At 64.7% G+C, this 56,027-nt stretch carries 57 protein-coding genes (1 of these 57 running past the window's edge); 19 read left to right on the plus strand and 38 right to left on the minus strand.

Going from position 1 to position 56,027, the window contains the following annotated elements; genetic code table 11:
* The first annotated feature begins 351 nt into the window (after positions 1–351).
* Together AC1DYL_RS17200 and AC1DYL_RS17205 are read left to right on the plus strand one after the other, a co-directional pair.
* Positions 352–1,566, plus strand: coding sequence for an efflux RND transporter periplasmic adaptor subunit (locus tag AC1DYL_RS17200; protein ID WP_477174110.1), 1,215 nt, complete (start codon positions 352–354; stop codon positions 1,564–1,566).
* Positions 1,567–1,576: 10 nt separating this feature from the next.
* On the plus strand, positions 1,577–3,529 hold the full coding sequence (locus AC1DYL_RS17205) for a MacB family efflux pump subunit (protein WP_477174111.1): 1,953 nt from the start codon (positions 1,577–1,579) through the stop codon (positions 3,527–3,529).
* Here AC1DYL_RS17205 and AC1DYL_RS17210 read toward each other — a convergent pair whose 3' ends face one another.
* The 4 genes from AC1DYL_RS17210 to AC1DYL_RS17225 form a co-directional block, all read right to left on the minus strand.
* The gene (locus tag AC1DYL_RS17210; RefSeq protein ID WP_477152348.1) at positions 3,530–4,231 is read right to left on the minus strand and encodes a methyltransferase family protein; all 702 of its coding nucleotides are present in this window, start codon (positions 4,229–4,231) and stop codon (positions 3,530–3,532) included.
* 114 nt (positions 4,232–4,345) lie between these two features.
* On the minus strand, positions 4,346–5,359 hold the full coding sequence (locus tag AC1DYL_RS17215) for an Hsp33 family molecular chaperone (protein WP_477152347.1): 1,014 nt from the start codon (positions 5,357–5,359) through the stop codon (positions 4,346–4,348).
* A gap of 90 nt (positions 5,360–5,449) precedes the next feature.
* Positions 5,450–6,385 (minus strand): ornithine carbamoyltransferase, encoded by a 936-nt coding sequence (gene argF / locus AC1DYL_RS17220; protein WP_477174112.1) that lies wholly within the window; start codon positions 6,383–6,385, stop codon positions 5,450–5,452.
* 79 nt (positions 6,386–6,464) lie between these two features.
* A complete protein-coding gene (locus AC1DYL_RS17225) occupies positions 6,465–7,661 on the minus strand; it encodes an acetylornithine transaminase (RefSeq protein WP_477174113.1) in 1,197 nt (398 codons plus the stop codon).
* 393 nt (positions 7,662–8,054) lie between these two features.
* Here AC1DYL_RS17225 and AC1DYL_RS17230 point away from each other — a divergent pair, with 393 nt between their 5' ends.
* From AC1DYL_RS17230 to AC1DYL_RS17240, 3 genes are all read left to right on the plus strand, one after another.
* Complete coding sequence (locus tag AC1DYL_RS17230; protein ID WP_477152344.1) at positions 8,055–8,618, plus strand: GcrA family cell cycle regulator; 564 nt, start codon at positions 8,055–8,057, stop codon at positions 8,616–8,618.
* Between the two features lie 61 nt (positions 8,619–8,679).
* On the plus strand, positions 8,680–9,123 hold the full coding sequence (locus AC1DYL_RS17235; protein WP_477174114.1) for a hypothetical protein: 444 nt from the start codon (positions 8,680–8,682) through the stop codon (positions 9,121–9,123).
* Complete coding sequence (locus AC1DYL_RS17240) at positions 9,120–9,680, plus strand: DUF1697 domain-containing protein (protein ID WP_477174115.1); 561 nt, start codon at positions 9,120–9,122, stop codon at positions 9,678–9,680. The genes AC1DYL_RS17235 and AC1DYL_RS17240 overlap by 4 nt, the downstream gene beginning before the upstream one ends.
* Here AC1DYL_RS17240 and AC1DYL_RS17245 read toward each other — a convergent pair.
* From AC1DYL_RS17245 to AC1DYL_RS17295, 11 genes are all read right to left on the minus strand, one after another.
* Entirely contained in the window at positions 9,677–10,027 is a 351-nt protein-coding gene (locus AC1DYL_RS17245; RefSeq protein WP_477174116.1) for a hypothetical protein, read from the minus strand. The genes AC1DYL_RS17240 and AC1DYL_RS17245 overlap by 4 nt on opposite strands.
* Before the next feature lie 55 nt (positions 10,028–10,082).
* Positions 10,083–10,757 carry a dienelactone hydrolase family protein gene (locus tag AC1DYL_RS17250; RefSeq protein ID WP_477152341.1) on the minus strand — a complete coding sequence of 225 codons (675 nt, stop codon included), beginning with the start codon at positions 10,755–10,757 and terminating at the stop codon, positions 10,083–10,085.
* 44 nt (positions 10,758–10,801) lie between these two features.
* Positions 10,802–11,842 (minus strand): aldo/keto reductase, encoded by a 1,041-nt coding sequence (locus AC1DYL_RS17255; protein WP_477174117.1) that lies wholly within the window; start codon positions 11,840–11,842, stop codon positions 10,802–10,804.
* Positions 11,827–12,468, minus strand: coding sequence for a ThuA domain-containing protein (locus AC1DYL_RS17260; protein ID WP_477174118.1), 642 nt, complete (start codon positions 12,466–12,468; stop codon positions 11,827–11,829). Before AC1DYL_RS17260 ends, AC1DYL_RS17255 begins: the two co-directional genes overlap by 16 nt.
* A gap of 866 nt (positions 12,469–13,334) precedes the next feature.
* Complete coding sequence (phoB, locus tag AC1DYL_RS17265; protein ID WP_055047977.1) at positions 13,335–14,036, minus strand: phosphate regulon transcriptional regulator PhoB; 702 nt, start codon at positions 14,034–14,036, stop codon at positions 13,335–13,337.
* Between the two features lie 9 nt (positions 14,037–14,045).
* A complete protein-coding gene (phoU, locus tag AC1DYL_RS17270) occupies positions 14,046–14,741 on the minus strand; it encodes a phosphate signaling complex protein PhoU (RefSeq protein WP_477150606.1) in 696 nt (231 codons plus the stop codon).
* A gap of 20 nt (positions 14,742–14,761) precedes the next feature.
* Entirely contained in the window at positions 14,762–15,571 is an 810-nt protein-coding gene (gene pstB / locus AC1DYL_RS17275; protein WP_477174119.1) for a phosphate ABC transporter ATP-binding protein PstB, read from the minus strand.
* Positions 15,572–15,593: 22 nt separating this feature from the next.
* A complete protein-coding gene (gene pstA, locus AC1DYL_RS17280; protein WP_477150608.1) occupies positions 15,594–16,913 on the minus strand; it encodes a phosphate ABC transporter permease PstA in 1,320 nt (439 codons plus the stop codon).
* On the minus strand, positions 16,910–18,379 hold the full coding sequence (gene pstC, locus AC1DYL_RS17285; RefSeq protein ID WP_477174120.1) for a phosphate ABC transporter permease subunit PstC: 1,470 nt from the start codon (positions 18,377–18,379) through the stop codon (positions 16,910–16,912). Before pstC ends, pstA begins: the two co-directional genes overlap by 4 nt.
* 85 nt (positions 18,380–18,464) lie before the next feature.
* A complete protein-coding gene (locus tag AC1DYL_RS17290) occupies positions 18,465–19,487 on the minus strand; it encodes a PstS family phosphate ABC transporter substrate-binding protein (protein WP_477157843.1) in 1,023 nt (340 codons plus the stop codon).
* A gap of 208 nt (positions 19,488–19,695) precedes the next feature.
* Positions 19,696–20,976: an ATP-binding protein gene (locus tag AC1DYL_RS17295; protein ID WP_477150610.1), complete on the minus strand. Its 1,281-nt coding sequence runs from the start codon at positions 20,974–20,976 to the stop codon at positions 19,696–19,698.
* 101 nt (positions 20,977–21,077) lie between these two features.
* On the opposite strand from AC1DYL_RS17295, the gene ppk2 reads away from it, so the two are divergent.
* From ppk2 to AC1DYL_RS17330, 7 genes are all read left to right on the plus strand, one after another.
* On the plus strand, positions 21,078–21,935 hold the full coding sequence (ppk2, locus tag AC1DYL_RS17300; RefSeq protein ID WP_477174121.1) for a polyphosphate kinase 2: 858 nt from the start codon (positions 21,078–21,080) through the stop codon (positions 21,933–21,935).
* 127 nt (positions 21,936–22,062) lie between these two features.
* Positions 22,063–22,884, plus strand: coding sequence for an N-formylglutamate amidohydrolase (locus AC1DYL_RS17305; RefSeq protein WP_477174122.1), 822 nt, complete (start codon positions 22,063–22,065; stop codon positions 22,882–22,884).
* A gap of 21 nt (positions 22,885–22,905) precedes the next feature.
* Positions 22,906–24,477, plus strand: a complete 1,572-nt coding sequence (locus tag AC1DYL_RS17310; RefSeq protein WP_477150613.1) for an amino acid permease — start codon at positions 22,906–22,908, stop codon at positions 24,475–24,477.
* 75 nt (positions 24,478–24,552) lie between these two features.
* Positions 24,553–25,917 (plus strand): glutamine synthetase family protein, encoded by a 1,365-nt coding sequence (locus AC1DYL_RS17315; RefSeq protein WP_477174123.1) that lies wholly within the window; start codon positions 24,553–24,555, stop codon positions 25,915–25,917.
* Positions 25,918–25,946: 29 nt separating this feature from the next.
* Positions 25,947–27,329: an aldehyde dehydrogenase family protein gene (locus tag AC1DYL_RS17320; RefSeq protein WP_477174124.1), complete on the plus strand. Its 1,383-nt coding sequence runs from the start codon at positions 25,947–25,949 to the stop codon at positions 27,327–27,329.
* 3 nt (positions 27,330–27,332) lie between these two features.
* Positions 27,333–27,596, plus strand: coding sequence for a hypothetical protein (locus tag AC1DYL_RS17325; RefSeq protein ID WP_477174125.1), 264 nt, complete (start codon positions 27,333–27,335; stop codon positions 27,594–27,596).
* Positions 27,597–27,647: 51 nt separating this feature from the next.
* On the plus strand, positions 27,648–28,805 hold the full coding sequence (locus tag AC1DYL_RS17330; RefSeq protein ID WP_477174126.1) for an iron-containing alcohol dehydrogenase: 1,158 nt from the start codon (positions 27,648–27,650) through the stop codon (positions 28,803–28,805).
* A gap of 185 nt (positions 28,806–28,990) precedes the next feature.
* Here AC1DYL_RS17330 and AC1DYL_RS17335 read toward each other — a convergent pair whose 3' ends face one another.
* Entirely contained in the window at positions 28,991–30,469 is a 1,479-nt protein-coding gene (locus AC1DYL_RS17335) for a mannitol dehydrogenase family protein (RefSeq protein WP_477174127.1), read from the minus strand.
* A gap of 183 nt (positions 30,470–30,652) precedes the next feature.
* Here AC1DYL_RS17335 and AC1DYL_RS17340 point away from each other — a divergent pair, with 183 nt between their 5' ends.
* Positions 30,653–31,570, plus strand: a complete 918-nt coding sequence (locus AC1DYL_RS17340) for a sugar kinase (protein WP_477174128.1) — start codon at positions 30,653–30,655, stop codon at positions 31,568–31,570.
* Between the two features lie 67 nt (positions 31,571–31,637).
* Positions 31,638–32,198 (plus strand): STM3941 family protein, encoded by a 561-nt coding sequence (locus tag AC1DYL_RS17345; protein WP_477174129.1) that lies wholly within the window; start codon positions 31,638–31,640, stop codon positions 32,196–32,198.
* An 11-nt stretch (positions 32,199–32,209) separates the two neighbouring features.
* Here the strand turns inward: AC1DYL_RS17345 and AC1DYL_RS17350 are convergent, their stop codons facing one another.
* Entirely contained in the window at positions 32,210–32,647 is a 438-nt protein-coding gene (locus tag AC1DYL_RS17350; protein WP_477174130.1) for a VOC family protein, read from the minus strand.
* Positions 32,648–32,693: 46 nt separating this feature from the next.
* Positions 32,694–33,041, minus strand: coding sequence for a DUF2200 domain-containing protein (locus AC1DYL_RS17355; protein ID WP_477174131.1), 348 nt, complete (start codon positions 33,039–33,041; stop codon positions 32,694–32,696).
* 249 nt (positions 33,042–33,290) lie between these two features.
* Between AC1DYL_RS17355 and AC1DYL_RS17360 the strand changes: the two genes are divergently transcribed.
* Positions 33,291–33,635 (plus strand): YciI family protein, encoded by a 345-nt coding sequence (locus AC1DYL_RS17360; protein WP_477174132.1) that lies wholly within the window; start codon positions 33,291–33,293, stop codon positions 33,633–33,635.
* A 13-nt stretch (positions 33,636–33,648) separates the two neighbouring features.
* Here the strand turns inward: AC1DYL_RS17360 and AC1DYL_RS17365 are convergent, their stop codons facing one another.
* The 3 genes from AC1DYL_RS17365 to AC1DYL_RS17375 form a co-directional block, all read right to left on the minus strand.
* Positions 33,649–34,275: a LysE family translocator gene (locus AC1DYL_RS17365; protein ID WP_477150621.1), complete on the minus strand. Its 627-nt coding sequence runs from the start codon at positions 34,273–34,275 to the stop codon at positions 33,649–33,651.
* 101 nt (positions 34,276–34,376) lie between these two features.
* Positions 34,377–34,733, minus strand: coding sequence for a hypothetical protein (locus AC1DYL_RS17370; RefSeq protein WP_477150622.1), 357 nt, complete (start codon positions 34,731–34,733; stop codon positions 34,377–34,379).
* Positions 34,734–34,869: 136 nt separating this feature from the next.
* Positions 34,870–35,412 carry a DUF924 family protein gene (locus tag AC1DYL_RS17375; protein ID WP_477174133.1) on the minus strand — a complete coding sequence of 181 codons (543 nt, stop codon included), beginning with the start codon at positions 35,410–35,412 and terminating at the stop codon, positions 34,870–34,872.
* Between the two features lie 103 nt (positions 35,413–35,515).
* Here AC1DYL_RS17375 and AC1DYL_RS17380 point away from each other — a divergent pair, with 103 nt between their 5' ends.
* Positions 35,516–35,725, plus strand: coding sequence for a hypothetical protein (locus AC1DYL_RS17380; RefSeq protein WP_477174134.1), 210 nt, complete (start codon positions 35,516–35,518; stop codon positions 35,723–35,725).
* Between the two features lie 6 nt (positions 35,726–35,731).
* Here AC1DYL_RS17380 and AC1DYL_RS17385 read toward each other — a convergent pair whose 3' ends face one another.
* Both AC1DYL_RS17385 and AC1DYL_RS17390 read right to left on the minus strand, forming a co-directional pair.
* Positions 35,732–36,232 carry a hypothetical protein gene (locus AC1DYL_RS17385; protein WP_477174135.1) on the minus strand — a complete coding sequence of 167 codons (501 nt, stop codon included), beginning with the start codon at positions 36,230–36,232 and terminating at the stop codon, positions 35,732–35,734.
* A gap of 10 nt (positions 36,233–36,242) precedes the next feature.
* Complete coding sequence (locus AC1DYL_RS17390) at positions 36,243–37,244, minus strand: zinc-binding alcohol dehydrogenase family protein (protein ID WP_477174136.1); 1,002 nt, start codon at positions 37,242–37,244, stop codon at positions 36,243–36,245.
* Positions 37,245–37,439: 195 nt separating this feature from the next.
* On the opposite strand from AC1DYL_RS17390, the gene AC1DYL_RS17395 reads away from it, so the two are divergent.
* Complete coding sequence (locus tag AC1DYL_RS17395) at positions 37,440–38,477, plus strand: threonine aldolase family protein (RefSeq protein WP_477174137.1); 1,038 nt, start codon at positions 37,440–37,442, stop codon at positions 38,475–38,477.
* Positions 38,478–38,688: 211 nt separating this feature from the next.
* Here AC1DYL_RS17395 and AC1DYL_RS17400 read toward each other — a convergent pair whose 3' ends face one another.
* The 4 genes from AC1DYL_RS17400 to AC1DYL_RS17415 all read right to left on the minus strand — a co-directional run bounded on the left by AC1DYL_RS17400 (position 38,689) and on the right by AC1DYL_RS17415 (position 41,935).
* Positions 38,689–39,606, minus strand: coding sequence for a VOC family protein (locus AC1DYL_RS17400; protein WP_477174138.1), 918 nt, complete (start codon positions 39,604–39,606; stop codon positions 38,689–38,691).
* Positions 39,607–39,817: 211 nt separating this feature from the next.
* Positions 39,818–40,702 carry a hypothetical protein gene (locus tag AC1DYL_RS17405; RefSeq protein ID WP_477150628.1) on the minus strand — a complete coding sequence of 295 codons (885 nt, stop codon included), beginning with the start codon at positions 40,700–40,702 and terminating at the stop codon, positions 39,818–39,820.
* A complete protein-coding gene (locus AC1DYL_RS17410; protein WP_477174139.1) occupies positions 40,699–41,583 on the minus strand; it encodes an ABC transporter ATP-binding protein in 885 nt (294 codons plus the stop codon). Before AC1DYL_RS17410 ends, AC1DYL_RS17405 begins: the two co-directional genes overlap by 4 nt.
* Positions 41,576–41,935, minus strand: a complete 360-nt coding sequence (locus tag AC1DYL_RS17415; RefSeq protein ID WP_477150630.1) for a GntR family transcriptional regulator — start codon at positions 41,933–41,935, stop codon at positions 41,576–41,578. The genes AC1DYL_RS17410 and AC1DYL_RS17415 overlap by 8 nt, the downstream gene beginning before the upstream one ends.
* Before the next feature lie 181 nt (positions 41,936–42,116).
* Between AC1DYL_RS17415 and AC1DYL_RS17420 the strand changes: the two genes are divergently transcribed.
* Complete coding sequence (locus tag AC1DYL_RS17420) at positions 42,117–43,106, plus strand: NAD-dependent epimerase/dehydratase family protein (protein ID WP_477174140.1); 990 nt, start codon at positions 42,117–42,119, stop codon at positions 43,104–43,106.
* A gap of 328 nt (positions 43,107–43,434) precedes the next feature.
* Positions 43,435–44,640: an MFS transporter gene (locus AC1DYL_RS17425; RefSeq protein ID WP_477174141.1), complete on the plus strand. Its 1,206-nt coding sequence runs from the start codon at positions 43,435–43,437 to the stop codon at positions 44,638–44,640.
* A gap of 91 nt (positions 44,641–44,731) precedes the next feature.
* On the opposite strand, the gene AC1DYL_RS17430 is transcribed toward AC1DYL_RS17425, so the two are convergent.
* From AC1DYL_RS17430 to AC1DYL_RS17480, 11 genes are all read right to left on the minus strand, one after another.
* Positions 44,732–45,742: a lactonase family protein gene (locus AC1DYL_RS17430; RefSeq protein WP_477174142.1), complete on the minus strand. Its 1,011-nt coding sequence runs from the start codon at positions 45,740–45,742 to the stop codon at positions 44,732–44,734.
* A gap of 217 nt (positions 45,743–45,959) precedes the next feature.
* Complete coding sequence (locus AC1DYL_RS17435) at positions 45,960–46,805, minus strand: sugar phosphate isomerase/epimerase family protein (RefSeq protein WP_477174143.1); 846 nt, start codon at positions 46,803–46,805, stop codon at positions 45,960–45,962.
* Positions 46,806–46,950: 145 nt separating this feature from the next.
* The gene (locus AC1DYL_RS17440; protein ID WP_477157826.1) at positions 46,951–48,084 is read right to left on the minus strand and encodes a Gfo/Idh/MocA family protein; all 1,134 of its coding nucleotides are present in this window, start codon (positions 48,082–48,084) and stop codon (positions 46,951–46,953) included.
* Positions 48,085–48,312: 228 nt separating this feature from the next.
* The gene (locus AC1DYL_RS17445) at positions 48,313–49,362 is read right to left on the minus strand and encodes a TIM barrel protein (RefSeq protein ID WP_477157825.1); all 1,050 of its coding nucleotides are present in this window, start codon (positions 49,360–49,362) and stop codon (positions 48,313–48,315) included.
* Between the two features lie 37 nt (positions 49,363–49,399).
* Entirely contained in the window at positions 49,400–50,470 is a 1,071-nt protein-coding gene (locus AC1DYL_RS17450; RefSeq protein WP_477174144.1) for an ABC transporter ATP-binding protein, read from the minus strand.
* A gap of 1 nt (position 50,471) precedes the next feature.
* Positions 50,472–51,578, minus strand: a complete 1,107-nt coding sequence (locus tag AC1DYL_RS17455; RefSeq protein WP_477174145.1) for an ABC transporter ATP-binding protein — start codon at positions 51,576–51,578, stop codon at positions 50,472–50,474.
* Positions 51,571–51,801, minus strand: coding sequence for a hypothetical protein (locus AC1DYL_RS17460; RefSeq protein ID WP_477157822.1), 231 nt, complete (start codon positions 51,799–51,801; stop codon positions 51,571–51,573). Before AC1DYL_RS17460 ends, AC1DYL_RS17455 begins: the two co-directional genes overlap by 8 nt.
* Positions 51,798–52,757: a carbohydrate ABC transporter permease gene (locus tag AC1DYL_RS17465; RefSeq protein ID WP_477150641.1), complete on the minus strand. Its 960-nt coding sequence runs from the start codon at positions 52,755–52,757 to the stop codon at positions 51,798–51,800. The genes AC1DYL_RS17460 and AC1DYL_RS17465 overlap by 4 nt, the downstream gene beginning before the upstream one ends.
* A 1-nt stretch (position 52,758) precedes the next feature.
* The gene (locus AC1DYL_RS17470; protein ID WP_477150642.1) at positions 52,759–53,649 is read right to left on the minus strand and encodes a carbohydrate ABC transporter permease; all 891 of its coding nucleotides are present in this window, start codon (positions 53,647–53,649) and stop codon (positions 52,759–52,761) included.
* 82 nt (positions 53,650–53,731) lie between these two features.
* A complete protein-coding gene (locus AC1DYL_RS17475; protein WP_477174146.1) occupies positions 53,732–55,036 on the minus strand; it encodes an ABC transporter substrate-binding protein in 1,305 nt (434 codons plus the stop codon).
* Positions 55,037–55,400: 364 nt separating this feature from the next.
* Positions 55,401–56,027, minus strand: partial view of a TetR/AcrR family transcriptional regulator gene (locus tag AC1DYL_RS17480; protein ID WP_477174147.1) — the 3' portion only. Its footprint extends 6 nt past the window's final position; only the last 627 of its 633 coding nucleotides appear in the window; the start codon falls outside the window, past its right edge — the gene reads right to left on this strand; its stop codon occupies positions 55,401–55,403.

Here is a 56,027-nt window from a genome sequence, read left to right on the forward strand (position 1 = left end):
CATCGTTCTCGCGATGCGGCAGGGGATGCGCCCCGGCACTGGTGGCATAGGCCCAAAACCCCGGCCGGCCGGCGAGGCGTGAGCCTCTTTCATCTGCGGACTACCGCTACGGGGCAAACGCCTCGCCGGTCCCGCTTCGTCTTCCTCGAAAGGGGAAGGTTCTTTGAAAACTCCGAAGCCCACAGGGCTGTCGGACCTGTTCGCTCGCCCCGAGGTTGGCACCCACCACAGTGTCGCCCGTGTACGTCTCCGACCTTTCCAAGAATTCACCCAGCTTACCAAGCTCTAATGCGACTTCCCGGCCCTGGCTTCCTAAGTCTAAGGCGGGCGGAATGCGGTTGAAGGTGTGCGATGAAGCGGTGGTTCAAGTGGATTGCGTTGCTGGTGGTGGTCGGGGCGGCGGGCGCCGGCTGGCTGGTGTTCAGCGCGCCGGCCAAGGACGAAGTGCCGCGGACGACACCGGTGGCGCGCGGCAATATCGAAGAGACGGTGCTCGCCTCGGGCGTCATTGAGGCCAGTTCGCTGGTCAGCGTCGGCGCCGAGGTTTCGGGGCGGATCAAGACCCTCAACGTCCAGCTCGGTGATGACGTGAAGGCCGGCGACGTGATTGCCGAAATCGACTCGCTGAACCAGGAAAACGCGGTGAAGGCAGCGCAGGCGTCGCTCGCCAATACCCAGGCGCAGAAGACCATCCAGGCGGCGAACCTGGCACAGGCGAAGACCGCGCTGGAACGCGCCGAAAAGCTGAGCCCGCAGAAACTGATCTCCGATGCCGACCTGCAAACGGCGCAACTCGCGGTGCAGACCGCCGAGGGGCAGTTGCAGGCGATCGACGCGCAGATCGATCAGGCGCAGATCAATGTCGAGGCGGCACAGCTCAACCTCGACCGCACCAAGATCGTGGCCCCGTCCGACGGCACGGTGGTGGCCGTGTCGGTGGAGGTTGGCCAGTCGGTCAACGCCAACAATTCGTCACCGACCATCGTCAAGCTCGCCAACCTCGACAAGATGGTGGTGAAGGCCGAGATCTCGGAAGCCGACGTGCCGCGGGTTGAGCCGGGGCAGAAGGTGTATTTCACCATTCTCGGCGACCCCGATACGCGCATCGACGCAACGCTGCGTGCGGTGGAGCCGGCACCGGATTCGATCGCCTCGGACGACGCTTCGTCGAGCACCTCCGCGACGGCCGTCTACTACAACGGCCTGTTCGACGTGGATAACCCGGACCACAAGCTGCGCATCTCGATGACGGCGCAGGTGACGATCGTGCTGAAGTCGGCCGACAACGTGCTGACCATCCCCGCTTCCGTGCTGACCCGCAAGGACCGGGATGGCAGCTATATGCTCCCCGTGTGGGACCAGCAGAAGGAAGCTGTCGAGCCCAAGAAGGTCACCATCGGCCTCAACAATAACGTCACCGCCGAGGTGGTCGCGGGGCTCGACGAGGGTGACCTCGTGATCAACACCACGGCCGCTCCCGGTACCGCCCGCTCCGGCAACGCGCAGGGCAGCACGCGCAACATTCTCACCGGCGGCGGCGGGCCACCGATGATGGTGATGCGCTGAGGCCGGGGCGATGAGCGAACCGCTGATCTCCATCCGGCAGTTGCGCCGCGAGTACCCGATCGGGGCCGAAACGATCACCGTGCTGAAGGATATCGACCTCGACATCCAGGCCGGCGAGATGATCGCCATCATGGGCCAGTCGGGGTCGGGCAAGTCGACGCTGATGAACGTGCTCGGCTGCCTCGACAATGGCTGGACCGGCGAATACCGGCTCAACGGGCGCGACATCTCGCGGCTCGAGCCGAACGAACTCGCTGAGCTGCGCCGTGAGCATTTCGGTTTCATCTTCCAGCGCTATCAGCTGCTCGCCGACCTCGACGCGCTCGAGAATGTCGAGGTGCCGGCGATCTATGCCGGGGCGCGCAAGGAAGCGCGGCGCGAGCGGGCGCACAAGCTGCTGGAGCGACTTGGCCTCGGCGACCGGATGACCCATCGGCCCAATGCCCTGTCGGGCGGCCAGCAGCAGCGCGTCAGCGTGGCGCGGGCGCTGATCAATGGCGGCGAGATCATCCTCGCGGACGAACCGACCGGTGCGCTCGATTCAAAGAGCGGCAAGGAGCTGATGGCGCTGCTCAAGGAGCTCAACGCCGAGGGCCATACCATCATCATCGTGACCCACGATCCGGCAGTCGCAGCGCAGGCAGACCGCGTCGTGGAACTCAGCGACGGCGTGATCATCGCCGACCGCCGCAAGGACGATGCGAACGCTCCGGCGGCGCGTGCCCCCGAGACGATCAAGCGGATCCCGCGGTGGCGCGAGGCATTGGATCGCGTCGGCGAAGCGTTCCAGATGGCGCTGAGAGCGCTATCGAGCCATCGGCTGCGTACCTTCCTCACCATGCTCGGCATCATCATCGGCATTGCCTCCGTAGTGTCGGTGGTGGCGCTTGGGCAAGGCAGCCAGCAGACGGTGCTGGACCGGATCAGCTCGATCGGCACCAACACCATCAACATCCTGCCCGGGACGAACGCCGCCGACCGGCGGCGCGACGCGATCCGCACGCTGGTGCCGGCCGATGCGGCGGCGATCGCGGCAGAGAAGTATGCCGACAGCGTCACGCCGCAGGTGTCGAGCAACGGCACCGCGCGCTATCGCAACATCAGCGCCGGGGCGCAGGTCCAGGGTGTCGGGCCCGACTATTTCCGCGTCAACAATCGCAGCTTCGTCGAAGGCGCGGCATTCGACGAGGGCGGGGTCAGCTCGCTGGCACAGGTGGCGGTGATAGACACCACGGCGCGCGACACGCTGTTCACCAATGGCGAGGACGCGGTCGGCCAGGTCGTGCTGGTGGGCAATGTGCCGCTCAGGATCATCGGCGTTGTGGCCGCGAGCACCAACAATTTCGGGCCGCAGTCGAACTCGATCAGCATCTGGATGCCCTACACCACGGCGATGTCGCGGATCCTCGGCCAGAGCTGGCTCTCGACCATCACGGTGCGCGTCGCCGACAGTGCCGATGTCACCGAGGCGCAGGCGGAGATCGAGGCACTGCTGGAGCGGCGGCACGGCACGGTGGATTTCAGCCTGCAGAACACGGACACCATCCGCGAGACCATCCAGTCGACGTCGCAGACGCTGACGCTGCTGATCTCGGCCATCGCGGTGATCTCGCTGATCGTCGGCGGCATCGGGGTGATGAACATCATGCTGGTGTCGGTGCGCGAGCGGACCCGTGAGATCGGGGTGCGCATGGCGGTCGGAGCGCGCCAAGGCGATATCCTGCAGCAGTTCCTGATCGAGGCGGTGCTGGTGTGCCTGATCGGCGGCACGGTGGGCGTCTTGCTGTCGCTGGGGATCGGCTTCGGCGTCGAGAAGCTGGTGAGCGGGCTGAGCTTCATCTACTCGCCGACGACGATCATCGCGGCGTTCGTGTCGTCTAGCCTGATCGGCGTGCTGTTCGGCTTCATGCCGGCGCGGTCGGCGGCGCGGCTCGATCCGGTGGTGGCGCTGGCCAGCGAGTGATCACCAGATACCGGGGACCCAGCGGAAGCGAACCCTGCGCATGTAGTCGGAATAGCCAGGCAGTTCCTCGCTGAGCGTCGCCTCTTCGGCGAGCGTCCTCAGGGCCAATGCGACAGCACAGATGATGGCGGGGATGACGGCCACGATCGAGCCCAGCGCCAGCGCCGTGCCGAAGCCCAACGCCGCGCCGCCGATATAGCCCGGGTGGCGGACCGTGGCGTAGGGACCGGCATCGATAACCTTGTGGCCGCGATCGGTCTGGATGCGCACCGTCAGTTCGAAGTGCCGGTTCACCCCCTGCGCCCAGGCCGTGAGCCCGAAGCCGGCGGCGAAGATCAGGTAGCCGAGCCACACCATGCCATCGGGTAATTGCGACCAGCCGAAGCGATAGTCGAGCCCGGCGACCGGCAGGATGGCGGCCATGGACGTGAGGGTGACGGCGACGAAAGCAAGGTCCCACGTTTTGGTTCCTGCCTGCGGCTTGCGGCGGATGGCGAACAGTTCAGGATCGGCGCGCCAGATGTAGACCATCGCGACGAGGACGGCGGCGACAAAGACGACGAGGTACCACCAGCCGCGGGCCCAGCCGAAGGTGCCGGCGGGGAAGAACAGCAGTGCGCACATGACCAGCAGGCTCACAGCGAGCGAGCCGAGGGCGCGGTATTCGTCGGAACCAAATCCTGGGTGGGTGGCGTCGGACATCACAGACCTCCGCATACTTCTGTATTTTACGCCCGCGCCTGCAGGGAGTCACGCACAACCGGCGCCGTACGGGCCGAATTTGTGTCGCCTCCCCAATGCTGGGGAGGCAACTTGCTAGTGCTGGTGCGAGTGGTGGTCGTCGAATTCGTGCGGCTTGAAGTGGTAGTCGGCCGAGCAGAACTCGCAGACCACTTCGATCTCACCGTCGATGACCATCTCCTCGCGCTCTTCGGGCGAGAAGTTGTCGCGCAGCATGGCCTCGATCCGCTCGGCTGAGCAGGTGCAGCGCTCCTCGAGCTCGATCGGGGCGAAGATGCGCACACCCGGCTCGTGGAACAGGCGGACCAGCAGCCGCTCGGCCGAGACGTCCGGATCGGCCAGTTCGTCGTCGCCGACGGTCGAGAGCAGCGAACGGGTCTGCGTCCACTTGTCGTCTTCGACAAAATCCGGATCGGCGGTCTCGGGGTTGTCGAAATCGCCGTCGCCCGGCAGATCCGGCATCACCGACTGGCCGTGCGGCGGCAGGAACTGCACCAGCGCACCGCCGGCGCGCCAGTGCGGGCCGCCCTCGCCGCGCACTGAGTGCTGTGCCACCGCAAGGCGGACGAGCGTCGGGATCTGCTCGGACTGCTGGAAATAGGCGTGCGCTACGTCTTCGAGCGAGCCGCCTTCCAGCGCGACGATGCCCTGGTAGCGCTCCATGTGGCTGCCCTGGTCAACGGTCATGGCGAGGTGGCCCTTGCCGAGCAGCTGGCCCGGCTGGGTTTCGCCACGCTGGATAGCATTCATCACCGCGTCGGCGTCGAAGCGGGCATAGCCGCGCAGGCCGTCCGGCGCGTCGAGATCGACGACGATCAGGTTCACCGGCCCATCGGTCTGGGTCTGGAGGATGAACTTGCCCTCGAACTTCAGCGAGGAGCCGATCAACGCGGCCAGCACGACGGCTTCGCCGAGGAGGCGAGCAACGGGAGCCGGATAGTTGTGACGGGTCAGGATCGCATCGAGCGCCGGCCCGAGGCGGACGATGCGGCCGCGGCCATCGAGCCGGTCCAGGGTGAAGGGCACCACGACATCGTCGCCGGATTCCGGGCGATCGAGGCCATAGGAGCTGAGCTCAGTCTGAGTCATCCAATAATCCAATCTCGCGGAACAACACCGCTCCGCTCCCGGACCGGGTTCCGCGCTGGTTCGTGTCGCGCATAATAGTATCGCAGAACGCTAGATGTTCTGCCGGTCTTGGCCCAGTGCCCAGCACAGGATCGCCTTTTGGGCGTGAAGCCGGTTTTCGGCTTCATCAAAGACCACCGATTGCGGCCCGTCTATGACCTCGTCGGTCACCTCGTCGCCGCGGTGGGCCGGAAGGCAGTGCATGAACAGCGCGTCCTTATCGGCCAAGGCCATCAATTGGGTATTCACCTGGTAGGGTTTCAAGGCCCGGCGACGCTCGGCGGCGTCGGTATCGCCCATCGAGACCCACGTGTCCGTGATGATGAGGTCGGCGTCGCGCACCGCTTCCTCGGGATCCTCGATCAATTTCACCGCTGCGCCGGCCTTCTTGATGTCGGCGAGCAGGTCCTTTTCCGGGGCGTATTCCTCGGGAACGGCGATGGTGAGTTCGGCACCGAAGAGCTCGGCGGCATTCACCCAGCTGGCCAGCACGTTGTTGCTGTCGCCGACCCAGGCGACCTTGGCGCCCTTGATGTTGCCGCGGTGCTCTTCGAACGTCATGACGTCGGCCATCACCTGGCACGGGTGGGCGCGGCGGGTGAGGCCGTTGATCACCGGCACGGTGGCCGCTTCGGCCAGATCGAGCAGATCCTGGTGGGTGAGGATGCGGATCATGATCGCATCGACGTAGCGCGACATCACCTTGGCGGTGTCGGCGAGCGTCTCCTCGCGGGAAAGCTGCATTTCCTGGCCGGTGAGAAAGATGGTCTCGCCGCCGAGCTGACGCATGCCGACATCGAAGCTGACGCGGGTGCGGGTGGATTGGCGCTCGAAGATCATCGCCAGCACCTTGTCCTTGAGGAGCAGCGGTCGATCGCCCTTTTTCAGTCGGCCCTTGAGTTCCGTGGCCTGGCTGAGCATGCCGCGCAGCGTCGTGGCATCGAAATCGTCGAGGTTGAGGAAGTGCCTCGGTGGGGTAGCGGTCATCTTGGGACCTCTCCTTTTCGGAACGCGCCGAGCGGGAGCTGCTGTCTCCCGCCCTTCAGATCGCGTGCCGTGAATGGGGTCAGGCGGTGGCCTTGCTGGGGGCCTCGGCTTCGATCGCCTCGAAGACGGCGGCGAGCTTGCCCATGGCCTCTTCGATGTCGGCTTCGGTCACCACCAGTGGCGGCAACAAGCGGAGCACGTTCTCGTTGGCGGTCATGGCCAGCATATGATGCTCATCGCGGAGACGTGCCGCGACGTCGCGAACCGGCGAAGCGATGCGGATGCCTGCGAGCAGGCCCTTGCCGCGCTGCTCGAGCACCTGGTTGGGGAAGCGCTGCGCCAGTTGCTGCAGATGCCAGCTGAGGCGCTGGCCCATCTTTTCGACATGCTCGAAGAAGCCGGGCGCCAGCATGCGGTCGAGCACTGCGTTGCCCATGGCCGAAGCCAGGGGGTTGCCGCCGTAGGTCGAGCCGTGGGTGCCGGGGATCATGGACTTCGCCACTTCGCCCTTGGCGAGGCACGCGCCAAGCGGGAAGCCGGCGCCGATCCCCTTGGCCACGGCCATGATGTCGGGCTCGATACCGCTCCACTCATAGGCAAAGAACTTGCCGGTCCGGCCGTAGCCGCACTGCACTTCGTCCAGGATCAGCAGCATGCCGTGCTTGTCGCAGAGCGCGCGCAGGCCACGCATGTATTCGGCGGTCATGGCGGTGACGCCGCCCTCGCCCTGCACCGGCTCGATGAGGATGGCGCAGGTCTTGGGGGTGATGGCGGCCTTGACCGCATCGAGATCGCCGGGCGCAAGGTGCTTGAAGCCTTCAAGCGGCGGGCCGAAGCCTTCGAGATAGTGCTCGTTGCCGGAGGCGGCGATCATGCCCATGGTGCGGCCGTGGAACGAGCCGGTGAAGGCGATGATCTCGTAGCGATCCTTCTCGCCCTTGGCCCAGAAGTAGTGCCGGGCGGTCTTGACCGCGCATTCCACCGCCTCGGTGCCCGAGTTGGTGAAGAAGCACGCATCGGCGAAGGTGTTATCGACCAGCCGCTGGCCCAGCCGCTCCTGCTCGGGAATGGTGAAGGTGTTGGCGGTGTGCCAGACCTTCTCGGCCGCCGCCTTCAGCGCCGCGACCATGTGCGGGTCGCCATGGCCGAGGGCGTTGACGGCCACACCGGCATGGAAATCGAGGTAGGGAGTGCCGTCCTGCGCGAACAATCGCACGCCCTCGCCCCGCTCAAAAGCGAGGTCGGACCGGGCATACGTACCGTACAGCGCAGACATCTTCGCACCCCTTTCATGGGCTCGTTTCGGGACTGTTGCAAAAGCCCCACAAAAACCAAAAACGCGCTGCGAAATTGCGGCGCGTTGCAGGCTCTCCATATGCCTTTGTGGAGTACTTAAGTCAACGGAAACGGGGATTCCGGGCTCCAAGTGCCTGATTTGAACCGGCTTCCCCCGACTGCCAAATTGCAGACGCTTTTTCCCCGTGTAAAACGGCCGCGACTCTTGCACGGGATTCCGCGACCCGTGTAGTATCAAGGCGTTGGGACACGATATCTCGTGTGGCGGACCCATCAGACCTACGATGCGTAGCGTATCGGGCTGTTGCTGAGGCAACGGCACGGCTGAGGAGTCCGTCAGAGTCCTGAATGGCGGTTTAGGAGCGGATTGTTGATGGGCTGGACTGAAGAACGCGTCGAGCTGCTCAAGAAACTTTGGCTTGAGGGGCTGAGCGCCAGTCAGATCGCCGGGGTATTGGGCGAAGGCGTCACCCGCAACGCGGTGATCGGCAAGGTGCATCGCCTTAAGCTCTCGGGGCGCGCCAAGCCGGCGACGTCGACCCCGCGGGTGCGCACTGCGCCGCGGCCGGCTGCGCGCCGTGTTTCGTCGCCTGCCAGCACCTCGCGTTCGAGCGGGCTTGGCACGGTGATGAAGACCCGCAACTCGATGAATGTCGGCGGCGGTGGTGGCGGTGCGATCCAGGGCGCCACGGCGCTGAAGATGGACGAGGAGTTCGCGGTCGAGATGGAGATGGCGCCGCAGGCGGCCGAGCTCTTCATCCCGGTGGAGCAGCGGCTGACGCTGCTGCAGCTGAGCGAGCACACCTGCAAGTGGCCGATCGGCGACCCGCTGACGCCTGATTTCTACTTTTGCGGCCAGCACTCGAACGAGGGCAAGCCCTACTGCGAGTTCCACTCGCGCCGGGCCTACCACCAGATCGACAAGAAGAAGCGCTGAGCGGTTCATAGTTTTCACCAAAGGCCGGGAGTGATCCCGGCCTTTGCTTTCGGAGGGGAGGATGGCTGTTATTTCTCTGCTCGTCTTCGATTCGAGCAAACTACCAAGCTTCGAGGTGGTGCGAGCGAAGGCCAAGGCTCAGGGCGGAACGCTTGAGCTGTACGAAGCAGTCGATCTAGCACGGCACCAAGGGTACCTGCCGGTTAGGCTCTCGGGAAGAACCACTGGCTTTGAGTACTATTTTGACGCGGTTCCTGAGGGTGCACTTCCGCCTGAAGCAACGGAGTTCGGCTCACACCACATAGTCACTCGCACTTTCGGCGACATGGAGGAAGGGCGTGCGGCCATCGCATTTCTGCAGGTTGTCGCACCGCTGGCCGGCGCGGCGTATGTTTACCCGGACGATGGCATCGTCGTCGCGCCGGAACAGGTTGAGGACTACCTCGCTGCTCAAGTCGAAGAGTTCAGTCGTGTGTTGGGTGGCGTCAAGGGTCGACCTCGATGACCACGACGACCTACCTGGCGCTGCTGCGCGGCATCAATGTCGGTGGCAAGAACAAGGTGCCTATGGTGGGGCTGAAGAAGCTGCTCGAAGACATCGGGCTCGAGGGCGTCTCGACTTACATCGCCAGTGGCAACGCCATTTTCCGCTCCAACCTCGCGGCCAAGACGATTGCGCGGAAGATCGAGGAGGGGCTGACCTCGACGTTCAAGCTCGATGATGAGCTGGTCAAAGTGCTGGTGCTCAGCCACGACCAGCTTAAAGCGGTGCTCGACAAGCGGCCCAAGGGGTTCGGCGGCGAGCCGGACAAGTACCACAGCGATGCGATCTTCCTGATGGACATCGACCGGGACGAGGCGTTTGCCGTGTTCAAGCCGCGTGACGGGGTCGACAAGGTCTGGCCTGGCGAGGGCATGATCTACTCGCAGCGGCTCAGCGCGGAACGCACCAAGAGCCGGCTCGGTCGCATCGTCGCCTCGCCGCTCTACAAGTCGATGACCATCCGCAGCTGGCAGACGACACAGAAGCTGCTCGAACTGCTGGAAGCGGTAAAGGACTAGCGCAGGGCTGCGAATGCTCTCGCCAATACGTCGTGAACGTCTCCCCGCATGCCATCTGCAGTGACGATGCGGATACGCTGGACGGTGTGGCCGTTGTAGAGGCTGACCATGAAGTCCTCGACGCTGAGCTTGCCGTAGTCGGCGAGTGGGACTTCGACGGCTTCGGTGACGAGTTCGGCGCGCCCGGCAACGAGGTCAAAGACCAGCGCCAGCGCCGGATGAGCGCTGGCGAGGCCGGTCCGGAACTCCAGCACATCGCCCGCCGGTTCGGCGCGGTCAGCGAACAGACGGTCGGCGTAGGCATCGACCAGGAGGGCCGCCAGCATCGCCTTCTTGCGCGACAGCATGGCCCGCCGCGCGTCGGCGATCGCCTCCTCGAGATAGGCGAGGTGGCGCGGGAGGTCAGCCGAGGTGCTTATGGAAGAACTCCAGTGAGCGGACCGAGGCCTTGGTGCAGGAGGCCTCGTCGAACTTCTCGGGGCGGTCGCTGTTACAGAAGCCGTGATCGCCGTTGTAGACGTAGATGTCGACCTCCGGGTGGCGGGCCTTCAGTTGCTCGACCTGCTCGAGCGGGATGCCCTGATCCTTGTCGCCGTAGTGCATTTCGAGCGGCACGTTCGGGGTGAGCTCGATGTAGTTCGGCACGCCGCCGCCATAGTAGCCGGAGGCGGCGCTGAGGCCCGCGACCTTGCTGGCGGCGATCCAGCTGACGCGGCCGCCAAAGCAGTAGCCGGTGATACCGACCTTGCCACCCTCGGAAGCCGCGGCGATGGCGGCCTCCACATCGGTCATGGCGGTATCCATCGAGAACTTCTTCATCAGCTCACCGACCAACGGGAAATGGTCCGCGCCGTAGTTCTCGCTTTCGAAGCCGTACTCGGCGCGGTCGAACATCGCCGGGGCGATGGTCAGGTAGCCATGGCGGGCCCAGCGGTCGGCGACGCTGCGGACCCAGTTGCTGAGGCCCCAGACTTCCTGGATGAGCACCACGCCGCCGCGCGGCTTGCCTTCCGGCTCGGCACGGTAGGCGTTGAGGACGAAGCCGTCGGAAGCGGTGAGTTTGATGCGTTCGCCCATGGGGAAACTCCGGTCAGAATGGCTTGGGAAGGGAGGATGGATCGCTAGGTCAGGATCGGCGTTGCGGGGCCAGGTGCGGCCGGGTGCAGCAGGCCCTCGGCCTTGAGCTCGGACCATAGCGCATCGGGGATCGGCTTGCGGTAGCCGGCGAGGTTGTCGTTGAACTCGGCGACGTTGGAGAAGCCGGGGATGATGGCGGTGATCGCGTCGTGACCGAGCGGGAAGTTGAGCGCGGCGCGGATGAGGGTGGTGCCGTGCTTGCTGCATAGCTCCTGGATGCGGCGGGTTTTCTCGATCATTTCGGGGCTGGCCTGGGCGTAGTCGAACTGTGCGCCGGGGATCGGGCCGGTGGCGAGGATGCCGCTGTTGAGCGGGGCGCCATCGACGATGGCGACGCCTTCATGCAGGACACGCGGCAGCAGGGTGTCGATCACCTGCTGGTCCAGCAAGGTGTAGCGGTTGGCGAGGAGGAAGATGTCGAAGTGGGCGTGGTTCATCAGTTCGTCGATGATCTGCCACTCGTTGACACCTGCCCCGATGGCCTTCACGGCGCCCGAGGACCGCAGTTCCTCGAGGGCGCGAATGCCGCCGCCTTCGAGGGCCTGGCGCATGGTCTCGGCATGGCGCTCGCGCTGGCTGAAGGCACCGATGTCGTGGAGGAACAGGATGTCGATGCTCTCGAGTCCGAGCCGCTGCAGCGAGTTGTCGTAGCTCTTCATCACCCCGTCATAGGTGAAATCGAACACCGGGCGGAACGGCATGGCACGGGGATCGCCGTGGCGGTCCATGGCGAAGGCGCGGTCCGGCACCAGGAGGCGCCCGACCTTGGTCGAGAGCGTGTAGCTGTCGCGGGGCTTATCGCGGAGAAAATCGCCGATGCGACGTTCCGACAGGCCGGCGCCGTAGAACGGCGCGGTGTCGAAGTAGCGAATGCCGGCTTCCCAGGCGGCCTGCAGCACTTCACGCGCCCCGGCATCGGTCGGGGCGCGCTTGAGGTCGCCGAGCGGCGCGCCGCCGAAGCCGATGCGGCTGATGTCGAGGCCGGTCTCGCCGACGGGACGGACGGGGATCAACGAGCTGCCCACAGGAGCCCCCGGTGCAGGATGGTCTTGATCTCGGGCTTGTCGAGTTCGGCCGGCTTGTGGCCGAGCGCCGTGTAGAAGACGCGGCCGTGGCCGTAGGCGGACTTGTAGACCACCGGCATCTTGGCGCCCTTTTTCCAGAAGGCGTGCTCGCCGGAGAAGGTGGTGGTGGCTAGGACCTCAACGGTGGGATCGACGTGCATGTAGTACTGCTCGGAGGTGTGCTCGAAGCTGTGGATGCCGGCCATGATCGGATCGTCGGTGACCCTCGGGTCGACCCGGTAGGTGATGATGTCGCCGGGGTGGGTTGCGAAGGTGCAGCCGCCGAGGAAGCGCATCCGCGCGTTGCCGGGAAAGCTGGTGGCGAGGGCGTGGTGGAAACCGGCGAGGCCGGTGCCGGCTTCGATGGCGGCGCAGAAGCGGATGGAGTTCTCGCGGTCGAGTTCACCGCCGGTGATCTGCGGCACGATCAGGTCGTAGGAGCCGACATTATCGCCGCCGAGCGCGGTGTAGTCGTCCGTCACGGTAACGCCAAATCCCTCGCCTTCGAGGATCTCACGCACGACGTGCGCGCCCTTCTCGGGCTCGTGCAATTCGAGCCCGCCCCATACGACCAATGCTGTCTTCATTATCCTCGTCCTTGCCGAGAACCGGCGGGAGACCTGAACAAAGGCAGCGGGTTAAGGCAAGTGACAATTGGGATGAAAGGGAGGCTGGGCCGGGATGTTTTGGCTCACGTGCTGGTGCCGAGGCACCTCAGGATGGGCCCCGGCCTTCGCCGCGGTGACACCGTGGATGGGGTGACATCACGACGAGCGAACAGGTCCGACAGCCCCAGGGGCTTCGGAGTTTCAAAGAGCCGTTCCCGGGAGGGAACGAAGCGGGACCGACGAGGCGTTTGCCCCGTAGCGGTAGTCCGCGAATGAAAGAGGCTCACGCCTCGCCGGCCGGCCGGGGTTTTGGGCCTATGCCACCAGGGCCGGGGCGCATCCCCTGCCGCATCGCGAGAACGATGGGAAACTCGGTCGGCGGCCGGAGTGCCAGCACCGCCTTCGTTGCTCCCGCCCGGCTCATGCGTGCCAGGCTTCGTCCCCTGGGCTGCTCCGCATCGAGCGACCCTCGCGTGCTAGCGGCTTGACCGGCGAACCGGTCCTTGCCGTGATGGTTTCCGCCTGAACTGCAGCGACCCGCAGCCCACCCGGTCTCCACCGCACCAACCACTCGTCATGATCTCGCTTCGGTGCAGCGGATGGGTGGGAGAATCGCACGGTGGCGGAGCGGGGGGATAGATCGGCGCAAGATTCTCGCAACGCCTTGCCCGGCCTCACGATTGTGGCTCCGATCACCCCCTCCCATCCTCCCCCGTCAGAGGGGGAGGTGCCGCATCGCGTTTGGGGCACCATCGAGCCCCCCACCGTCGTGGCTTGTACGCCCCTCCACCATGCTTTGCATGGTCCCGCTCTCCCGCCACGCGGGGGAGGATCAGGGAGAGATCTCAGCTTACGGCGGCGAAGCGTTCGTCGAAGGCGTAGCCGGCGCCGCGGACGGTGCGGATGGGGTCGGCGTCGCGGTGGCGGTTGATGGCTTTGCGGAGGCGGCCGACGTGGACGTCGACGGTACGTTCGTCGACATAGACGTCGTTGCCCCAGACGCCGTCGAGCAATTGCTCGCGGGAATAGACCCGGCCGGGGTGGCGCATCAGGTATTCGAGCAGGCGGTACTCGGTGGGGCCGAGGTGCACTTCACGGCCACCGCGGCGGACGCGGTGGCTGGTGCGGTCGAGCTCGAGGTCGCCGGCCTTCAGCACGGCGGTGACCAGCTGCGGGCTGGAGCGGCGGAGCAGCGCGTTGATGCGGGCGAGGAGCTCGGGGATCGAGAAGGGTTTTACGACGTAATCGTCGGCGCCGGTGGCGAGGCCGCGGACGCGTTCTTCTTCCTCGCCGCGCGCGGTGATCATGATGATCGGGGTGCGCGCCGTTTCCTCGCGGGAACGCCAGCGGCGGCAGAGTTCGATGCCGCTGAGGCCCGGCAGCATCCAGTCGAGCAGGATCAGGTCGGGGACGCCGTCACGGATGCGCTCCACCGCCTCGTCGCCCGAGGCGGCCGTGGCGACCCGGAAGCCTTCGGCCTCGAGGTTGTAGCGCAGCAGGACGGCCAGATCGGCTTCGTCCTCGACGATCAGGATGGTAGCGGACATCGGATCACCCTAGCGCTGCTGGCGCTGCTGTTCCTCGGCGCCGAGATGGCGACCGGTTTCGAGGTAGTACGCGGCTTCGGCGATGTTGGTGGCGTGGTCGCCGACGCGTTCGAGGCTCTTGGTGCAGAACAGCAGATGCGTGCACTGCGTGATGTTGCGCGGGTCTTCCATCATGTAGGTGAGGAGTTCGCGGAACAGCGAGTTGTACATCGCGTCGACCTCGTCGTCGCGATTGCACACTTCGACGGCCGCGGCAGAGTCGCGGCTAAGATAGGCATCGATGGCGCTCTTCAGCTGGCGGGCGACCAGCTCTTTCATGTGCTTGACGCCGTTGTAGAATTTCGGCGCGAGGCCGAGTGCTTCGATCTGCATGGCGCGCTTGGCCAACTGCTTGGCCATATCGCCAGTGCGCTCGAGATCGTTGGCGACCTGGATAGCGGTGACGACCATGCGGAGGTCGGCGGCCATCGGCTGGCGACGGGCGATGATCGAGACGGCAGCGTCGTTGATGTTCTGCTGCATCTCGTCGATCTTCTTGTCGAACAGGCGCACGTCCTGGGCCTGCTTGTGGTCGAGCTTCAGCAGCGCGACGGCGGCCTCGGTGATGGCCTGCTCGACCATGCCGCCCATCTCGGAAATGGACTTGTTGAGGTTGGTGAGTTCATCCTCGTAGGAGGAGACGATGTGCTCGTTGAGCGATGCCATTCTCTCGAATTCCTCTGCGATCAGCCGATACGGCCGGTGATGTAGTCCTGCGTCTGCTTGTTGCGCGGATTGGTGAAGATGTCCTCGGTCTTGCCTTCCTCGATAAGCTTACCGAGGTGGAAGAACGCGGTCTTCTGGCTGACGCGGGCGGCCTGCTGCATGGAGTGGGTGACGATGACGATGGTGAAGTTCTCACGCAGTTCGTCAATGAGCTCTTCAATGACCGCGGTGGCGATCGGATCGAGGGCCGAGCAGGGCTCATCCATCAGCAGCACTTCAGGCTTGGTGGCGATGGCGCGGGCAATGCAGAGGCGCTGCTGCTGGCCACCGGAAAGGCCGGTGCCCGGCTCCTGCAGGCGATCCTTTACTTCGTTCCAGAGGCCGGCGCGGCGGAGCGACGAGTGCACGATCTCGTCGAGGTCGCCCTTGTTGCGGGCGAGGCCGTGGATCTTGGGGCCGTAGGCGACATTCTCGTAGATCGACTTGGGGAACGGATTGGGCTTCTGGAACACCATGCCGACGCGGGCACGCAGTTCGACCACGTCGATCGACGGATCGTAGATATCGTCATCGTCGAGGTTGATCTTGCCGGTGACGCGGCAGCCATCGATGGTGTCGTTCATGCGGTTGAGCGAGCGCAGGAACGTCGACTTGCCGCAACCCGAGGGGCCGATCAGCGAGGTGACGTTGAACTGCTCGATCTTCAGGTTGACGTCGAACAGGGCCTGCTTGGCTCCGTAGAACACGCAGACATCCTCGCCCGTCATCTTGGGCGGGGCGTTGGGGCGCGAGACGGGGGCGGCGGTAGTCGCAACGGATTCGAGGGACATGTCGGTCATCCAGGTCGGGGGGTTACCAGCGGCGCTCGAAGCGGCGGCGGAGGAGAATGGCGGCAAGGTTCATCAGGGCGAGGAAGACGAGCAGGACGATGATGGCGCCCGAGGTGCGCTCGACAAAGGCGCGCTCGGCTTCGTTGGCCCACATGTAGATCTGCACCGGCAGGGCCGTGGCAGGATCGAGCGGTGTGGTCGGGCTGTCGGCGACGAAGGCGACCATGCCGATGAGCAGCAGCGGCGCGGTTTCGCCGAGCGCACGAGCCAGGCCGATGATGGTGCCGGTGAGGATGCCCGGAGTGGCGAGCGGCAGCACGTGATCGAACACCATCTGCATCTTCGATGCGCCGATGCCGAGGGCGGCGGAGCGGATCGAAGGCGGCACCGAGCGGAGCGCGGCGCGGGTGGCGATGATGATGGTGGGGAGCGTCATCAGGGTGAGGACGAGGCCACCGACGATCGGCGCCGAACGCGGCAGGCCGAAGAAGTTGATGAACACCGCGAGACCGAGGAGGCCGAAGACGATCGAGGGCACGGCCGCGAGGTTGTTGATGTTCACCTCGATGAAATCGGTGAAGCGGTTCTTCTTGGCGAATTCCTCGAGATAGATCGAGGCGGCAACGCCGATGGGGAGCGCGCAGCAGAGCACGATCAGCATCATGTAGAGCGAGCCGATCAGCGCCACGCTGAGGCCGGATGTCTCCGGGCGGCTGGAGGCGCCGAAGGTGAGCAGGCCCCAGTTGAAGGGGGTCGAGATGGCGCCCTGCTGCTTGAGCTGGTTGAGCCAGGCGACCTGCTGGTCGGAAACCTTGCGCTTGGCCTCGGGAACATTGAGATCGATCTGGCCCTTGTTGGCGCTGTCGATATCGGCGGCGGCCAGCAGCGCAACGCTGCGAGTGGTGCCGACGACCGAAGGATCGGCCATGACGACTTCGCGCAGATTGGCGCGCGAGCCTTCCGAGACGAACTCGGCGATCTGACGCATCGCCGCCTTGTCGTCGAGGGAGACGCCTAGGGCCTTGGCCACGGCGTTGCGGGCGATAACGGGATAGTTTGCCGAGACCAGGACCTTGGGATCGGTGGCGCGCTTGTCGTTCTTGTCGATGATCGACGCCGTGAACTCCACCGGCACGGTGATCGTGGTCTGGACGAAGGCCGTGTAGCCCTTGCTAAAGATCGAGAAGAGCAGGATCGCGAGGAACCCTAGGCCGATGACGATCGCGAGGATGCCGTAGAGACGGAAGCGGAACTCGGCGGCGTGGCGGCGCTTCAGGCCGAAATCACGGCGTGACGTGGTGGCAGCCTCAAGGCTTGCGCGGGGCAAGGCAGCGTCGGTCATTCATACTGCTCCCGGTACTTGCGCACGATATAGAGCGCATAGACATTCATGCCGAGGGTGACGGCGAAGAGGGTGAGGCCCAGCGCGAAGGCGACCAGGGTCTGCGGTGAGTTGAACTCGAGATCGCCGGTGAGCTGGTTGACGATCTTGACCGTGATGGTGGTCATCGCCTCGAACGGGTTGAAGTTGATGCGGGCGGCCACACCTGCGGCAAGCACCACGATCATGGTTTCGCCGATGGCACGCGAGGCCGTGAGCAGCAGTGCGCCGACGATGCCAGGGAGCGCTGCGGGAAGGATCACCTTGCGGATGGTCTCGGACCGGGTGGCGCCGAGCGCGAGCGAGCCATCACGCATGGCGCGGGGGACGGCGGTGATCACGTCGTCGGAGAGCGAAGAGACCACCGGGATCAGCATCACACCCATGACGAGGCCGGCGGTGAACACCGACTGGGCCTGGATGAAGGCGAAGCCACCGGAGAGCGCCATCGAGAGATCGCGGAAGAAGGGCCCGAGGGTGACGACGGCGAAGATGCCGTAGACGATGGTGGGGATGCCGGCGAGCAGTTCGAGCAGCGGCTTGACCGTCGAGCGGACCCGGTTCGAGGCATATTCGCCCATGTAGACGGCGGCCATGAGGCCCACGGGGACGGCGAACAGCATCGAGACGAGCGCAATGTAGAGCGTGCCCATCAGCAGCGGGATGAGGCCGAACTGGCCTTCCGCGCCGCCCGAGCCGGCCGCAGCGAAGCGCGGGTCCCAGACGGTGCCGAAGAAGAAGGTCAGCGGATTGATGTCGGAGAAGAAGTGAATGGTCTCGCCCAGCATCGACAGGATGATGCCGACGGTGGTGAGGATGGCGACCGTGGAGGCGCCGAGCAGGGACCAGAGCACAACCCGCTCGACCTCGTTGCGGGCCCTGAGGCGCAGCCGGATGCGGGAGTAGGCGAAGGCGGCGCCGGCGAGCGAGATCAGCAGCGTCAGGCCTTGGCCGAGGAGCTTGTGGACGCCGGCATCGGCATTCACGCCGGCCGCGAGCGAGACCATGTAGTCCTCGCCACTATCGGCCATGGTGATGCCGGCCGAGGAGGCCATGTCGCGCAGGGCAGCATAGGAGGTCGGCACATTTTCGCCCGCGAGGCCAAGCCGGCCCAGCGCGTTGGCGGTGTTGTGGACGATGCCGATCTGGAGGCTGGCAGCGGCAGGATCCGGAACGTGGGTCGCGACTTCGGTGCGGATACGGCTCTCGAGCAGGCCGGAGGAAACCGAGCTCACAGCGAGGAAGACGAGCAGCGCCGGAACGACCGCGAAGATGAAGGCGAGCCAGCCGTGATAGGTCGGCAGGGAATGGGGAACTTCCTTGGCCCGATCCGTGCCGTCGCGCTGCACGCGGGCGCGCTGAGCGGCGAAGAAATAGGAGACGGCACCAATAGCCAGAACGATGGCGACAACCCAGCCGGCAGACATCGATACCTTACCTCACTTGCCCCGAAAACAGACCGCCCGGAGGCGGGAGAAGGCGCGGGGCAGAGGGCCCCGCGCCGATAGTCACTTAGAGAGCCGTACCGGCTTCGAACTTGGCGCGGATTTCTTCGCGCTCGGCATCGGGAGCCGCGACGAGGCCGTACTGAGCGAGCGGCGAGTCCGGCCCGATCATGTCGTCCGAGATGAAGAAGTCGACATATTCCTTGAGGCCCGGGATGACGCCGATGTGTGCCTTCTTGACGTAGAAGAACAGCGGACGCGAGACCGGGTAGGTGCCGTCAGCGATGGTGGCGGTCGAGGGGACGATCCCGCCGACGGTCGCGACCTTCAGCTTGTCGGCATTGTTCTCGTAGAACGACAGGCCGAACACGCCCAGACCGGTCTTGTTCGAGTCGATGCGAGCCAGGGTCTCGGTGTAGTCGCCGTCGATGTCCACGGCCTTGCCGTCCTTGCGGATGGCGATGCAGGCCTTGGCGACGTCGGCCTCGGCGACGCCGGCAGCGGCCAGCGCGTCCTTGTCACAGCCAGCGGCGAGGAGCTTGGTCTCGAACACTTCGCGGGTGCCGTGCTTTTCGCCCGGGATGTAGGCAGCGATATCCCACTCGGGGAACGCGGCGTTCACTTCGGACCACTTGGTGTAGGGGTTGTCGACGAGCTTGCCGTCAACCACGACCTGGGCGGCGAGGGCCTTGTAGATGTCGACGGGCTGGATGGCGAAATCCGGGCCGGCGATGTCGGTGGCGAACACGATGCCGTCGTAGCCGATCTTGACTTCCTCGACGTCGGCGACGCCGTTGGCCTTGCAGGTCTCGAGCTCTTCGGCCTTGATCGGACGCGACGAGTTCGCGATGTCGATCTTGTCTTCGCCGACGCCTTCGCAGAACTGCTTGATGCCGGCGCCCGAACCACCGGACTCAACGACCGGCGTCTTGAAGTCGGGGAAGGCCTCCCCGAACGACTCGGCGACGATCTTGGCATAGGGGAGAACGGTGGACGAACCGGCGACCTGAATCTGGTCGCGCGCCGCTGCGGCACCTGCGCCGGCGGCAAGCGCGATAACCGCGGCGCTCGCGAAAACTGCAATCTTCATGATGTTGTTCCCTTTCGGAAGGATTGGCCCATCAGGCCCGTCGACGGCCCGGTTCCTCCGGCCGCCCTGTCTGCAAGGGCGGAACCTAGGGGTGTTGCCCCAACGTTTTATGACAATCGGATTGCATTTCTGTGACAGGTTAAGCACCTGATCCGTAATAGCTATTCGGCGCAGATCGACGTATTCCCTGTGGAAACGGCCGCTATTGTCATTTTCGGAGAAGGACTTCCACGCGGGTCCCCTGCCCCGGCTGGCTCTTGATCGAGAGCAGGCCGTGATGGCGCGTCACGATGTGCTTGACGATGGCGAGGCCGAGGCCCGTGCCCTTCTTCTTGCGGCTACTGTCGGCGTCGACGCGGTAGAAGCGCTCGGTCAGGCGCGGCACGTGCTCGGCGGCGACGCCGATGCCGTGATCGACCACCGAGACCATGGCATCGAAACCGCGCCGGCCGGCGTCTGCGGACAGCGTGATGTCGATGGTGTCGCCGTCGGCGCCATACTTGATGGCGTTGTCGATGAGGTTCTCGAACACCTCGTACAGCTCGTCGCGATCGCCGCTGATGACCACTGGCTCATTGGGGACCTGGACGTTGATCGTGGTGCTGGAATCCTCGGCCAGCTTGTGCAGGCCTTCGGCGACTTCGCGCAACAGGGTGCCCAGTTCGATCGGCGTAGTGGGACGCATGTGCTGGCGCATCTCGATGCGGCTCAGCGACAGCAGGTCCTCGATCAGCTTGGCCATGCGGGCTGCCTGGCCGCGCATCAGGCCGAGGAAGCGCTCGCGGGCTTCCTTGTCGTTGGCGGCAGGGCCGAGCAGCGTATCGATGAAGCCGACGAGCGAAGTCAACGGGGTGCGCAGTTCGTGGCTGGCATTGGCGATGAAATCGGTGCGCAGCGAGTCGAGGCGCTTGGACTCGGTGAGGCTTTGCAGGGTGATGACGAGCACGCCGTCATTGAGCAGATCACCAGGCGCCAGCGGTGCGACGGTCGCTTTGTACCAGGTCTCGGTGGGGACGGTCTGGTGCAACTCGATGGTCTGGGCAGGGCCAAGCCGCGCCGCCTCGATGGCCGAAAGCAACTGGGGGAAGCGCAGCGTGAAGGCGATCGGGCTGCCGGCGACGACGCCGGGGAAGTGCCGCATCGCGTGCGGGTTGATATGGACGATCACACTGCGGCGATCGATGACGATCGAGGGGTCGGGAAGCGCATCGGCGAAATGGCGGACGGCGTCGGCAAAGGCCAGCTCGCTGGTGTTGGCGCCGGGGACGACGCCGACCGTGGACTCGCTGGTTTCGGGAACGAGGGCAGCGACGGCGACGATGACGGCGTAGGCGATGATGCCGATCCAGGGATCGAGGACGTTGAGACCGGCCAGCGTCATGAACACCAGCCCCATGGCGAGCAGCATCAGCAGGCGACCGTAAAGACGAGACCTGATCGTCTCGATCCAGTTCGAACCGGTCACTCCGCGCTGCGCTTCATCAGCCATCGAGACTTCCTTCGGCGCCGGAACGATTCTCCCCGGCTTGCCAGATGGGGGTGTTCATAGCACGGTTGTGACACCGTCATGACAGGTCCCGGAGTTCGTTCATGTCCGATACAATTGAAGGCTTCGACCTGGAGGACCCGGTACTGCCGCGTTCGATCAAGAAGAAGGCGCTCGGGTCCGGCGGTTTTCCGTATGACGAGAAGATGGATTCCGACCAGTTCGAGGCGGAAATGCTGCAGGTGCAGCGCCAACTGGCCCTGCTGCAGCACGACCAGCAAAAGACCGGCAAGCGGATCGTCATTCTGTTCGAAGGACGGGACGCGGCTGGCAAAGGCGGCGCCATCTCGGCGTACCTCGAAAACCTCAATCCGCGCTTCAATATCGACGTGGCACTGCCCAAGCCGTCCGATCGCGAACGGACCCAGTGGTATTTCCAACGCTATGTCGACTGGCTGCCGGCGGCTGGAGAGCAGGTGTTGTTCGACCGCAGTTGGTACAACCGGGCGGGTGTGGAGCCGGTGATGGGGTTCTGCACCCCGGAGGAGACGCAGAAGTTCCTCCACGAAGTGCCGGCCTTCGAGAGGATGCTGGTCCGCGAGGGCATCCACCTGCACAAATTCTGGCTGACGATCGGGCGGGAAATGCAGCTCAAGCGGTTTCATGATCGGCGGCATGACCCGTTGAAGATCTGGAAGCTAAGCCCCGTGGACATCGAGGCGCTCAAGCGCTTCGACGACTACACCAACGCGCGCAACCGCATGCTGGAGGCGAGCGAGACCGAGCATGCGCCCTGGCACATCGTGTTCAACAACGACAAGAAGCGCGGGCAGCTCGCGATCATCCGCTCGGTGCTGCACAGCCTCGACTACGAGGGCAAGGACGAGAGCCTGATCGGGGCGATCGACGACAAGATCGTGCTCGATGCGGCCCGCTTCATGAAGACCCACAGCGAGATGTAGCGAGTGGATTGACCAGACGGTCAAAAACCCGTCAACTGACTGTTAACGATCGGCGCGGGAGGGCCTCGCGCGGATCGAACAGCAAGGGCGATGGGCCTGGTGCCCGACACGCCCTACAGGGGTCAGTATGGTGGGCCATGAGGCCGACGCGCGCCACGAGGCAAGCGTCATTCCGCCAGTGCTGGTATTCAACGCCGAGGGGCGAGCACCCTTCGTGCTGGCCTGTGATCACGCCTCAAACCGCTTTCCCGACCGCTACGGTGATCTCGGCCTGACACCGCACCAGCGGCTGATGCATGTGGCGTGGGACCCCGGCGCATTCGCCGTGGCGCTGGAGCTGTCGGAACTGCTGGACGCGCCGCTCGTCGCCTCGACCGTCAGCCGGCTGGTGATCGACTGCAACCGCGATCACGACGCGCCCGACCTGATCCCGGTGGTTTCGGAGCGCACCGACATCCCCGGCAACAAGGGCATCGGCGACAACGAGCGGGCGGAGCGGATCGGCGCCTTCCATGCGCCATTTCACGATGCCCTCGAGTCGGTGCTGGAGACGCGCCGCGCCGCCGGCATCGAGACGCTGCTGGTCACCGTCCACTCGTTCACGCCGGTCTACAAGGACGTGCCGCGGCCATGGCCGATCGGGCTGATCCATGCACGCGACGAGCGCTTCACGGCGGCGCTGCGCGATGCACTGGCCGATGACGAGGCGGGGCTGAATATTGGCTGGAACCAGCCTTACTCGGCCCTCAACGGCGTCACCTACACGCTGGAACATCACGGCGACGGGCGCGGGCTCGAAGCGACGATGATCGAGATCCGGCACGACGAAATTCTCGAACCAGAAGGGGTGAGCCTGTGGGCCGCCCGGCTGGCCCGGTGCCTCACCGCCGCGCTTGGGGCGCGTGGCGGGGCGCCGGCACACCGCGACGACCATTCCATGAGGGCATGAGGGCAATAGGAAGGGGTTAGCATGTCGACCGAACACCATGAGGACGTAAAAGTCCTCCACTCCATGGGCTACGCCCAGGAGCTATCACGACGCATGAGCGGGTTCTCGAACTTCGCGATCTCGTTCTCGATCATCTGCATCCTGTCTGGCGGCATCAACTCGTTTGCGCAGGCGACGTCTTCGATCGGCGGTGCCGGCGCGGGCATCGGCTGGATCGTCGGCTGCTGCGTTTCGGGCTTCTTCGCGCTCGCCATGGCACAGATCGCATCGGCCTATCCCACGGCCGGCGGGCTGTATCACTGGGGCTCGATCCTGGGGAACCGCTTCACCGGCTGGGTTACAGCGTGGCTGAACCTGTTGGGCCTCATCACCGTGATGGGCGCCATCAATATCGGCACGGCGTTCTTCTTCGTGGGGACCTTCGGCTCGTGGTTCGGGATCACCGGGACGCCGGAACAGATCGTACTGCTGGTTGCCGGCATCACTGTGGTGCAGGCGCTGATCAACCACCTGGGGATCGGGCTGACCGCCAAGCTGACGGACGTCTCGGGCTATATCATCCTCGGCACCACCGCCGCACTGATCGTCTTGCTGCTGATCTTTGCGCCGAGCCACGATTTCACCCGGCTGTGGACCTTCACCAACTACTCCGGTGAAGCGGGCGGCAACGTGTTCCCGCAGAGCGACAACATGATCTACCTGTTCGCGCTCTGCCTGCTGCTGCCGATCTACACCATCACCGGTTATGACGCTTCGGCGCACACGTCGGAAGAGACGGTGCAGGCCTCGCGGTCGGTACCGAAGGCAATCGTCCAGTCGGTGGTGATTTCCTCGCTCGCCGGCTGGGTGCTGCTGAGCGCCATCGTCATTGCCATCCCTGACCTGGCGGTCGGGGCGTCGCAGGGCTGGAGCGTGTTCTTTGCCACGATGACGGCAATCATGCCGGGCTGGCTGGTCAACATCCTCTACCTGTTGATCCTCATCGCCCAGCTGCTGTGCGGCCTGGCGACGGTGACGTCTACATCGCGCATGATCTACGCCTTCTCGCGTGACGGCGGCTTGCCGGTTGGCTCGAAGACGCTCGCCTCGGTGAGCAAGCGGTTCCGGACGCCGGTGGCGGCGATCTGGACCGGCGCCATCCTCGAGATCCTGTTCGTGTGGATGGCGCAGACTGTGTCGATCGGCGGGACCAACATCTACACCATCGTGGTCAACGCCACGCTGATCTTCCTGTTCCTGTCGTTCACGGTGCCGATCGCGCTCGGCTTCTTCGCCATCGGGACGGACAAATGGCCGAAGATGGGCCCCTGGGACATGGGGATCGGGCTCTACAAGCTGTTCGCCGTGCTGTCGGTGCTGGGGATGATCCTCATCGTGTTCATCGCGGTGCAGCCGCCGAACGGCAACGTGCTGTGGATCACGCTGGCCTTCCTCGTCCTCGCGGCGATCCTCTGGTTCGCGTTCGAGAACAAGCGCTTCAAGGGGCCGCCGATCGGTGATGCGATCAAGCAGCGCCAGGCCGAGATCGCGGCGATCGAGGCCAAGTTCGGCGAGGGCAACGGCACGGCCAGCGACGCGGCGCCGGCCGAATAATCGAGAAGACAGGGGCCGCGGGTCTGGTGCCCGCGGCCTCCCAAAACCACAACAACGCGTGCCGGGAGTTTCCACATGGCCAGCGCCTATACGCTTGATCAACTGAAGGCCGACGTGAAAGCCGGCACCATCGACACCGTGCTGGTGGCGTTTCCCGACATGCAGGGCCGGCTGATCGGCAAGCGGTTCCAGGCCGAGTTCTTCCTCGAGGGCGCCATCGACGAGACGCATGGCTGCGACTATTTGCTGGCCAACGACATGGATATGGAGCCGGTGCCCGGCTACGAGGCGGCGAACTGGGCCAAGGGCTATGGCGATTTCGTCATGAAGCCGGATATCACGACGCTGATGAAGGCGGCCTGGCTGGAGGGCACGGCGATCATCCTCGCCGACCTCGTCGACCACCATCATCACGAACCGATCCCGCACTCGCCGCGCGCCATCCTGAAGGCGCAGCTCAAGCGGCTGGAAAAGCTCGGTCTGACGGCGAATTTCGCCTCGGAGCTGGAGTTCTACCTGTTCGACGAAGGGTTCAGGTCGGCCTGGGACAAGGGCTACAAGAACCTCACCACCGCCGGCTACTACATCGAGGACTACCACATCTTCCAGACCACCAAGGAAGAGGGGGTGATGCGCGCGGTGCGCAAGCAATTGCAGGCCTCCGGCATCCCGGTGGAGAACTCGAAGGGCGAGTGGGGCCCGGGCCAGGAAGAGATCAACGTCAAGTATGCCGACGCGCTGACCATGGCGGACCGGCATGTGGTGATGAAGAACGCCATCAAGGAGATCGCCCACTTCCAGGGCAAGGCCGTGACCTTCATGGCGAAGTGGGATTTCGGTCTCGCGGGCTCATCGAGCCACATCCACATGAGCCTCGCCAAGGGCGGCAAGAACGCCTTCATCGATAGCAAGGACGGGCTCGGCATGTCCGAGCTGATGAAGCATTTCATGCAGGGGCTGCTGACCTACGCGGGCGACATCACCTATTTCCTCGCGCCCTACATCAACTCCTACAAGCGCTTCCAGGTCGGGACGTTCGCGCCGACCAAGGCGATCTGGTCATCCGACAACCGCACGGCCGGGTTCCGGCTATGCGGCGAGAACACCAAAGGCGTGCGCGTCGAGTGCCGGATCGGCGGGGCCGACCTCAACCCCTATCTCGCCTATGCGGCGCTGATCGCGGCGGGGCTGAAGGGGGTCGAGGACAAGCTGACGCTGGAGCCGGCCTTCACCGGCGATGCCTACGTGGGCGAGAAGCTGCGCGAGGTGCACAAGACGCTGCGCGACGCGATCGCCGCGATGCAGAACTCGAAGATGCTGCGCGAAGCGTTCGGCGAGCCGGTGATCGGCCACTATGTGCATACCGGCAACTGGGAGCAGTTCGAATACGACCGCCGGGTCACCGATTGGGAGTTGAAGCGCGGGTTCGAGCGCAGCTAGAACTCCGGGCACAACGACACAGGTGACAGATGACCGACAGGGTCCAGATCGTCTCGCCCATTGACGGGCGGGTTTATGCCGAGCGGAAGGTGGCCACGGGCGCCGAGATCGATACGGCGGTGGCAAAGACCCGGCGGGCGCGCGAGGTCTGGGGCGAGGTGACGGTCAAGGAGCGGGTGAAGTTCCTCGAGCACTTCCTCGATGCGCTGCTCGGCAAGAACGACGAGATCGTGCCGGAGCTGGCCTGGCAGATGGGCCGGCCGGTGCGCTATGGCGGCGAGAAGCGCGGTGTCGAGGAGCGATCGCGCCATATGATCGGCATTGCCGAGGAGAGCCTAAAACCCTCGATGCGGCCGGACAAGCCGGGGTTCCAGCGCTGGATTTCGCGGGAGCCGCTGGGCACGGTGATGGTGATCGCGCCGTGGAACTATCCGTACCTCACGGCGGTCAACACGATCGTGCCGGCGCTGATGGCGGGGAACGCGGTGATCCTCAAGCACGCGTCGCAGACGCTGCTGGTGGGCGAGCGGTTCGCCGAGGCATTTGCGGCGGCGGGGATGCCGGACGGGTTGTTCCAGAACCTGGTGCTGAACCACGCCGATACCGAAAAGCTGATCGGCTCGGGCAAGATCGACCACGTCAACTTCACCGGCTCGGTGGAAGGTGGGCGCCGGATCGAGCGGGCGGCGGCCGGGACGTTCGCGACGCTGGGGCTGGAACTGGGCGGCAAAGACCCGGCCTATGTGCGGGAGGACGCCAACCTGACGCACGCGGTGGAGAACCTCGTCGACGGGTCGTTCTTCAACTCCGGGCAGAGCTGCTGCGGGGTGGAGCGGATCTATGTCCACGCCGGGGTCTATGACCGGTTCGTCAAGGATTTCGTCGAGAACGCCAGGGGTTGGACGCTGGGTAACCCGCTCGATGCCGACACCATGGTCGGGCCGATGGCGACGCCGCGCTTCGCCGACCTGGTGCGCGGGCAGACCCTGGAGGCGCTGCGCAAGGGCGCCAAGGCGCACCTCAATTCCAAGCACGACCTCGACGAGGAAAGCTCGCCCTACCTCGCGCCGGAGGTGCTGACCAACGTCAACCACCAGATGGCTGTGATGCGCGAGGAAAGCTTCGGGCCGGTGGTCGGCATCATGAAGGTGCGCGACGATGCCGAGGCAATCGAGCTGATGAACGATAGCCCGTACGGGCTGACGGCCTCGATCTGGACGGAGGACCTCGAAGCGGCGGCGAAGATCGGGAGCAAGGTGGAGACCGGCACGGTGTTCGCCAACCGCTGCGACTATCTCGACCCGGCGCTGGTGTGGACCGGGGTCAAGGAAACCGGCAAGGGCGGCGCCCTGAGCGAGATCGGCTATGCGAACCTGACGCAGCCGAAGTCTTATCATTTGAAGGTGGTGTGACTGGTGACCGAGGACGACGCGAAGCAGCTAATCCGGGCTGGGCTTGAGGCATCCTCCCTGCTCGGGCTAGCCGTCGGCGACCTGAGCGGGCGATTGGATGAGGACGAAGCCCGCTCAGTTCGACGCGGCGCCGGACTCGTGCTGGCGGAGATCGACGAGCGGCTGTTCGAACTGGCATTTGCTGCGCAGCCGCAGTTGCGACCTGCGGACACCGCGGAAGCATGGCAGCGGCTCGGCGAGCTCGTTGGTGCGCAAAAGCGATCATAGCCGCCTTCGCAATATTCACCCGGTGGAAACTGGGCATCGGGAGATGACGAGATGACGACCAAGGCCAACTGGAACTACCCGACCGCAGTCCGCTTCGGCGCGGGGCGTATTGCGGAGCTGCCCGAGGCGCTGAAGGCGGCGGGGATTGCGCGGCCGTTGCTGGTGACCGATGCGGGGCTGGTGAATTTGCCGGTGACGCAGAACACGTTGAAATTGCTGAAGGAAGCCGGCTTCGAGGTGGGCGTATTCGCCGATGTGAAGCCCAATCCGATCTCGGCCAACGTGAACGCCGGCATCGAGGTGCTGCGCAAGGGCGGGCATGACGGGGTGATCGCGTTCGGCGGCGGCTCGGGGCTGGATGTCGGCAAGGTGATCGCCTTCATGGCCGGGCAGACCCGGCCGATGTGGGACTTCGAGGATATCGGCGACTGGTGGACCCGCGCCGACCCGAAGGGGATTTTCCCGATCGTCGCCGTGCCGACGACGGCGGGCACTGGCTCGGAAGTGGGCCGCGCCGGGGTGATCACCGACGAGACGACGCACACCAAGAAGGTGATCTTCCATCCGCTGATGATGCCGAAGATTGTCATTGCCGATCCGGAGCTTACGGTCGGCATGCCGGCCTTCATCACCGTCGGGACCGGGTTCGATGCGCTGGCGCACTGCCTCGAGGCCTATTGCGCCAAGGGGTATCATCCGCTGGCCGACGGCATTGCGGTAGAGGGGGTGCGGCTGGCGCTCGAGAACCTGCCCAAGGTGGTAGACAACCCCAACGATATCGAGGCGCGCGGCCACCTGATGAGTGCCGCGGCGATGGGCGCCACGGCGTTCCAGAAGGGGCTCGGCGCCATCCATTCGCTCAGCCACCCTGTGGGGGCGCTGTATGACACGCACCATGGCATGACCAACGCGGTGTTCATGCCCTATGTGCTGGCGGCCAACCGCGACGCGATCGAGGCGAAGATCGCGCGGCTCGCGGCGTATTGCGGGATGCAGCCGAACTTCGACTCCTTCCTCAGGGCGATCAACGGGCTTCGCTCGAAGCTCAATGTTCCCAATACGTTGCGGGACTTCAAGGTGGACGGGACGAAGCGGGAGTTAATCGCGGATATGGCGATCGTCGACCCGACGGCGGGAGGCAATCCGGTGGAGCTGACGAAAAAGCTGGCGCTGGAGATTTTTGATCGGGCGATGGACGGGCGGGTTTAGGGAGCTCAGGGCTTTCCTTCCCACCGGCCGTCATCCCGGCGGAAGCCGGGACCCAGTGCGCGGACTGATCAACTCGCGTTGGCCTCTCCGACCTTGCGGTGAAGGACCGGATGGGTTCTTGCGTACCGTACTTTCCGAGCAGTGGGTCCCGGCTTTCGCCGGGATGACGGCCGGTGAGGGGAAGGCTAGCCGACCCGCCGCACTGTCTCGACCGCGCCGTTTTCCAGTAGCGATTTCAAATGGTTGGTGACGACGTCGCGGAACACTGCGACGGCGGGGAGGTCGTTGCCGAAGACTTCCTGGACGGCGACGAGGCCGTTCGCCAGCTTTGTCGGATCACGCCCTGCCGCATCGGCTATGGCGCGTAGTCTGGTGGCCAATGGGTCTTTGACATCAATGAGTTGGCCGGCTTCGTCGATGCCGGTGACGTAACGCATCCAGGCGGCGACGCCCAGCGCGAGGCGAGGGAACGGCTGCGCAGCCTTGAGGCGGTCGCGGATGGTGCCGAGGAGGCGCTGGGGGAGTTTCTGGGTGCCGTCCATGGCGATCTGCCAGGTGCGGTGCTTGAGGGCGGGGTTGGCAAAACGGGCGAGCAGCTGGTCGCGATAGGCTTCGAGCATGGCGCGGGGCATGGGCAGGGTCGGCATTGCTTCTTCGGTCATAAGCCCATGAACAAGCTTATGAATTCCGGCGTCGGCGATGGCTTCGTTGACGTATTGGTAGCCTGATAGATAGCCGAGATAGGCCATGGTCGAGTGGCTGCCGTTGAGCATCCTCAGCTTCATCAGCTCGAACGGCTCGACGTCTTCGACCAGTTCCGCGCCGACGGTTTCGAAGGGCGGGCGGCCGGCGGGGAAATCGTCCTCGATCACCCACTGGGTGAAGGGCTCGGTCATGATCGGCCAGGCGTCGTCGAGGCCGGTGATTTCAGCGACGATATCGCGGTCGGCGTCGGTGGTGGCCGGCACGATCCGATCGATCATGGTCGACGGGAAACTTACGGTTTGGACGTAATTCGTAAACTCCGTACCCACCCCTCTCAATTCGGCGAACCGGCGCACGATGCGGCCGGCGGTCTTGCCGTTCGAGGGCAGATTATCGCAGCTCATGACGGTGAAGGGGACAAGTCCGCGCTTGTGGCGCAACTCGAGCGCCGCAGCGATGATGCCGGGGGCGCTGACGGGGGCATCCGGATGGGCCAGGTCGTGGACGATGTCGGGGTGGGTTTCGTCGAGCTCGCCGGTCGAGGGATCGTGGCAATAGCCCTTCTCGGTGACGGTGAGCGAGACGATGCGGATCGCCGGATCCGCCATGGTTTCAATGAGTTGCGCCCGCTGGGTGTTGGCATCGAGCACATCGAGGATGGAGCCGATGATGCGCGGCTTGGTGCCCGAGGCGTCGCGGATGGCGAGGGTGTAGAGGAAATCCTGCGGCTGCAGCGCGTCGCGGGTATCGGGGCGGCGGAGCGAGGCGCCGATGATGCCCCAGCTGGGGTTTTGCGCCAGCAGATCATCGACATAGGCGGCCATGTGAGCGCGGTGGAAGGCGCCGATGCCGAGGTGGACGATGCCGGGTGTGACAGCGGACCTGTCGTATTTGATCGCGGGAATGCCACGGAGATGAAGCGTGTCTGAATGGAGTTCGGACATGGATAGGCGTGGCATGTGGAGTCCCCCTGAAGATCGCGGCCCCTCCACCGGCTTCGCCGGTCCCCCTCCCCCGCCMCGCGGGGGAGGATCAAAAGGGTGCCCTCTCCATACCGAAGCTCGTCCGAGACTGCCATACCAGGCGGTTGCGTGGGCGAAATATCCCCGGCATAAGCATCGGGCAGTTGAGGGGAAATGAGCGTGACGAAGCGGTTCGTGAGCATCGGCGAGGCGATGATCGAGATGTCGGGCGGCGAGGAGGGCATGTACCGCCTCGGCTATGCCGGCGACACGCTGAACACCGCCTGGTACGCCAAGGCGCTGCTGCCGGAGGGCTGGGAGGTCGACTATGTGACGGCGCTCGGCGACGACATGTATTCGGCTGAGATGCGGACGTTCATCGACAAGGCCGGGATCGGAACCGGGCGGATCCAGACAATCGCTGGGCGGCGTCCGGGGCTCTACTTGATTCACCAGGAAAAGGGCGACCGGCACTTCACCTATTGGCGCGGGCAATCGGCAGCGAAGCTGCTCGCGGATGATGTCGAGGCGCTGGAAGCGGCGGTGGTGGGCGCCGAGACGGTGTATTTCTCGGGGATCTCGATGGCGATCCTCGCGCCGCGGGCGCGGGGCAAGCTGATGCACACGATCGTCAAGGCGCGGGACGCCGGGGCGACGGTGGTGTTCGATACGAACCTCAGACCGGCGCTGTGGACCTCGCCGAAGATCATGGCCTCGACCCTCACGGCGGCGGCGGCCATCGCCGACATCGTGCTGCCGACGCATACGGACGAGGCGCCGCTGTTCGGCGATGCATCGCCCGAGGCGACGGCTGAGCGCTATCTGGCGCTCGGGGCGCGCGAAGTCGTGGCCAAGGACGGCTCGAAGCCAGCCTTCGTCGCGACGGCCGATGGAGTGCGCCAGTATGTGGCGGCGCCCAAGGCCGAGAAGGTGGTGGACGCGACCGGCGCGGGGGACTCGTTCAATGGCGGGTATCTGAGCGGACGGGCGCGGGGACTATCGCCGGTGGAGGCGGCGGAACGGGCGCACCGGGTGGCCGGCGTGGTGATCGGCCACAAGGGCGCGTTGGTGGCGCCGGAGTTGGTGCGGGGGGTTTAGGGGTTCCTTCAAGCACCCTTCCGATAGGATAGTTCCGTGTCGTCCCTGACCATTCGAGGACCCCGAGATGCGCAAGGTCGTTGATACGTCCAAAGTTCACGAGATTGGGCCGGATCGCACGGTGATCTTCTATGCCGTGACAGGTTGTCTCGCGCTCACGGCACTCGGCGTGTGGATGATCCTGGCGGCTCCCGAGTTTTCCAAATCGGGCAAGATGATCGTTGGGGGCCTGGTGGGTGCCATTGGCTTTGGCAGCTTTGCCTTGCTGGGTATTGCCCGACTGCTCACGGAGCGAGGGCCTGCCATCACGCTGTCCCCGCAGGGCCTCAAGGTCCCCATCATCAGCCCCGATCTCGTGCCCTGGAGCGGCATTCTCGCCGTCAACGAGTGGCGCTTCAATAGACATCGCGGGATCGAACTGACGCTCGATCCTATGATCAATGTGGCAATAAAGCGTGCCCCGATTGTGCGAGTGCTTGGCGGCATGTCCGGCTTCAAGCCCAACACTTTGGTCGTCTCGGCCGTGGGAACTTTGACCACGCACGACGAGCTTTCGACGCTTGTCGAGGCCTACTTTCACCAGTTGGGACCGGCCGAACGTACCGAGGTAGCCACGCCCGCAGCGTAGTATGGCTGCCCTCAGCCGAGTTCCTCGGCGAGTCCGATGAGCAGCCCGCCGGGGCCGCGGATGTAGCAGAGGCGATAGACGTCCTGGTAGTTGACGACTTCGCCGACGAGCTCAGCGCCGCGTTTTCGGAGCTTTTCGAGCGTTGCGTCGATGTCATCGATGGCGAACATGACGCGGAGATAGCCCAGGGCGTTGACCGGGGCGTTGCGGTGATCGGCGACGACAGGCGGCCTGAGGAAGCGGGATAGCTCGAGCCGGCTGTGGGCGTCCGGCGTGCGCATCATGGCAACCTCGACGTGCTGGTCGCCCAGTCCGGTGACACGTCCGGCCCATTCTCCCTCGATGGTGGCCCGGCCTTCCAGCTCGAGGCCGAGCTCGCGAAAGAACTCAATCGTGGCTTCGAGGTCATCGACGACGATGCCTACGTTGTCCATCCGTTTGAGCGCCATGGGTCCGATCTCCGAGGTGTCGTCTGGGCGTAAGTTCAGGGGGAAGCTAGGCCCTGAGGATCTTCTCCATCGCCTTGCCCTTGGCGAGCTCGTCGATGAGTTTGTCCATGTAGCGGATCTCGCGCATGGTCGGCTCCTCGATGTTTTCGACGCGGACGCCGCAGATGACGCCGATGATCAGCGAGCGGGCGGGGTTCAGTTGCGGGGCCGAGGCGAAGAAGGTTTCGAGGTTCGTCCCGTTCGCCATCACATCTTCCAGCGTCTGCTGGGTGTGGCCGGTCAGCCAGCAGAGGATCTGGTCAACCTCGGCCTTGGTGCGCCCCTTCTTTTCGGCCTTGGCGATATAGAGCGGATAGACGCTCGCGACGCTGATGCCATAGACGCGATGGTTCATGGGGCCTCCAGGGCCGCCAGCTCGAACAAGCCGACCTTGCCCTCGATAGAGTGTTGCCGCGATCCGCGGATACTTCACATCCGTTCGTCATCAGCAGTGTGCCCGCTTGACCCAGATTTGCCCAGTCGATGGGGTGGAAGAAATCGTGGCCGGGAAGTTTCGTGGACCTGTCGAATTTCACCCCGGCCGTTCGACTGTGTGTGAACGTAGGGCGATTGGCCTGCCCGAAGCGAGTTCGAGGAGACAGACATGACGCAGTATCTGGTCGCTATTCACCTGCCCGACGATTACGACTCGGCCGCCGAAGACCCGGCGACGCGTGCTGACATCAGTGCGCTCAACGAGGAAATGATCGCCGCCGGCGTCAGGGTTTTCGTTGGTGGGCTGGAGCCGCCCAGCAGCGCAAAATCGCTGCGGGTGAGGGCGCCCGGGGAGGTGCTCGTCACGGACGGGCCGTACATCGAGAGCAAGGAGCACGTCGGCGGTTTCTGGGTGCTGGAAGTCGCCGACCAGGACGCGGCGCTGGAGTGGGGGCGCAAGGCCGCGATCGCCTGCCGGGCGCCGGTCGAGGTGCGCGCGTTCGGCCGAGGCTGACCCGGCCTGGGCTCTAGACGCGTGACTCGATGATCAGCCGCACCCCGAGCACGCCGATGAAGGCGGCGGCGGCACGATCGACCCAGAGTTTGGCGTTGAGGTAGATGGCACGGGGCCTCGATGCCGAGAAGGCCACTGCGACGACGGCGTACCACAGCGTTTCCTGCAGGAAGATCAGCGGTGGCAGGGCCCAGTAGAGCCAGGGCTCGGGGTTGGCCGGGAGGAGCGCGGCGAAGACGGCGCCGAACACGGCGACGATCTTGGGATTGGAGAGCTGGGTGAGCAGGCCGAAGGTGAAGGCCTTGCGCGGGTTGGCGGCGGCGCCGCCGCCGGTTTCGACGGTGATGGGGTCCTTGGCGTGGCTCCAGATCTTCCAGGCGAGATAGAGCAGGTAGAGCCCGCCGGCGACTTTCAGCGCAGTGAAGAGCAGGCCGCCATCGGCCATCAGGGTGCGGAGGCCGAGCACGGCGAGCGCGCCGTAGAGCATGGCCCCTACCCCCATGCCGAGCGCGGCCGCGAGGCCCTCGTTGCGCGACTGGGCGACCGCGGTGCGGACGACGAAGACGAAGCTGGGACCGGGGCTGATGGCGCCGAGCAGCAGCGCGCCCAGAATGGCGAAGAGGGGGAGGAAGTGGTCCATGGGGGCCTCGCGCGGATGAACCGGGCGAGTTGAACGGGAGTTGCCCCGCCGGGTCAAGCCGGGCGGGGCGTGGGGGTGGTCTTGAGTGTGGCCAGCGGCCCTTACATCTTTTCTTCCTTGATCGGCGTGCGGCTGACAATCTCGCGATCACAGGCGTCGTAGGTGATGTAGTAGGGTACGAAGACGTGCTCAGAGTTCTTCTTCTTGGCGGAGAACAGGTAGATGCCCTCCTCCGCTTCCTTTTCGAGCTTCTCGATCATCTTGTAGTTGCGCTTCTTCAGGTAACGGACCGCCTGCTTGACGCTCTGGCAGTCGTAATCGTCGTAGTCGTCGTGCTCCTGGAGGATGGGTTTTTCCTGCAGCCCGCCGGCCATAGCCGAGGGCGCCGAGACGGCGACCAGCGAGAGGGCGAGGGCGGCGAAGGCCGGGCGGGCGAAGCTGTTGAGACGTGCAAACATTGGTCCACTCCATGAAGCAGGCACCTGTTGCCTGCGGGTGAGAGAGGACTAGCGGCCTCCGGCTGAACCGATATGGACCCGCCGGTTCAGTGGATATTCATAAGTCGTATTATGACTTTGCAGACTGCGTCGAGGATCAGAACATGCCGTCGCCGGAGTTGATGTACTCGATCTCCTCGGGGGTGGAGATGCGGCCGAGGGCGGCGTTGCGGCGGGGATAGCGGCCGAAGCGGGCGATGCAATCGCGGTGGAGGATCTCGTATTTGAGGGTGCCTTCGTCGCCGAGGCGCTCGAACAGGCGGATGGCCTCGTCGTGCACGGCGAGATCTTCGGAATGCATGTAGGGCATGTAGATGAAGGTGCGGCGGCGCGGCTCGACGCGCATGTCGTCGCCGGTGGCCACGGCTTCCTGCGCGAGGCGCAACGCCATGGGGTCGGAGGCGAAGGCTTCGGGCTGCTTGCGGTGCAGCTGGCGGCAGAACTGATCGAGGACGACAATCTCGGCGAGGCGGCCGGATGGGGTCTGGCGCCACCAGGCGGCTTCGCCGCGGGCGACGGCGGCATAGGTGTCGCTGAAGCGACTGGCGAGGACCGCGTCGAACTCGGGCTTGCCGCCGAACCAGTCGGGCTCGCCGTGCTCGACAAACCAGAAGTTGAGGATTTCATCGGGGGATATCATGGCGTGCGAGTCTCCGGGTTCACGCTTCATTTCCCATGCATCGGGCACAATGTCACCCGGCCGCATCCGCATCGGTTATGCAGGTCCGACGCAGGAGACTCTTATGCGCCTCGTGAAGCTCGATACGCCGGAAGGCACCATCTACATCAACCCCGAACACGTGGTGGCGGTGGTGAAGGGGCTGCGCGACACCAAGGTGGACACGGTGTCGGGCGTGCATGTGGTGAAGGACTCGCCGGAAGTGGTAGCGCGGCTGCTCGGGATGGAAGAGATCGAGCTGGACGTGACGCCGAGGATGATCAACCGGAGCTGAGACCGGTTACTGGCCCAACAAGTCGGGTCGCTTCATCGCCTCGCGTGCGCGCCGGTCCATGGTCCAGCTGACCTTGACCGCGCGGCAGATAAGCGTGCCGCCAATTCCCAGAATCGAATCCAGTTCGATCTCGAGGTCGCCAGGCTCCAGGTCGGTGCCGTGGAGCGGATAGCGTTTCGGGTCGAAGCGGGCGGGACGAACGTGAAGGCCGCCCAGAACGTTCTGCTTGTGGTTGAAGCCGTCGAGAACAATGTCGATCAGCCGCGCGATCTCGAACGTAACGAAAACGTGGCCCGCATCGAAGATCGACGGAAACAGGTTGCTAACGCGAATGGTGCTCCCACCAGATGCCCGCAGGTTAAGGTCGGTCACCTCGGCATCGTGGAACGACGGAACATCGCCGTAGAGCTTGATCAGCGATGCTGCACCATCGAGCGATGGAAAGGTCGCGCGATGTAACTGTTGGCTCTCTGCGTAGGCCTTTCTCAGGTTCTCGTCGACGCCCATGACTCCCGCCCTATACCGTGACGATCGCCTTGATGACGCCGGTGCGGTCGTGGGCCCAGATGGGCATGTCTTCGGGGACGCGGTCCATGGTGGTGGCGTGCGTCGCCAGCTTGTCGGTGGGGACCTGGCCGGCGCGGATCGAGGCCATGACGTGCTCGAAATCGGCGCGGATGGCGTTGCGGGAGCCGCGGATGGTGAGCTCGCGCCGGTGCACTTCGCTGTCGGGGAAGACCAGGTCACCCTTGATGACACCGACCAGGGTGTAGGCGCCGCCGTTGCGGGTATGGAGCAGCGAGGCATTCATGGCGCGGATCGAGCCGGTGGAATCGAACACCGCGTCGAAGCCGCTGGCCTTGATGGCGGTGAATTCGGCGCCTTCGAGCTCGGCGGGAGAGAAGGTGCGGAAGCCCAGCGCGCGGGTGGCCTCAATCTTGTCGGGCGCGGCATCGACCACGGTGACATCGGCGCCGGCGATTTGTGCAAAGAAGGCGACGCCGAGGCCGATGGGGCCGGACCCGACGACCAGGGCGCGCGAGCCCGGCTTCAGTTCGGTGGTGCGACGGATGGCGTGGGCGCCGATGGCGAGGAACTCGACCATGGCGGCATCGCGCAGGCTAAGGCCGTCAGCGGGATAGAGGTTGCTGGCCGGCATGACGATTTCTTCGGCCATGCCACCGGGGGCGTGGACGCCGATGACCTTGAGGGTCTCGCAGCAATTGGCGCGGCCTTCGAGGCAGGCGGGACAGTGGCCGCAGTTGAGATAGGGGTTGATGACGACGGGATCGCCGGCGGCGAAGGCTTCGCCGTTGGGATCGACGACGGTGCCCGAGAGCTCGTGGCCGATGACGCGCGGGTATTCGAAGAAGGGGAAGTTGCCTTCGAAGATATGGTAATCGGTGCCGCAGATGCCGATGTGGCGGATGGCGACGCGGACCCAGCCGGGCTTCAGTTCGGGGCGGTCGATGTCAATCAGCGCCAGCTGTTCGGGCGCGGTGCAGGATATAGCTCGCATGGGGTCTCCTATTGGGGGCAATCATAGCGGCGCGGGGCTGAGACTCCAGTACGCAAAAAGTCCCCCCCCTTTCGGTTTCCAAGGCTTGGCGAAGGGCAATGCCGAAGAAATCGCTTTCTCCCCCGCAAGGGGGCGATGGCCGACTGAGAGGGCGGTGTGCTAGCAGCGTGGCGCAATTTATCGGGGTGTTTCAGCGTGAATTTTGCGAGCGATAACTGGGCGGGGGCGACGCCCGAGGTGATGGCGGCGTTGGCGCGGCACAATCAGGGGTTCTCGCCGGCCTATGGCGGGGACCCGCTGAGCCTCAGCGTGACGCGGCGGTTTTCGGAGCTGTTCGAGCGCGAGGTCGAGGTGTGGTTCACGGCGACGGGGACGGCATCGAACTCGCTGGGCCTGGCGGCGCTGAGCCGGCCGGGCGGCGTGGTGTTCTGCGCCGAGGATGCGCATGTCTACGCTGACGAGAGCGGCGCGACGGAGTTCCAGTCGGGCGGGATGAAGCTGATCCCGGTGCAGAGTCCGCTGGGGATGATCGACGCTGGGGCGTTCGAGGCAGCGTTGGGCAAGCACCCGGAGGGCGGGAGGAGCGTGCCGGTGGCGGTGAGCCTCACCAACGCGACGGAATGGGGCACGGTTTACGCAGTGGATCAGGTGGCGGCGCTGGCGGGAATCGCTCGGGCGCGCGGGCTGAAGGTGCATATGGATGGAGCTCGGTTCGGCAACGCGGTGGCGGCGCTCGGGGTGACGCCGGCGGAGCTGACCTGGAAGGCGGGGGTGGATTTCCTGTCGTTCGGGGCGACGAAGAACGGCTGCTGGGCGGCGGAGGCGATCGTGGTGTTCACGCCAGGGCTGCTGGGGGATTTCGAGGCGCGACGGCAGCGGGCGGGGCACACGTTCTCGAAGGCGCGGTTCGTGGCGGCGCAGTTCGAGGGGTATCTCCAGGATGGCAACTGGCTGCGCTGGGCGACCCATGCCAACGGGATGGCGGAGCGGCTGCGGGTTGGGTTGCGGGCGAGCCATGTGGCGCGGCTGGGATGGGAGAGCCGGATCAACGAGGTGTTCGCGGTGATCTCGAAGGCGGCGCTGGGGCGGCTGCGGGCGGCGGGTGGCGCGGCGCATGAGTGGCCGGCGGAGGCACTGGCGGAGCGGCCGGGGGCGGACGAGGTGCTGGTGCGGTTGGTGACCAGCTGGGCGACGACCGAGGATGAGGTCGAGGGGTTTTTGGGGGTGCTTTAGCAACCCCTCTTCATCTCTCCCCCAGCGGGAGAGAAAGCGATCTTTTGGGCTTAGCTTCTTGGCTAAGTCCTAGAAATTGCAAGAGAGGGGATCCTGGAAGGCACGTTGGCTCCACACCCCCTCTCTTGCGAAATCTAAGGCTTAGCGAAGGGCTAAGCCCAAGTTTTCGCTTTCTCCCCCGCCAAGGGGGAGATGGGGGCCGGTGGATCGGTTAGCCGATGACGACCTTCAACAGATTTCCTGCCGGGTCCTTGGTCTCGAGACCCTCATTCGTGTCGGTCGATGCGGCGTTGATGGCAGCCAGCCTCGTGCGGACCGCATCCAACGCCGCCTGGTCCGGCACCACCACATGGAACCACCGCAAGCCTGCCGTGCCCTTCGGGGCCTGCGCCGCGTTGGGGCCGGCCCAGACGTTGAAGGCGATGGTGTGGGGCGGGTAGTCGAGGCCGAGGTCGCCCATGCCGAAGCGGCGCATGATGAACAGGCCGCCGAAGCCGAGGCCGTCGCGGTAGAAGTGCATGGCCTGCTCGAGATCGTTCACGTGCAGGTGGATATGGCCGATGCGGGTGCCGGCGGGCATCAGCGCCGGGACGCTGTTGACGTCATCGAGTTCGGCGAGCAGGTCGTCGACATCGATGGCCTCGCGGCCGGAATGGGGCGAGCCGTCGATGGTGCGTACGTAGACGCCCTCCTCGGCAGTGCCGATGCGGCCGCGCCAGGGGGTCTCGAAGGTGATCTCGATGCCGTTATTGTCGTAGTCCCACAGGTAGATCGCCTCGGAGACCAGGTGATCGGTGGGCGAGATACGGACGCGGCGGGTGAGCGCGCGCACCACCATCTCGGCCAGCGTCTTGCGGTTCGGGACGTGAATGGCGACGTGGTAGAGGCCGAGCGTGCGATCGGGGAATGGGTTGTTGGCGCCGAGCTCGAGGGTGATCAGCTCGCGGCCGGCAGCGCCCAGGTGCAGGGCTTCGGCGTCCTCCGAGATGAGCTCGAGGCCGACGACATCGCGCCAGACGGCGAGCGCCTTGTCGCGATCGGTGACGGCGATGCGGACCGGACCGAGGTGAGTGGCAAGCGGCAGCGTGGGTGTGGAGCGGACGCTGACCTGGGATTCGACTGTGATCATGATGGGGTCTCGCAAAAGAACCATTGGATTGACCCTGATATGGATGATGCGGCCCGGCAAGCCAATGTGGTCGCGGGGGCGAACAGTCGATACTGAAATGCAATAATCAATGGGCGTGGGGTGGGGATTGCCGACCTTTGGAGCGTAGGACACCCCCACCCTTGATCCCTCCCCGCACGGGGGAGGGAGACGTTGTGGCACGATATGGGCTTCAGGTTGCGACGGTGCGACGGCGGTATTCGCTGGCGGCGTAGACGAGGAGGGCTGCGACGATGAGGCCGCCGACCAGTTGGGACCAATCCACACCGGCGAGGAAGCGCGGGATCATCACCGAGGCGTTGAACGCGGCGTCGTTGAAGACGGTCGCCTCAAACTGCATGTTGTCGGTGCCGAACTTCAGCCGCTCGCCCAGATAGGTCAGGAAGTAGCCGGCGCGCGGACCGTTGTCGCCGATGACCAGGTTCTCGGCGAGGCCGATGAGCCCCGGGATCAGGAAGGCGAGCGGGATCGACCAGCGGCGGAATACCGTCGAGAGCGCGCCGACCCAGGCGAAGAACGGGGCATACCAGAGCAGCGCGGTGACAAGGCAGACGAACGCGAAGCCGCCGATTTGTATGGCACTCCAGAGGAATTCGAAGACGCTGGGCACGCCGAGCCTCGGCAGCATCAGCGCAGTGACCATGGTGACGACGTAGATCAGGACGCCGGTGAGCAGGTACGCACCGAAGATCATCGCCGGCAGGATGGTCATGCCGGCGAGCGACTTCGAGGCCAGCATCTTGAAATCGGTGACCGGCATCGACTTCCAGAACAGCATGGCGTTGTTCCGGCGATCGGCGCTGAAGGCATCGGCGTAGTAGAAGAACAGCGCCGCGAGCAGATACATGCACCAGAGCAGGCCGACTGCGAGGAAGCCGAACTCGAAGAACTTCAGCGCGGAGGGAACGCCGATCTCCTGGTGCAGCTGGAAGCGGTTGGAGGCGATGCCGAGCACGAGCATCAGCGTCATGATGCCGAGGATCAAGGCCGGGGCGTAGAAGAACGCGCCGCGGTGCTCGAGATACTCGCGCTTGATGAGGGCAACGAGAGACTTCATTTGGCGGGACCGCGCTGCATGAGGGCGACGAACAGGTCGCTGAGAGTTGGGGTGGAAACATCGCCGAACTTGGCGAGCCGGTCGCGATCGACGCCATCGAAGACCATCGCGGTCTGGCCGAATCGGGTTTCGCTGTAGATCGGGCCGAGCGCCGTGGCGGCGGGAACCTGTTCAGGACGGACGAGCACCTGACTGAACTTGGTGCTGACCGTTTCCATCTGCATGTGGAGGATCAGGTCGCCATCGCGGATGAACATGATGTCGGAGAGCATGAACTCGATCTCATCGACCTGGTGGGTGGTGATGAGGAGCGTGCGCTCTTCGGTCATGTAGTCCTCGAGCAGGCGCCGGTAGAAGCGCTTGCGATAGGTGATGTCGAGGCCGAGGGTCGGCTCGTCGAGGACCAGCAGCTTGGCATCGATCGCCATCACCACGGCGAGGTGGAGCTGGGCGATCATGCCCTTCGAAAGGTTCTTGATCCGCGCTTCCATCTTGACGTCGGTGCCCTCGAGGAAGCCGCGGGCCTTCGCCTGATCGAAGTTGGGATGGATATTGGTGAGGAGCGCGAACAGTTCGCGCACCCTCAGGAACCGCGGCAGGCTCGCGACATCGGAGATGAAGGCGACGTTCTTCATCAGCGAGGCGCGCTTCTGGTACGGATCCTCGCCGAGGACACGCACGGTGCCCTCGTAGGAGGTGAGGCCGAGCAGCGCGTTCAGCGTGGTGGTTTTGCCGGCGCCATTGTGACCGACGAGCCCATAGATGCGGCCGGCTGGGATATCGAAATCGAGCCCGTGGAGGATTTCGGTGCGGCCGAAATGCTTCTTGAGGCCGCGCGCCGAGACGATCGGAGCAGCTGTGGTTTGAGCCAGATCATTCATCTTTACCGCCTTGCTTCAACAGTTGATTGGGATCGAGATCGAGGGCCGCCATGCGCGCCATGACGCGCGGCCATTCCTCGGTCAGAAATTTCTGGCGCTCGTGGGCGAGCAGCCGCTGATGGCCGCCTTCGGCCACGAACATGCCCATGCCGCGGCGTGACTCGACGACGCCGATATCGACGAGCGACTGGTAAGCGCGGGTGACGGTCAACGGGTTGACCGAGAGATCGGCGGAGATCTGGCGCACGGAAGGAAGCGCCTCGCCCTCCTTGGCGGTTTTGCTCAGGATCATGTCGGCAATCCTTTCGCCGATCTGAACGAAGATCGGCTGGCTGTCGTTGAATTGGCTCATGCGTGATGCCTTGGTAGTGTGCTAGTTATGTAGCACACCATTTCGGTGGCGCAAGCGGAATCTTCAAGGGTGGGCTTCTGACGTCTTGGTCACACTCTTGGCATTGTCGATCCGGAGCGCGTAGTTTCGACAGCGCCGCGACAATAACGCCTTGTGTCACCGGCGGTTTCTGGGGGGCGACGTGCGCATTCTGATCACCGGCAGTGCGGGGTTCATCGGCTTTCACCTCGCCCGGCGGCTATTGGCCGAGGGGCACGAGGTGATCGGGCTCGATGCGCTGACGCCGTATTACGACGTGCGGCTGAAGCAGCAGCGGCATGCGATCCTGGAGGCCGAGGCGCGGTTTCGGACAGTGATCGGGCGGCTGGAGGACGAAGCGGCGGTGGCGGCGGCGTTCGCCAATGCGCCGGAGGTGGTGGTGCATCTCGCGGCACAGGCGGGGGTGCGCTACAGCCTCGAGGCGCCGCGAGGCTATACCGACAGCAACGTAACGGGGACGCTCGCCATTCTCGAGGCGGCACGGCGGACGCCGCCCAAGCACCTGCTGATCGCGTCTTCGAGTTCGGTCTACGGCATGGCGGGGAAACCCTCGCGCGAGACGGATATGACCGACCGGCCCGTGTCGCTTTATGCGGCGACCAAGAAGGCGACGGAGGCGATGAGCCATTCGTATGCCCACCTGTTCGGCGTGCCGACGACGTGTTTGCGGTTCTTCACGGTCTATGGGCCGTGGGGGCGGCCGGACATGGCGCTGTTCAAGTTTGCCGAGGCGATCGCCAAGGGTGAGCCGATCAGCATCTACGGCGAGGGGCGGATGCGGCGGGACTTTACTTATGTCGAGGACGTGGTGGCGGCGGTGGGGCGGTTGATCGGCACGGTGCCGGTAGTGGGCGCACCGGTGGCGGGGGACTCGCTGTCACCGGTGGCACCGTGGCGGGTGGTGAACATCGCGGGCGGGCGGCCGGTGGAGCTGATGCGGTTCGTTACGGCGATCGAAGCGGCGATGGGGCGCGAGGCAAACAAGGAACTGCTGCCGATGCAGCCGGGGGATGTGACCGAGACGGCGGCGGATGTGAGGTTGCTGCGGGCGCTGATCGGAGAAGTGCCGGGGACGAATGTGGAAGATGGGGTGCGGGCGTTTGTGGAGTGGTTTCGGGGGTGGCGGAGCTAGTAGCTTGACCTCGCCACAACCTCCGGCCGTCATCCCGGCGAAAGCCGGGACCCAGTGCGCTGAGCGCTCCACCAATACAATCGCGCCGACCTTGCTGTGATGGACCGGATAGGTTCGTGCCGACCCAATCGTCCGAGCAGTGGGTCCCGGCTTTCGCCGGGATGACGGCCGGTGGGGTGGCGAGACGGTGCCCAACAACAGAAAGCGACGCCCAACCGAACGGAAAATCGCTTGAGTGCTAACGACTCGCCGGCACTGACATGTTAGAGGCAAGTATTGCTTTCGGCTCGACCTGAGCCGGCCCACCTTCGATTTTCGGATTCCCAAATTGACGGCCACAGCTTCGGCACCGGCGACTTCGATCGCCAGCAAGACCACGCTCTCGATCATCGTCGCGGTGTCGGTCTGCCACTTGATCAACGACGTGATGCAGTCGCTGCTGACCGCGATCTATCCGATCCTCAAGGAGAATTACGGCCTCGATTTCGTGCAGATCGGGCTATTGACCTTCACCTTCCAGTGCACCGCGTCGCTGCTGCAGCCGGCGATCGGCATGTACACCGACAAGCGGCCCCTGCCCTATTCGCTGCCGGTCGGCATGGCGTCGAGCCTTGTCGGCCTCATCATCCTCGGGTTCGCGCAGAGCTACTGGCTGCTGCTGCTCGGCTCGGCGTTCGTCGGGCTCGGCTCGGCGATCTTCCATCCGGAGAGTTCGCGCGTGGCGCGGCTGGCGTCGGGTGGACGGCACGGCTTGGCGCAATCGCTGTTCCAGGTGGGCGGCAATCTCGGCTCGGCGATCGGGCCGCTGCTGGCGGCGTTCATCGTGTTGCCGCGCGGGCAATCGAGCGTCAGCTGGTTCGCGGTGGGCTCGCTGCTGGGCATCTTCATCTTGTGGCGCGTCGGCAACTGGTACGCGGCGCACCGCAAGGCCAATGCCGGCAAGGCGCCCGCGAGCACGACGCTGCTGTTTGACAGGCGGACGACGGCGATCGCGCTCATCGTGCTGACGGTGCTGACGCTGACCAAGAACGCCTATATGGCGGGGCTTTCGAGCTACTACACGTTCTTCCTGATCGACAAGTTCCAGGTCGGGGTGCAGGACGCGCAACTGTTGCTGTTCGTCTATCTCGGCGCCTCGGCGGTCGGGGTGTTCCTGGGCGGGCCGATTGGCGACCGCTTCGGCGCGAAATTCGTCATCTGGTTCTCGATCCTCGGCGTGCTGCCGTTCACGCTCGCCCTGCCCTACGCGGACCTGACGTGGACGGTAATCCTGACGGTGCTGATCGGGCTGATCTTCTCGTCGGCATTCTCGGCCATCGTGGTGTTCGCGCAGGAACTGCTGCCGGGCCGGGTGGGGATGATCGCCGGGATCTTCTTCGGCTTTGCGTTCGGGGCGGGCGGGATTGCGGCTGCGGCGCTCGGGGCGCTCGCCGACGTGGCGGGGATCCAGTACGTGTTCTGGCTATGCTCGTTCCTGCCGCTGGCGGGATTGCTGACGGTGTTCCTGCCGGAGATGCAGCACAGGGTTCGGTGAGGGGTGGCGCCCGAGGGCTGGGCCGCCCCCTCCACCAGCTTCGCTGGTCCCCCGCCTCGCGGGGGAGGATCAGGAGAGGCTGGTGCTTTGGCTAGATCTGCAGCAGAGCCACCGGCTTCTGCAGCTTGAACACCGTACCCGTCGCGGTCAGCGTTCCATCGGCTCCCACATCAAACACCACCAGGTCTTCGCTCTCCTGGTTGGCGACGATCAGGTGGTTTTCCAGAAGAAGGAAGAAGCGCGGCCAGTTGCCCCCGCAGGGGATGTTCTGTTTGAGGCTGATGCGGCCGTCGGTGGCGATGGCGAAGGCAGTGATCGAGTTGTGGCCGCGGTTCGAGACGTAGGCGATGGTGCCGGCCGGATTGATCTGGATGTGCGCGCCGGTCGACTCGCCCTTGAAGTCGGCGGGGAGCGCCGAGAGCGTGTTGAGCTCTGTGAGCTTGCCGCCGGGTTCGCGGGCGAGCGCGGTCAGGGTCTGGGCGTATTCGGTGAACAGGTAGGCGAACTTGCCGTTGGGGTGGAACGCCAGGTGGCGCGGGCCGGCACCCTTGGGTGTGGTGAAAGCCATCTCGGGCCCGCCGAAGGTGCCGGTCGCAGCGGCGTAGGCGAAGCTGCGGACTTCGTCGTGGCCGAGATCGACATTGTAGAGGCGATCGCCTTCGGGGGACCATTGCGTCCAGTGGGCATGGCCGGTGTCGTGGGCCTGCGTGCCGCGGAGGACCGGTCCGGCGGCGAGGGTACCGGTGGGGCCGATGGCATAGGTGGGCACCGAGTCGTCGCCGTAATTGGCGACGGCGAGGCGTGTCGCGTCGGGGCTGAGACTGAGGTAGCAGGGGTAGTTCGCACCCGTCGGCGTGTAGCCGAGCGGAGTGACCCTCGCGAGGTCGGGCGAGAGCGTGAAAGCGCCGACCATAGCCGCCATCTCGTCGGTGACGTAGACGGTGCGCGTCGATGGCGCGAAGGCGATCCAGGAGACGTCGGGGGTGCCGGGGAAGCTGCGGACGAGCTCAATGGTGCCGGTGGCGGTATCGAAGCTCAAGAGCTTCAAGCCTTCGCCGTTCGGGCCGGTGTAGGATCCGGACAGCAGGTTGAGCTTGGTCATACGCAGTTCCTCCTCGATACGCGGGCGGAAGTGTTAGGGGAGTCTTGCGGCGATGGCCAGTCGCAGAGCGGCAATGCTGCGCATTGCCGACCCCTCATCCGGCGCTACGCGCCACCTTCTCCCACAAGGGGAGAAGGCAACCGACTGAGATATCCGAGGTGATCGCCTTCTCCCCTTGTGGGAGAAGGTGCCCGAAGGGCGGATGAGAGGTCGCGCGTCAGCGCGCCCGGTCCCACCCCTCGCGCATCAGCCGAAACCCCTTTTCGTACACCTCGGCTTCGCTGCCAAACAGCGGGCGCCAGATCTTGGTGGCGGCGGCGAGGTCCGGGAGGGCGGAGCCGAAGGCTTCGATGGTCATCCAGCCGTCGTAGCCGGCTTGCTTCAGGGCGTTGAACACCGACTGGAAATCGATGTGGCCGGCGCCGGGGACGCCGCGGTTGTTCTCGGTGATGTGGACGTGGTTGATCTGCCCAATGGTCGAGGCGATCAGGGGCGGAACCGAGTTTTCCTCGATGTTGGTGTGGAACGTGTCGAACAGGTAGCCGTAATTCGGCTCGTCCACCCGGCGGACAAGGCTTGCGGCCTGCTCCATGGTGTTGAGGAAGTAGCACTCGAACCGGTTGAGCGGCTCGACAGACAGCGCCACGCCCTGCCGCGCGGCGTACTGTGCCGCCTGTTTGTGGACGTCGGCACACCAGGCAATCTCATCGGCGGTGGGGCCACGGCCGGAGAACTCGCCCAGCGGCTGGTGGAACGGGCCGCAGACGAGCGTGGCGCCGAGAGCCGCCGTGCAATCGGTCAGCCAGTTGAGGTGCGTGAGGGCGCCGGCGCGCTGCACATAATCGGGGGAGATGGCGTTGCCGCCGGCCATGACGCCGACGCCGGTGGCGCCGAGGCCGACATCGCGGAGGCGGCGGCCGAGCTTTTCGTAGTGGTCGGGCGTGCCTTCGAACATCGGGACTTCGACGCCGTCATAGCCGGTGGCCTTCAGGCGCTCGATGATGGGCCAGTGCTCGTCGGTGACGTGGGTGGTCCAGAGGAGGAGGTCGAAGCCGAGTTTCATGGTGATCTCTCTATATCCACCGGGTCACCCCGGCGCAGGCCGGGGCCCAGCCTGAGGTATTTCCACCACCGCTGAGCGCTGAGGCATCTCAGGATGGGTCCCGGCCTTCGCCGGGATGACATCCAGGGTGCGGCAAGGTCAGTGCTTACAAGTTCACCCAGCTGCCGGACTTACCAGAGCTGATGATGGCGTCGCAGAGTTTGTTGGTTTCCAGCGCATCGCGGAAGGTGGGGGCGGCGGGTTTGCCTGTCTTGAGGCCTTCGAGGAAATCGGCGGCGGTGTGGGTGAAGCTATGCTCGAAGCCGATGATCAGACCGGGGACCCACCACTTGCCGAGATAGGGGTGATCGCCGTCAGTGACGAGGATGTTGGTCCAGCCGCGCAGGCGCCCCTCGGTGGAGTGATCGAACCACTGCACGCGGTTCATGTCGTGCAGGTCCCAGGCGAGCGAGCCCTTCTCGCCGTTGATCTCGAGCGTGTAGGCGGCCTTGTGGCCGCGGGCGTAGCGGGTGGATTCGAACGTGCCCAGCGCGCCGTTGGCGAAGCGGGTGAGCACGGCGGCCGCATCGTCGATACCGACGGTTTGCTTCTTGCCGGTGTCGGCGTGGGTGCGCTCCTTGACGAAGGTCTCGGTCATGGCGGTGAGCGAGGAGATGCCGCCGTTGATCCAGGTGGCGCTGTCGAGGCAGTGGGCCAGGAGATCGCCGGTGACGCCGGAGCCGGCGGCATTGACGTCGAGGCGCCAGGTGCCGGGGCCGCCCTGCGGCACGTCTGGCGAGATGGTCCAATCCTGCAGGAACTTGGCGCGGTAGTGGAAGATGCGGCCGAGCTTCTGCTCAGCGACGAGCTGCTTGATCAGCGAGACGGCGGGGACCCGGCGGTAGTTGTACCAGACGAGGTTGGGGACGCCGGCCTTTTCCACCGCATCGACCATCGGCTGACCCTCGGCGGCGGTGCGGGCGAGCGGCTTTTCGGTGAGCACCATCTTGCCGGCCTTGGCGGCGGCGATGGCGATCTCGGCGTGGAGGTCGTTGGGCACGCAGATATCGATGGCGTCGATGTCCTTGCGTTCGACCAGGGCGCGCCAGTCATGCTCGATGCTCTCATAGCCCCACTGCTCGGCGAAGCGGCGCACCTTGCTGTCGTTCCGCGCGGCGACCGCCTTCAGCACCGGGTGGTAGCCGGTATCGAAGAAGTGGGAAACGGAGGCCCAGGCGTGCGAGTGGCAGCGTGCCATGAAGCCGTAGCCGACCATGCCGATGTTGAGTTGTTTGGTCATTGGAGTGTTCCTGACGCAAGTTGGCCACAGCCACCGCAGTCATTCCCGCGAAAACGGGAAACCCTGTTTTGGTGTGCGCCGAGATATCGCAAACGGAGGTTCCCGCTTTCGCGGGAATGACCCGGTGTCGGGGGAGATGAAAGTGCTACCCGCGCCATCTCAGGATGGGTCCCGGCCTTCGCCGGGATGACATCGTGGGTGTGGTGCGGGTGGTGCACGGCTGCGCGCCTACTCTCGCCAGCCGTGGGCGTCGCGGACTTTGAGCATGGCGCCGAGGACCTTGTTCCAGGTCTCCTGCTGCTCCATCACGGCGTTGGGGAACATGCAGCCGTCCCAGCAGATGTGGCGCATCTTCTTGGTCAGTTCGCCCTTATCGTCGCGCAGCCAGTAGCCGGCGTGCTTGGTCACATCGAGGCGGCCGTTGGGGTCGTCGATCTGGCAGTGGCGGCCGGTCTTTTCGTGATCGCCGGAGCCGAAGGTGGTGCCGTCGTTCTGGGCGACGTGGAAATCCAGCGTCCAGGGGCGCAGGGCGTCGGCGACCTTGTGATAGGCAGCATCGAGCGCGGCCTTGTCGCTCCACTCGAAATCCTTGGGCAGGATGCGGTCCTTTTCGGCATTGGCGCCGAGGACGAACAGCATGGAGTGGGCCATGTCGGCCTGGTAGCCGACGACGCCCGGCATGCCCACCATTTCGAGCAGCTTCACGTTCTCGCGCCAGGAATGCATGCCGCCCCAGCAGATCTCGCCCTCGGCGACGATGTACTCGCCGTAGGATTGGGCGATGCGGCCGGCTTCGCGGAAGGTCTCGGCGATCTTCTTGGTGTTGCCGACCGGGTCGGCGTCCCAGGCTTCGACGCCGGTGGAACTATCGACGCGCACGCCGCCGGTGGGGCGGATGCCGAGTTCGCGCATCTGCTTGCCAATGCGGCAGGCCTTTTCGACCTGGGTGAGGAAGCGCTTCACGTCGTCGGCGTCGCCCATGGCCGAGCCGCCGCCGGCGCCGCCCCAAATTGGCGCGACGAAGCTGCCCACTTTGAGGCCGAAGCTGGCGATGTGATCGCTCATGCGCTTCACATCGTCTTTCGAGCTATCGATGGAGATGTGCGGGTCGGCGAGCCAGAGGTCGACGCCATCGAACTTCTGCCCGTCGACTTCGGCGTTGGCGGTGAGCTTCAGCAGCGTATCGAGGGGGATGATGGGCTCGGAACCCGGGGCGCCCTTGCCGACCACGCCGGGCCAGGTGGCGTTGTGGAGTTTCGGGTAGTTGTTGGATGCCATGGTCCCCTCCCCTGGGGTCTAAAATCTCAAGACAAAGCTAGGCCGCCCGATGCCGCAGGTTGAGACCCGTCTTGGCGTCGAACAACATCACCTTGTCCGGGTTCCAGCTGAAGCGGACGGCTTCTTCGACCTTGACGTCGACGCGGGCCGGGACGGCGGCGCGCATCAGGTTGTCGCCGACGCGCAGGGTGACGATCTTTTCGATGCCGTGGTTTTCCACGTCGTGGATGCGGGCCTCGTTCGGGGCGCCGGAGGCGACTTCGACGTCCTCGGGGCGGATGCCGAAGGTGACCGGCCCCTGGACCGGCGCAGCGGCGTTGATCGACATCTCGAAGCTCTGGGCGACGCTGGCGAGGTTGCCGGCGAGGCTGCCGGGCAACAGGTTGATGGCGGGCGATCCGACGAAGCTCGCGACGAAGGTGTCGCGCGGGTTGGTGTAGACCTCGCGCGGGGTGCCGACCTGGACGATGCGACCCTTGTTGAGCACGGCGATGCGGTCGCCCATGGTCATGGCCTCGACCTGATCGTGGGTGACGAAGATGAAGGTGGCGCCGAGCCGCATCTGCAGGTCTTTGAGCTCGGAGCGCAGCGACTCGCGGAGCTTGGCGTCGAGCGCCGAGAGCGGCTCGTCCATCAAGAAGACCTGCGGCTCACGCACGATGGCGCGGCCGATGGAGACACGCTGCATTTCGCCACCGGACAACCGGTCGGTCTTGCGCTCGAGCAGGTGGGTGATACGGAGGGTTTTCGAGGCGTAATCGATGCGCTTTGTGATATCGGCTTCGCTCATCTTGCGGACGCGCGAGCGCAGCGGGAAGGCGAGGTTGTCGCGCACCGTGAGGCGCGGGTAGAGCGAGTATTGCTGCAGCACCAGCGCGACGTCGCGCTCGGCCGGGCCCCAGTCATTGACGTTGGCCTGGTTGATGTGGATGGCGCCTTCGGTGGGCTTTTCGAGCCCGGCGATCATCCGCAGCGTGGTGGTCTTGCCGGCGCCGGTGGGGCCGAGCAGCACGAAGAACTCACCGTCGCCGACGTCGAGATCGAGATTACCGACGGCGGTGTGGGTGCCGAATTTCTTGGTGATGTTCTCGAGGCGGATGCGGGCCATGTCAGTTGCCTAGCCGGATGTCGAGCGAGGCGCCCGATTTGGTGTCGAAGAAGTGCGCCTGCGCCGGATCGATGCGGGCGAAGACGGTGGTGCCGGGCTTGTCGACATAACCGGAGGTCGTGCGGGCCCTGAGGGTCTTTTCGCCGAACTTCAGGTCGATGATATCGAAGCCGCCGAAGGGCTGGATGATGTGGGCCTCGGCCGGACGGTAGCCCGGCTTCTGGTCATGGCTGACAATGACGCCTTCGGGGCGCACGCCGAGGGAGAGGTCGCCGGCGGCCCTCTTCTGCTCGAGCATGCCGAGCAGTTCGCGCGGCAGGTCGAAGCTGGCATCATCGAGGGCGATGCGGGCGTTGCCGTCGGCCTCGCTGACCTTGGTGGCGGCGATGTTCATCACCGGCGAGCCGATGAACTGGGCGACGAACAGGTTGGCCGGGTAGAGATAGACGTCGGTGGGGGTGCCGACCTGCTGCAGCACGCCATCGTTCATGACGACGATGCGATCGGCCAGCGACATGGCCTCGACCTGGTCGTGGGTGACGTAGATCGAGGTGGAGCCGTTCTCGAAATGCAGGCGCTTCAATTCGATGCGCATGGTTTCGCGGAGCTTGGCATCGAGCGAACCGATCGGCTCGTCGAGCAGCAGCGCCTTGGGGCGGCGCACCAAAGCACGACCGATGGCGACGCGCTGCATGTCGCCGCCGGACAGCGCCGACGGGCGGGCATTGAGTAGATTCAGGATGCCGAGCGACTTGCCGACCGAGCGCACGGTCGAATCCACCACATCCTTGGTGGTGCCGACGGCGCGCAGCGGGAAAGCGAGGTTCTCGTAGACGGTGAAATGCGGATAGAGCGCGTAGTTCTGGAACACGAAGGCGATGTCGCGCTCGGCGGCGCGGAGGCCCTGGATGGGCTTGCCGTCGAGCAGGATGTCGCCCGAGTCGATCTCCTCGAGGCCGGCGATAGCGCGCAGCGTCGTGGTCTTGCCGCAGCCGGAGGGGCCGAGGAAAACCACGAACTCCTTGTCCTTCACAGTGAGGTTCACGTCCTTGATGACGTGGACCGGGCCGAAGTGCTTGTCGATGTGACGGAGTTCGATCTCAGCCATGCTGCGTGCCTCCGTGGACGGTGTCGACCTCGTCGATCAGCTTCTTGTCGGGCGGCGGAATGTGGACGGAGAAATTGAAGCCGATGAGGCCGACCAACATGACCAGCACGCTCCACTGGTGCAGCACCTCCAGCCAGGGCTGGCAGAGAAACAGGATGCCGACGACCATGAAGGTCATAGAGCCAGGGTTGAGGATCTTCTGGTTGAAGTCGCGAATGTTCACTTGCGGATCGCCCCGAAGCTCATGCCACGCAGCAGGTGATTGCGAAGCAGGAAGGTGAAAATGGCGACCGGGAGCAGGAAGAGCACGGTGCCGGCGGCGATGACCGTCCAGTCCTGCAAGCCCGTGCCGATCTGACTCGGAATGAATGGTGGCGCCGTCTGGGCCCGCCGGTTGGTGAGGATCAGAGCGAAAGCGTATTCGTTCCAGGCGGTGATGAAGCAGAACACGGCGGTGGCGGCGATGCCCGTCGCGGCCTCGGGCAGCACGATCTTGAAGAAGGCCTGCATGCGCGTGTAGCCGTCGACCAGCGCCGCTTCCTCGTACTCCCTGGGAATTTCGTCGATGAAGCCTTTCATCAGCCAAACCGCGAACGAGACGTTGAAGGCGGTGTAGAGCAATATGAGCCCCAGATGCGTGTCGTTGAGCCCGACGGCGCGGTACATGAGGAACATCGGGATGGCGACGACGATCGGCGGCAGCATGCGCGTCGAAAGGATGAAGAACAGGAGGTCCGCCTCGCCCTTTACGCGGAAGCGCGAGAAGCCGTAGGCGGTGATGGTGCCCATCGAGACCGCGAGGATGGTCGAGGTGATGGCGATGATCAGCGAATTGACGAAGCGGTCGGGATAGGCCGAGTAGACCACGTCGCCCTGGCCGTTGCGCGACAATCGCTCGCCGCCGGCGAGCACGAGCTGCTCCCACCAGGGGGCGGCGTCATAGGTGGCCTGGTCAACTGGCGCGGTCAGCTGGGCCCGCTTCACGAACAGTTTCACGAACGGCGTCACCTGCGGCTCGAACACGACGGTGGGCGGCACGGTGGTCGAGAGCAGCAGCGGCTTGAAGGCCGTCGAGGTGATCCAGTAGATCGGCGACAGGAAGATCAGCGTAATGACGATGACCGCAGCAATGGCGAGGCGGTTGCCGATACGTCCGGCACGCGTTGATACGACGGCCATCTCAGCGCTCCTTCGCCTTGTTGAGGTACTTCACGTAGATGTTGGTGATGCACAGCACCATGATCAGGATGATGTAGGCGAGCGCCGAGGATGGCCCGGTCTGCCACTGCTGGAAGGCCATCTTGTAGAGGCGCGAGGAGATCAGCTCCGCCGCCGGCTGGCCGGTCATCACGAAAGCGATGTCGAAGGTCTTGAAGGCTTCCATGGTGCGGAAGATCACCGCAATGAGCAGGATCGGCGCGACCAAAGGCAGGGTGATGCGGAAGAAGGTGTAGAACCGGCCGGCGCGATCGATCGAGGCGGCCTCGTAGAGGTGCTTGGGCACGGCACTGAGACCGGCGAGCGAGAGCAGCATCACGAACGGCGACCACATCCAGATGTCGGTGATCGCGACCGCGTAGAGCGCGAGGTTGGGGTCGGTGAGCCAGGCCACTTTGCCCAGGCCGAGCACATAATTGAGGATGCCCCACGAGGGATCGTAGATGAGCTTCCAGAACAGGCCGACCACGACCGGCGAGAGCATCATCGGCAAGAGCAGTAGCGTCGTGATGAAGCCCTTGAAGGGAATGGGGCGGTTGAGCAGCAGCGCCAGGCCGAAGCCGACGATGAACTGGCCCGTGACCGAGACGATGACGTACCACAGGGTGGTCGTGAAGGTGCGCCAGATCACCGGATCGGCGAGCACGTCGGCATAGTTCTTGAAGCCGACGAAATTGGCCGCAGCTTTGCTCGATGCCTTGAAGTCGGTGAAGGAGAACCCGAGCGAATAGAGCAGCGGGAAGACATTGAAGACGATCAGGAACCCCACCGTCGGGATGATGAACAGGTTCCGAATGGTGATGTCGCTCCATCCGCGCGTCGCTGCGCGTGTCTTTGGATCGAGCGTTGTCATCAACTTATCCAAGGCCAGAGTCCCCCGCTTGAGAATCCGGGGAGGCGGGCAAGCGCCGCCTCCCCGGACGTTTCGTCACCCGTCACTGGGCCGCGTAGCCGGCCGACTTGAGCGTATCGACCCAGGTGGCCGCCAGCTTGTCGAGGGTCTCCTTGGCCGTGCCCTTTCCGTCCACCACATAGGGGTAGAAGGTGTCGGCGGCCTCGGTGAGGAGCTCGGCATATTCAGGCAGCGCCCAGAAGTCGCGGACCTTGAACATGGTCTGGTAGAACGCCTCGTTGTACGGCGTGGCGTTGCGGAACTCGGCGCTCTCGAGGAGCTTGGCATCGCAGGTGTAGCCACCGAGCTCGGCCCAGCGCTTCTGGGTCTCGGGCTTGATGAACCACTCGAGGAACTTCACCGCCGCGTCCTTGTTCTGGCTATAGCTCACAACCGAGATGCCCTGGCCGCCCAGCGCGGCGAAGTCATCGCCGTTCGGGCCCTTGGGGTTGGCGAAGAAGCCGGTCGACTTGGCATAGGGATTGGTGGCCTCGTTGATCAACGAGGGGAAGAAGGCGAAGTAATTCATCGCCATCGCCGCCTGGCCCTGAGCAAACGCCGTATTGGTTTCGACGAAGAACGCGTTACCCCAGCCCGGCGGGTTGTAGGTAAAGAGCTTGCGATAGTCCTCAAGCGCCTTCACCGCCTTGTCGGAGTTGAGCTCGCCGGTGACCTTGTAGTTCGCGTAGTCACCGAACGAGCCGCCATAGGCGAAAACCGAGTTCTCGACGCCCATGACGATGGCATCGCCCGCATTCATCGTGTAGATCGCGGCCCCGTACATATTCTTGTCCGGGCGCGTGAAGAACTCGGCAATGTCGAGCAGCTGCTGCCAGGTCTGCGGAACGGCAAGGTCGTAGCCGTACTTGGCCTTGAACGCGGCCATCTCGTCCGGATTTTCGAACCAATCCTTCCGATAGGCCCAGCCGAGCGCGTCGCCTTCGAGCGGAACGGCCCAATATTTGCCGGAACCACCCGGATACTCCGAGTAGTACTTCATGGTCGCCGGAGCCATTGCCGTAGTCAGGTTGTGCTGAGCGACGAAGTCCGTCAGGTCGACATAGTGTCCCTGCGTCGAGCCTGCACCCAGCCACTGGCTGTCGCCGACCACGAGGTCATAGGCCGAGCCCTGGGCGTTGAATTCGGTGAAGGCCTTGGTCTGGAAGTCCGGCCACGGAACGGTTTCCACGGTGACCTTTGCATCCGGGTACTCGTTGACGAGTTCCTGCAGATAGTTGGCCGGATCCCATTCGGCCCACAGGATGGTCAGTTCCTGCGCCAGCACAGATGTGCTCGACGCAAGCATCAGGCCCAAACCGGCCAGCATGCCCTTGGTAACAGTGCGCATTATGGTCCTCCCTCTAGCGCTTCCGACGGCCGGCATATGCGGCACCGACCGAAGCCCCTCCTCCGTGCCGGGGGCCTTCACAGCAGCGAACCGGCCAAAAGCTCTCCCAAGCTTCGGCGACCGGCCGTTCTCTCGCGACGTTCGGGACCCCTCCCTCATCACCGGGACTACAGCGCTGGCCTCTCCCAAGGCCCGCGCGGTCACCAGTTATGGCGCTCCTCCAAGCGCCCGTCGCACTTGATCTTCCTCCTGATCGACGTGCGTCAAAACTACAAATTCAACGTTTTATCAGTCTCGTCAAGCTAACATGCTAGCATTTATGCAAGTCGTGACCCGGTTTAGGAAAATAGTTTCCCTCGCCGGCTCAGGCAGCGGACTCCGCGACGGCAGCGCGGACTAGCGCGGTGGCTGCCCAGGTCGCGACTTCCGTAGTCTCGTCAAACTCAAGCCCCCACAAGTCTTTGAGAACAATGAGGACTTCCAGACCGTAGACCAGGGACAACGCCTTGGCGAGTCGCTGGAACTTGGCGTCTGGCAATTTATTCTTGAGCGGCGCTATCGCCATTTGCAGCAGCTCGACCCGATGGCCGCGCTTGAACGGCGGTTCGGCGCCGAGCGTGCCGGCGCGGCGCTGCGCCCACTGCTCGAGCGACAGCTTCAGGGCCGCCTTGAAGGTGGCCTCGAACTCAGCGACGCGCGGCATGGTGAGCGCGAGCAGGTCGAGGACGCGGGTCTCAGGATCCTCGCTGGCGCTCTTCCAGTTGAGGATCGGGCCGAGGCCTTCGTCGACCACGGCGTGGACCAGGGCGGCCTGGCTCGGGAAATAGCGATAGGCGGTGGCGCGCGACACTTGGGCGGCCTCGGCGACGTCGCTGACGGACGGGGTCTGGCCGTTCTGCATCAGGGCGATGGCGGTCTCGAGCATGAGTTTGCGGGTGCGCGCACGGGCGCCTTTCGGCTCGGAACTCTGCTGCTCATCGGGCTGTGAGAC

Source organism: Devosia sp. P1_H9 (genome assembly GCF_056405135.1).

Coding starts and splice junctions, on each gene's coding strand:
- AC1DYL_RS17405 (WP_477150628.1), bottom strand. CDS start 40,702: ATGAAGTCTCTCGTTGCCCTCATCAAGCGCGAGTATCTCGAGCACCGC.
- AC1DYL_RS17360 (WP_477174132.1), top strand. CDS start 33,291: ATGACGCAGTATCTGGTCGCTATTCACCTGCCCGACGATTACGACTCG.
- AC1DYL_RS17215 (WP_477152347.1), bottom strand. CDS start 5,359: ATGACTCAGACTGAGCTCAGCTCCTATGGCCTCGATCGCCCGGAATCC.
- AC1DYL_RS17350 (WP_477174130.1), bottom strand. CDS start 32,647: ATGGCGCTCAAACGGATGGACAACGTAGGCATCGTCGTCGATGACCTC.
- phoU (WP_477150606.1), bottom strand. CDS start 14,741: ATGGCATCGCTCAACGAGCACATCGTCTCCTCCTACGAGGATGAACTC.
- AC1DYL_RS17445 (WP_477157825.1), bottom strand. CDS start 49,362: ATGGCATCCAACAACTACCCGAAACTCCACAACGCCACCTGGCCCGGC.
- AC1DYL_RS17345 (WP_477174129.1), top strand. CDS start 31,638: ATGCGCAAGGTCGTTGATACGTCCAAAGTTCACGAGATTGGGCCGGAT.
- AC1DYL_RS17415 (WP_477150630.1), bottom strand. CDS start 41,935: ATGAGCCAATTCAACGACAGCCAGCCGATCTTCGTTCAGATCGGCGAA.
- AC1DYL_RS17225 (WP_477174113.1), bottom strand. CDS start 7,661: ATGTCTGCGCTGTACGGTACGTATGCCCGGTCCGACCTCGCTTTTGAG.
- AC1DYL_RS17240 (WP_477174115.1), top strand. CDS start 9,120: ATGACCACGACGACCTACCTGGCGCTGCTGCGCGGCATCAATGTCGGT.
- AC1DYL_RS17330 (WP_477174126.1), top strand. CDS start 27,648: ATGACGACCAAGGCCAACTGGAACTACCCGACCGCAGTCCGCTTCGGC.
- AC1DYL_RS17455 (WP_477174145.1), bottom strand. CDS start 51,578: ATGGCTGAGATCGAACTCCGTCACATCGACAAGCACTTCGGCCCGGTC.
- phoB (WP_055047977.1), bottom strand. CDS start 14,036: ATGTCCGCTACCATCCTGATCGTCGAGGACGAAGCCGATCTGGCCGTC.
- pstC (WP_477174120.1), bottom strand. CDS start 18,379: ATGTCTGCCGGCTGGGTTGTCGCCATCGTTCTGGCTATTGGTGCCGTC.
- AC1DYL_RS17380 (WP_477174134.1), top strand. CDS start 35,516: ATGCGCCTCGTGAAGCTCGATACGCCGGAAGGCACCATCTACATCAAC.
- AC1DYL_RS17320 (WP_477174124.1), top strand. CDS start 25,947: ATGACCGACAGGGTCCAGATCGTCTCGCCCATTGACGGGCGGGTTTAT.
- AC1DYL_RS17435 (WP_477174143.1), bottom strand. CDS start 46,805: ATGAAACTCGGCTTCGACCTCCTCCTCTGGACCACCCACGTCACCGAC.
- AC1DYL_RS17315 (WP_477174123.1), top strand. CDS start 24,553: ATGGCCAGCGCCTATACGCTTGATCAACTGAAGGCCGACGTGAAAGCC.
- AC1DYL_RS17305 (WP_477174122.1), top strand. CDS start 22,063: ATGGTGGGCCATGAGGCCGACGCGCGCCACGAGGCAAGCGTCATTCCG.
- pstA (WP_477150608.1), bottom strand. CDS start 16,913: ATGACCGACGCTGCCTTGCCCCGCGCAAGCCTTGAGGCTGCCACCACG.
- argF (WP_477174112.1), bottom strand. CDS start 6,385: ATGACCGCTACCCCACCGAGGCACTTCCTCAACCTCGACGATTTCGAT.
- AC1DYL_RS17375 (WP_477174133.1), bottom strand. CDS start 35,412: ATGATATCCCCCGATGAAATCCTCAACTTCTGGTTTGTCGAGCACGGC.
- AC1DYL_RS17205 (WP_477174111.1), top strand. CDS start 1,577: ATGAGCGAACCGCTGATCTCCATCCGGCAGTTGCGCCGCGAGTACCCG.
- AC1DYL_RS17430 (WP_477174142.1), bottom strand. CDS start 45,742: ATGACCAAGCTCAACCTGCTGTCCGGATCCTACACCGGCCCGAACGGC.
- AC1DYL_RS17475 (WP_477174146.1), bottom strand. CDS start 55,036: ATGCGCACTGTTACCAAGGGCATGCTGGCCGGTTTGGGCCTGATGCTT.
- AC1DYL_RS17450 (WP_477174144.1), bottom strand. CDS start 50,470: ATGGCCCGCATCCGCCTCGAGAACATCACCAAGAAATTCGGCACCCAC.
- AC1DYL_RS17440 (WP_477157826.1), bottom strand. CDS start 48,084: ATGACCAAACAACTCAACATCGGCATGGTCGGCTACGGCTTCATGGCA.
- AC1DYL_RS17465 (WP_477150641.1), bottom strand. CDS start 52,757: ATGGCCGTCGTATCAACGCGTGCCGGACGTATCGGCAACCGCCTCGCC.
- AC1DYL_RS17470 (WP_477150642.1), bottom strand. CDS start 53,649: ATGACAACGCTCGATCCAAAGACACGCGCAGCGACGCGCGGATGGAGC.
- AC1DYL_RS17250 (WP_477152341.1), bottom strand. CDS start 10,757: ATGGGCGAACGCATCAAACTCACCGCTTCCGACGGCTTCGTCCTCAAC.
- AC1DYL_RS17210 (WP_477152348.1), bottom strand. CDS start 4,231: ATGTCCGACGCCACCCACCCAGGATTTGGTTCCGACGAATACCGCGCC.
- AC1DYL_RS17230 (WP_477152344.1), top strand. CDS start 8,055: ATGGGCTGGACTGAAGAACGCGTCGAGCTGCTCAAGAAACTTTGGCTT.
- AC1DYL_RS17290 (WP_477157843.1), bottom strand. CDS start 19,487: ATGAAGATTGCAGTTTTCGCGAGCGCCGCGGTTATCGCGCTTGCCGCC.
- AC1DYL_RS17365 (WP_477150621.1), bottom strand. CDS start 34,275: ATGGACCACTTCCTCCCCCTCTTCGCCATTCTGGGCGCGCTGCTGCTC.
- AC1DYL_RS17410 (WP_477174139.1), bottom strand. CDS start 41,583: ATGAATGATCTGGCTCAAACCACAGCTGCTCCGATCGTCTCGGCGCGC.
- AC1DYL_RS17310 (WP_477150613.1), top strand. CDS start 22,906: ATGTCGACCGAACACCATGAGGACGTAAAAGTCCTCCACTCCATGGGC.
- AC1DYL_RS17295 (WP_477150610.1), bottom strand. CDS start 20,976: ATGGCTGATGAAGCGCAGCGCGGAGTGACCGGTTCGAACTGGATCGAG.
- AC1DYL_RS17355 (WP_477174131.1), bottom strand. CDS start 33,041: ATGAACCATCGCGTCTATGGCATCAGCGTCGCGAGCGTCTATCCGCTC.
- AC1DYL_RS17400 (WP_477174138.1), bottom strand. CDS start 39,606: ATGATCACAGTCGAATCCCAGGTCAGCGTCCGCTCCACACCCACGCTG.
- AC1DYL_RS17385 (WP_477174135.1), bottom strand. CDS start 36,232: ATGGGCGTCGACGAGAACCTGAGAAAGGCCTACGCAGAGAGCCAACAG.
- AC1DYL_RS17370 (WP_477150622.1), bottom strand. CDS start 34,733: ATGTTTGCACGTCTCAACAGCTTCGCCCGCCCGGCCTTCGCCGCCCTC.
- AC1DYL_RS17245 (WP_477174116.1), bottom strand. CDS start 10,027: ATGCTGTCGCGCAAGAAGGCGATGCTGGCGGCCCTCCTGGTCGATGCC.
- AC1DYL_RS17335 (WP_477174127.1), bottom strand. CDS start 30,469: ATGCCACGCCTATCCATGTCCGAACTCCATTCAGACACGCTTCATCTC.
- AC1DYL_RS17200 (WP_477174110.1), top strand. CDS start 352: ATGAAGCGGTGGTTCAAGTGGATTGCGTTGCTGGTGGTGGTCGGGGCG.
- ppk2 (WP_477174121.1), top strand. CDS start 21,078: ATGTCCGATACAATTGAAGGCTTCGACCTGGAGGACCCGGTACTGCCG.
- pstB (WP_477174119.1), bottom strand. CDS start 15,571: ATGTCCCTCGAATCCGTTGCGACTACCGCCGCCCCCGTCTCGCGCCCC.
- AC1DYL_RS17235 (WP_477174114.1), top strand. CDS start 8,680: ATGGCTGTTATTTCTCTGCTCGTCTTCGATTCGAGCAAACTACCAAGC.
- AC1DYL_RS17390 (WP_477174136.1), bottom strand. CDS start 37,244: ATGCGAGCTATATCCTGCACCGCGCCCGAACAGCTGGCGCTGATTGAC.
- AC1DYL_RS17260 (WP_477174118.1), bottom strand. CDS start 12,468: ATGAAGACAGCATTGGTCGTATGGGGCGGGCTCGAATTGCACGAGCCC.